This is a genomic window from uncultured Marinobacter sp. (assembly GCF_913055835.1).
Lineage (GTDB): Bacteria > Pseudomonadota > Gammaproteobacteria > Pseudomonadales > Oleiphilaceae > Marinobacter.
In genome coordinates this window covers 1-57,671 of the sequence record NZ_CAJXKQ010000023.1, presented here as the reverse complement: position 1 = coordinate 57,671, position 57,671 = coordinate 1, and the positions used below count along the sequence as shown (strand labels likewise).

Genomic DNA, 57,671 nt, shown 5'->3' with positions numbered 1-57,671 from the left:
CTTTTCGGATTTTCCAGGTATGGTCCGGGTGGGAATGCGCTTCCTTCATGCGCTTAACCACCAGAGCTTCAACCGGTTCGCCGTTGATCACCTCTCCGATGGTCTTATCAACGAGGTCTTCTGTGGTGTGAAAATCCACGATGAAATAGTCGTCGTCCAGGCCCAGGTAATCATGCACCATCGGGTAGTTCAGTTCCTGAGAGATCCGGACACCCATTTCGAACTCCGGTGCAATGATTCGGGTCGCTCCCAGCCTTTCCAGAATGCGGTGGTGCTGGTTTGTCAGTGCCTTGGCCCAGACTTTCTTGACTCCAAGTTCCCGCAGTTGCAGCGTGGCGAGCATAGTCGCTTCGACGTTCCTGCCGATGGCCACGACAGCGGCATCGTAGCTGCCGGCGTTCAGTTCAATGAGCGAGTTTTCGTCCGTGACGTCCGCGATCACTGCATGAGTAATTTCATCGGCCAGTCGGTCAACTCGCTGTTCGTCCGAATCAATACCCAGGACTTCGTGGCCGAGGCGTGTTAGTTCGCGCGCGATTGTGGCCCCGAACACGCCAAGGCCAATGATAATGAACTGTTGTTTTTCGATCATGGGTGCGGTTCCGCTATCAATGAATACCTAGCTGACGAAATCTTCTCACACACCCTGGTGTCTGTGCTCTCAGCGCCGTAAAAATACCGTAAAAATTCACTTTGTACCGTCCTAATTCCACCCCGGATGTGATTTCCTTACGCCGTCTGAAGAAAACTTGGTCGAGAGCAGGGCTTGTCGGCGATGGGAGTCTATCGATTAAAACCGGGCTTTTGGGGCCATTTGGTGATTGCGCTGGCTTGGCTTGGGTTTTTGGCTGTGGCGAACAGGCAGGCCTCTCAGCCTGTGACGTCGATATTTCCCTACCTAGCACCCGTCGTCTTTTTTGCATGGGTATACAATGCAAAGTGGGGATTCGTCTTTGCTGGCATTGCCACTCTCGCTGCACTTCCAGGTGATTATGTTGAGACTCACACGAGAGCCGAACTGTTCTACGCAGGGTTTTCAACCTATGCGCAACTGACGGGAGCCGTGATTGGCTGTGTGTTGGCGAAAATCGTACTTGAACGGTATGGGCGATCCTGATGGTAGCTCTATTTAATATCCTGCCTGTCATCCAAATACTTGGCTTTCTGCTGATTCTTCTCAGTTTTTTGATGACCTTGCCCGTGAATATGCTGATGTTAGGCGATACACCGGATTGGCTCGCGTTTGTAAAGTCCGCAAGTATCTGTTTTGGCGTTGGACTGGTCTGCTTTTTCAGTGCTGGTCGAAAGCGCCATGCGTTGAAACAGAGGCAAATGTTCATCCTCACAGTCTCGGCCTGGGTGTTCATTCCGTTATTTTCCAGCCTGCCGTTACTGCTGAGCGATCTAAAACTGAGCGTCACCGACGCTTTTTTCGAGAGTATCTCCGGCGTTACAACCACCGGCTCCACGGTTATGAGTGGTCTCGATAACCTCCCGGGGGACATATTGCTGTGGCGGTCGATCATGCAATGGATGGGTGGCATTGGAATCATTGGTATGGCAGTGGCGATCCTGCCGTTCCTCAGGATCGGTGGTATGCGTCTGTTTGCCACCGAATCGTCCGAGTGGACGGAGAAGGCTGTACCGCGCACCAACCGTTTAGCCCGTGGACTGGTGTTCAGCTACCTCGCGCTGACGTTTGGTTGCATCCTGACCTACTGGGCATTGGGAATGGACCTTTTCAACGCGGTAAATCATGCCCTGACTACTGTCTCTACGGGAGGCTACTCGACGTCAGACAGCTCCATGGGGCAGTTTGACCAGCTCTCCATACTTTTTGCATCAAGCCTGTTTATGATGCTGGGCGGTATCCCTTTCTTTCTCTTTGTCAGGCTACTGAATGGCCAGGTGCAGCCCCTCCTGAGAGATCAACAGATCCACTTTTTTCTTAAGTTCCTTCTGTTGATTGCATGCCTGATTACCATTTATCGAGTAGTGAATGAGGGGACTTTCCCGGTCGATGCTTTCGTTCATGCCTTATTTAACGTGACATCGGTGGTTACCACGACCGGTTATGCCTCCCAGGATTATGCGCTCTGGGGCCCCTTCGTGGTGGTGCTGTTCTTTTTCCTTACATTTGTGGGAGGGTGTTCTGGCTCAACCAGTGGCGGCATGAAGATCTTCCGTTTCCAGTTATCCATGCTGCTACTTCGGGAGCAGGTATTGAGACTGCTCCACCCGAATGCGGTGATCGCAAGACATTACAACGGAAGAATCATCAGCGACGAAATTGTAGCGTCCAGCGTTGCCTTTTCATTCATCTTTCTTGCGACACTGGCTATCGTCGCGGCCATCCTCGCTGCATTGGGGCTAGACCTTGTGACGAGTCTGACTGGAGCCGCTACAGCTCTGGCGAACGTTGGGCCAGGTCTTGGGGACACAATCGGGCCAGCCGGTAATTTCCAGACCTTGCCGGACGCAGCGAAGTGGGTTTTGATGGTAGCCATGTTGCTGGGAAGGCTGGAACTGTTGAGTGTCTTTGTGATGTTCTCTCCGCATTTTTGGCGAAGCTAGAACTCGATTAGCCCCTCTGCTTCAGCCTCGTCTACAAGACACGACATGTTCTGTCTTTCTCCTGTAAGGTTCTTTACATATATGCCGGTGCTAGTCATGAACCAAGAGCTAAATGATAGATATCAAAACCTAGCGGTGGATGCGCTTCATCGCGGCCTTGTTGGATTTAAAATGGTGGATCAGCAAGGTGATATGCATATCTCATCAGCAGAGTTGCTGGAAGCATTTCAAGTCTCGGGAGATATCTTGAGGAGTAACCGAGAACGCGATTGTATTCTAGTTTCGGCTGAATCCGTTTTCACAAACTGCATTTATCTCGCGAGGTGCCTGTACTTTCCGGCTGAGGCCAGAGTTTTGGTGCTGAACGGTGATGAGCACCTGCTGGATGCAGAGGGTCAAGTGGAAAATTTACGGCGAAACATGGGCCATCTGCATGAGTTATTGGACAATCGCTAATAATTTTGACACGGAGAGGCATTTTGCCCGTTATCGAGCTTCCATCTTAAAGACGCGAAGGCAGCAAATTTTCAATCAAAGGGAGCTCCGTGGATAACGAATTGCAGGAAATCCTCGCGGCGGCAAAGAATGTCGCTGTCCGTTTCAAAAAGCTGACTGGGAAGCCTCTAGGGATCACTGGCGAAATTGCAGAGTTCAGCGCAGCTAAGCTACTCGATTTAAAGTTAGCCGAGGCGAGACAAGCTGGTTACGACGCCACTGATCGTGAGGGACGAAAGGTGCAGATAAAGGGCCGGTGTTTACCAGAGAAACCTGACCCTGGTCAAAGGCTGGGATCGATTCGCCTTGACCATGAATGGGACAGCGTCTTGTTGGTTTTGCTGGATGACATGTTTGAAGTAATCGAAATTTGGGAGGCTGAGCGTCCGGCAGTTGAGAGGGCCATCCTGGCGCCTGGCTCAAAAGCACGAAATGAACGTGGTGCTTTGGCAGTGACGAAATTTAAAAAGATAGGGGCCAAGGTGTGGCCAGTGGATAGATAAGTCAAATTTCACGAGGAGTAGTGTGTGAATCCAATACTTCGAGAGTCAATAGCAAAGCTGTCCGTCGTGGCCAATGTCTCGGCAGGATTGGCTCACCCCGTCGATGAGGCAAGAGCAAAGGAGTTGTTCAAAGCTCTCCATCAGCAGGGGATTCCGCTGTCTATGGACGATGTTTATACCTTGGCAATCGAGAACCAGTGGAGTGACCGTCACGCTACCGATTTAGCTAAGCTAGCAGATAAGATTGGCTCGGGTGGACGGGTTCAAATCAAACATCCGAAAGGGTGGGGAGAGCCCACTGTAAAAAGAATCATCGCTGAGTTGAAAGAAAGCTAACCAATGCAGCGTTGCACTGAGGTCATTCGGAGATCACATCAAGGTTGCTATGGGTAATTATTACGTCTACGTCTACATCGACCCTCGGAATTTCGAGGAGTTTTATTATGGAAAAGGAAAGGGCTCCCGGAAGTACGCCCATGTGAATGATGACTCGGATAGCGAGAAGACCAGACGGATTAAGGCGATCAGGAAAGAAGGGCTAGAGCCGATCATTCGGGTGATTGCTCGTAATCTGTCCGAGCACGATGCGCTGCTAGTTGAGAAGACGCTTCTTTGGAAACTGGGTAAGCAGCTGACAAATGTTTCCTCCGGCCACTACGCTGACAAATTCCGGCCTCACGATTCGTTGCACAAGTATCTTTCCGGGTTCGATTTTCAGAATGGGCTTTACTATTACAACGTTGGGGAAGGCTTTCATCGCAACTGGGATGATTATGTCGAGTACGGATTTATCTCGGCAGGTCAGGCGCCGCGCTTTCGTGATGCTATTCAGGGGCTTCAAGTTGGGGACTTCGTGGCGGCTTATTTAAAAGGTCATGGATTCGTTGGGGTCGGGCAAGTTACCCAGAGTGCAAAGCCTGTTCGCGATGTCCTGGTTGGAAATATTCCGCTTCTTCAGAAAGAACTGGTCTGCCCAAATATCGCTGAGAATTCGAATGATCTGGACAATTCGGAGTATGTCGCGCTCGTTGATTGGGTGAGGGCTGTCCCTCGAAGTAATGCGAAGTGGAAGCCAAAGAGTGGATTGTTTACCTCTCAGTTGGTCAGGGCTTCGCTGGATGGCCAGCCACAAACGGTAAAATATTTAGAGCAGGAGTTTGATGTCGATTTCTCCGAACTCCTGCAATAAACCTTAGTGAGGGACGCGGCTCGCACCATATCGCTCGGTGGTGCGAGCCCCACAACAGCTGTTCAGCGGATGCCCTCATCAACCAGCGTCTCTTTCCAGTCTTCGGCATGGGTGGGGAGCAGGGCCTTGAGTGCTTCCAGGTTGTCGCCGTGGATGATCAGGTTGTTGTCCAACGAGGGCTTTTGGCCCTTAGCGGGCAGGGATTTGTCCGAAATCACCTTCAGCTCGCGAAATGGCACCCCAAGGTGGTGGGAGTAGACAAATTGCTTGCCCTTGAATTCAAGCGTTGGCATTAAATGCTCCTGATCCAGTCAAAGCACGCCTTGAAGGCGGGCATCTGTTGTTCAATCTCGGCTGCGCTTAGCGCTCGAAGTGTGTCTTCTTGCACTGCAATGGCGTCTTCACCCTTCTGGTCAGCTTTTGTGACTTGTTCGATACAGCCCTCCAGCCAGACCCACACGCCGCTGTACTTTAATGTTTCATGGCTACTCAGGGCAATTGGCTTGCCATCCTCGTTGGCTGCATAAGAGGCCCAGGCATCGGCTGCCGACCAGCCGGACTTTTTGTCATTCTGCGGGAGTCCGTTGCCGTTGAGTGAAAAACCTTGCTCTTGTCTCAAACCTTCCAGAACGTGCTTTGCGGCCTGAATGTCTTCTCCATTTCGCTCCAGAAGGCCGCTACTGCGGGCGTGAGTGTAGGCAAAGTCCAAGTCGGCAACGGCACAGGCCTTTATGCCCATGGCAGAGAGCACAGTCATCGCCTTGGGGATGTCTGCACAGGAGCCCAAAGACACAAAAGTAATGTGGTCAAGCTCTGCTGCTTGCCCATAAAGCCGCTCGTAAGCTAGAGGAAGCAATCGACGGTCCGTTTTGCCCTCACAAATGACCACCCGATCTGCAAAGTAGATTTCAGTCAGGTTACCGAGCTCGAACAGCGTGCGTGATTGACTTGGCCCTCCTTCGATCGCTTCCTCGACAGCTTGGCGTAACGGCTTGCGAACACTTGCGCCGTTCTCAGCGGTTTTTCCAACAATGACCGTATCTGCGGCATTTTCTCGACTTAGCATCATCGGAGAGTGAGTGGAAAAAACGACTTGAAAACCGGCGCCAGATAAGTGCGACAACGCCTGCCGCAATCGCCGGACTCCCTGAGGGTGCAAGTATAGTTCTGGCTCGTCGATTAGGAGCAGTCGCCGCGATGGGCTATCTTCATTGCCCTTCCGGGTATCCGCCAAATAGCGAATCAGGGCCATTTGGATGGCCCGTTGAGTGCCAGTGCCCATTTGATCGAAGCGCCTTCTATCGCCTGTGATCTTGTCTGTGACGTGGAGATCGCCAGCTTTGAAAAATTCTTTTACGTCTACAACTTGAAGATCCAGATCAAGGGCTAGACCTGGGAAAAAGTGCGTCAGCGCGTCGGTTGCATCGGAATCGAACTGCTGAAGGTGGTCCGATCGGTTATCGCCGTCGGAGGCCAAAACATGGCGTATTGTTTCCAGTGCCGAACTGACCTCTGCATGGGCTTCTAATAGTGGGCCCATGATTTCATCGAGTAGGCTTTTGATCGTCGTGCCAGCCTTAGCCTTGCCAAGATCTTCCCCGATGTCGTGCATTGCCTGGACCACCAGTGGCTCTGGGAGTAGGGCCGATACGGCCTGCGGTAGTCCAGTTGGATAGTTGCGCCAGTGATCCGGATTGTCAGTATCCGTACATTGCTCTGTATCCCAAACCTGTTTGTCGATGCCTTTTGCTGTGGTTCCGTCTGCAACAACGCGAATCCATAAGCGGCCGCCCTTGCAATACGGGGCGATGGCCTTGCGGTGTTTATCCTCCGGTATTCGGTTTAAAACGGCTTCGCTGATCCCATCGATACATGCAGAGATTTCTACCGGCTTGTCGGGGTCGTGGAAGTCCTGTTTCGATAGTGCTGTTGGCTTCAAAACCCATTCAATGGCCTTGAGGATAGTAGACTTCCCCGTATTGTTTTGACCCACCAATGGGGTATAGCCCTCAAGAGGCAGAGCAATACTCTGGCACGCTCGAAAGTTACTAATTGTCAGATGGCTAAGGCGGTGCATACAGGTCCCTTGTCTCTTTGCATTGAAAAAGTGCGGTTTTGCTCAATGCCTGGTGGGCTGTGGCGAATAAATTCAGCAAGAAGGTGCTGGGCGTTGGATGCCGCTAGCAGATTAAATTCCGGCGTGTCGCCTGCCAGGTGTTATCTTATTTAACTCTGCGCGATGATACTCGATAGGTAAGTTGTCGAATACTAAGCAGAAACATAGCCTTTGAGATCGGGCAAGGCAAAGTCTAATGAGTGAAGGTGGTTTTTTTGAAGAATCTCGGCATTGATCAGGATACCGGCGACATCTACATCGGCAGTAGTGATCGTCGTCCGGACCTACCCCAGCAAGTTCCCGTTTTTCCAGTGAAAGTTTGGGGAGAGCTCGCTGACGCTATTTCTGGGCCGGAAATCGATGCGGCTTTTATTTCGGATCATGTGTTCCAAGAGCTGTCTTTTGATCCGGTGTCTCAGATACGACGGGGCTACGTTTGGCGAAAAATGGGTTCACAACCACAGAACTGGGGGCATCCTCCTCGGCAAGATGCCAGGCTGATTACGTTCCAGTATCAGGGGTTCCTCGGTATTTTGGGGGGCAAGTTACCAAGTCAAGTCATGTTTACCTTTGGCAGCCAGTCGAACTTCACGATCGGAGAACTGGTTCATTTTGAGCCGGACGCGATTGGCCAGGAACTGCTTACGATAAAGATGAGGCCGCAGTTTGGGTTTCTTCCGCACATAAAAGATGGCGTTCTCAGCAAAGAAGACCAACGCCGCGTCGAATCGGCCCTGGACGATGTCGTCCAGGGCTTCCGTTCATCTCCGCCAGCTTCAGTTATAGACCGATGCCGTGACGCTTTGACGGTGTTCTTGTCGATAGAGCTCCAGATAAGCGGTAAGGACTTGGGCTACCTGATAAAAAAGTATGATGCCGTGAAAGAGACAAGAACTGTGGTCGCTAGTCTTGCTCACACGGTGGGCAGATTGCACGCAAGGGGCAAGCCCGCTGAGACGAAATTTCCGCCCGTTTCGGATCGGCAAGCAGAGCTGGCGGTGGCTTCAGTGTCTGAGGTGTTGGTATCGCTTCGCTGGGCAACATGGTCTCAGGCGGCAATATAAGTCCTTAATGGAGCCCTTGTGATAGCGCTGCCACCTGAAATTCTTAAGCCCAGTGATTCAATTGGTTACTTCACGATCGATTGGATCAATGCTCCTGCGCCATTTCGTTTTGAATCAGGATTCCTATTTCCTCAAATGGGTCAAGGCGCAGTCTGCTGCAGGTTTCAATGTACCGATCGATATAGTTTCTGAGGCCGTCTGTGTTGGTTAAAATGAAATTCATAAAGCCTTGTTTGCCCTCGTTTGCCGGACGAATCTCCGTGAGGTTTAAATAAAGAGGGCCTATGGAACTGGTTTCCTCGATCCAGGAAGGATTTCTTCCAGCTTGACTGATTACGTAAATTGCCTTCACCTCAGGTAGGGTGAGTTGGTCTAGGAAATGGTTCAGGTTCACGGTGGGGTCTCTGTCACGTCCTGTTTCACTGACAATGGCTTCCACGCTCTCGACTATTATTTTAAGGGAAGCTGTTGCAGATTCCGCTTGGCTCTTGTGGTTCACGAGTTCGACCCTTTCTCTTCGTTGAGTTGAGCCATCATGATGCCACAGAATTGCGTTGTGTTTCGCAGGGTAGGCCCTGTCCGGTATCCACTGGCTGCCACTGCCGTCCATTGGGCCCACCGAAATAATTAGAGGCCCCAGCCTCTGGTTGCTCCATGGGTCATATCACGTTCGACTTGCTTTTCCAGCAGCCAAGCGTGCACCTCGGCATCAATCCAGCCGACGGCTCTGCCGCCAAGGTAGATAGGCCGTGGAAACGTGCCCGCATCAACATATTTGTACAGTGTGGACCTGGCCAGTCCGGTTTTATCTTGCACTTCCGCTAGCCTAAGTACCCTCATGTATGCACTCCTTCAGATATTCATAGGATGTCTCCGTTAGTCGGTGAATCCGGTGTCGTTGGCAAACAGGGGAGTGAGGCGACCGCGTAGTGGTTGACCCGGTCGCCGTATTTACATCTCTTGGCGCCCATACAAGTCCGAGACGTTCATGAGCGATACGTTGAATTCCTGACGCGCTACTCTGACCTGTAACTTCCGCTTGAGTCATCCCAGAAGTGGACCAGTGGATTGTGGTCCTGCCGGATCTCATCATGTCCTTCAATTGAGCCAGGTGACGCTTCGGTGTCCAGGCCTGTGAAGATCGCCCGCATGTCGCCGAAGGATTCAACCAGCCTCAACCCTCGCATTTGTCTTGCGGCTGCCAGGAACCAGGACCTTGCAGACGTATTCACTTTTGGTTTCATTGAATAGCGTGTAGCGCTGATAATTTTATTTCTAAGATCCTGATCCTCGCCAGCCAGTCGTCGAGAGTTGACGATTGGTAGGTAGTGAGCCTGCAGGGCTTGTTGCCATTCTTCCGCCCATTGAAGTTCAGAGACGTAGTTGACTCCGGCATGCATCGATGGGCTGACGCGAAGAAGGCAGTGGAAATGGGGGTGTGTTGACATGTAGTTGAGGCCCCCATCAACTAGGAAGCTTTCGGTTACCTCCACAAACCGAATGCCGCCCTGAACATGCCGTTTCCAGAAGTCCCGGTTCATCAAACGCCGGAAAGCCTGATTCATGTGTTCGACAGTTGCCCTCAGGTTGCTGACGTCGCAGTTGCGGACGGTCAATGTCAGATAAATCCACTTGTCCTGCAAGAGAGAAGGGTTCTGATCCAAGGTTCGATGGAGCTTACTGCAGTACCTCAAGGATTTCCGCCATTGGCAGATTGGGCAGCTACGATGCTTGCAGTACCAAGTGTCGAAGAAAGTGCCGTAGGCCTCGTCTGAATACGTTCTCAAGCGATTGGCGCACTCGAGGATACGCATGCCATCGCGGAGTGTGTTGCTGTCGGCTAAGAAGTGTCCAGCAACCTCCTGAGCTGATAGTTTCAGTTGGCTCAGGTATTCCAGAGTTGTGCCTTCGTGGTGATCGTTATTCATGTCGTTAGTCTCCATTTTCAGGGTTTTGGCGTTTTCAGATTTATCTGCTGAGCACGCAGAATTCGGCCCGGTATCGGACCAATTTGCCGAGGGTTGCCCCGGATTCTTGAAGATCAGGAGGTATTGAGGGAGTGGTTTGTGATCTAGAGAAGTTGTCTATTACTTAAATAATAAGAGGGGGTTATGCAGCTTCTGGCAGGGTGTTAGGTCTTTCAGGCGCTTGCTCAGTAGCAGCGGAAGCACAGCACTTCGTTAACCACTGTTTCACCTCTGCTTCTATCCAGCCTACGGCCGATCCAGTCAGGGGAACGGGACGCGGAAAATCTCTCTCATTGATGTACTTGTACACGGTGGCCCTGGCTAACCCTGTTAGTGCCATGACCTGCCTGATTCGTAGAATCCTGAGGTCTATTTCGCAAGTCCCATCCTCAATGATGGTGACTGCCCAGGGAGTAACGTGGTTCGAGCCTTCGGGAACTTGATCGCGGTCGCGGATGCGTTCGGCGATCCACCGATTTATCGCGGTAGCGTTCCAGCCTACGGACATGCCACCAAGGGTGGTGGCGGACGGAAACTTGCCGAGGCGTGAATACTTATACAGGGATGAGCGACCGAGGCCTGTTGTGTGGATGGCGTCTCTTAGCCGTAAAATTCGCATGGGTGGTTCTCCGGATGGTTACGTTCAAACCATTCGGAGAACCCTGTAGAACTTAATAGACGGTGCGTGGCGGGTGTCGATTCCCGGGTCTTTTAGCGACAGGATCTCAACTCAGATACCGCTATTTTCCTCCAACTTCTCGATTTTCGTCTCCTTATCCGGTTCGCTATGGTCTTGCGCGACTATTAGGTATCGATCCGTTGAAGGCTCCCGAGAGATCTGCGCCAATTCAAGCGAAGTTAATCGTGTAGCGTCGATTCCGAGTTGCCGAATAAGAAGAATCAGTTCGTCTGCCACAGTGCTTGCCATACTCAGGACCAGCCTGATCAGCATTGGCTTGTTCTTCCAAGTGGGAAAGGTGGTTGTCTTCTTATGTTGTAGGTTTAGGGGTAGCAACTCTTTGTAGAGGCTTCGAAGCTCTGTGGTAGTCATCGAGACTTTGCCCTTGGTCACTTTGACATGTATCCGCGAAAGAGCGTTGTCACAAGCAATTTGATCCACCACTGATTGGAGTGCGAACCGCAGGCCTGGGTTGCTTACCTCTCCGAAAAAACCCTCCACTAGTGAAAAATCCAGTTTCGCAGATTGTTTGATCGGAGGAGCGCATAGATTTTTCAGCGCCAACCGCGTCGCTTGCCGCCGGCTCAATCGCCCGCTAGCTCTTTCCACATATTTTTTTCTTTCGACTTTGAGTTTGCTGAAGAGCTCAAACATTCCGCAAACAATTTCGCCAGACGCAAGGGTTACCACCATCGGTTTTAAAACTGTTCGGTGTTCTGACGGTTTGAGAAATTGGTGGTCCAGGTTGAGCCAATAAACGGTAGTGGTCTTTCCTAAAATCCGCCCACTGGTTGTGCCTGGTATTGCCGAGAGCAAAACCTTTAGTCTTCGTAGCTTACTGATTTGGAGGTTTATCCTCTGGGCCGTCATCCCAGTGTAAGTGCTGAGCTTTTTCACGCCGAGGCCGCGGACTGCACCGCATTCATTGGCGAAACTAAAAAGGGCTATCAGAAAAACAATGTTGGCAGGCGAGAGCGATTGGGAATCTGCGTCGGCATCGGATGTTCGACAGGCTAGGAGCCTGTGAACGGATTCCAGATGAAGAACGCGCCCGGGATGCGTAGGTGTCAGGTTGCGCAACATCTCCGTGGTCGCCGCCGAGATGTCGATAAATCGTTTCGGGCGCCCCCTCTGACCGAAACGGTAATCGGGTTCAATATGGCCCGTATCGATCAGCTCGTTAATCACTTTACCGGCTCTCGCCGGAGGCATAGCCAGGTCAAGAGCGCAATCTTGAACGCTAAGTTGCAAAGGAAACGAGTCCCCATTTTCCAACCACAGCTTCATCAACGCATATCGCGCCTGGGGTGATAGTCCAGAGAGGTGAGACAACAGCGTAGTAAGTGACATTCAGACAAGGTAGTACACCTCACTGTCACTGTCGATGAATAAAAACGCAAAATTACCACTGTATATTTCGTTATATATTTGACACCATTTCTTAGTTGCGCGACTTAGTGATACAACTAAGTCGCGCAACTAAGTCATACCCATAAAAATATACAAAAGCAAGTAATAAGCAACGTAATATAATGTAAAAACAACTAAATCTTTATTGGGACGGTTATGCAAGAAGACTGGAGAAAAAGGGCCATCAGTTGGCTGGGAAGGAACAACGCGGATCAGCAAAATTGGGCAATTACATATCTTGGCAAAAAAGGTTGGTTTGCTCGTGGTAGGCGCTTTGATGAGTCGGCCTATGATTATTTGGTGACTCATATTCGTGATGCGCCAGGTACGCACAAGGAGCAAGAAGATTTGCGCCAAATAAAGCGTGCCTGGAGTCAGAAAAAGAAGCGCGACCAGAAGGGGCAAGCGATGTCCTATTCGTTCATGATGAGCAAAGCATTTGGCCCCCGGTTGCGCTATCTAGCGAAGAAGCGTGGTGAGCCGATGTATCGAGCCTTGGAGTCGATCATTTTTGACCATCACGAAGAGGTGAAGTCCCTTGCATGGCTCGATATGAGCAAAAAGCGGCTTAAAAACCGAATGGAGGAGGTGGATAAGAAGCTGAAGGATTTGGAAAGCAGTCGCGAGGAATTGGATTTGAAAGAGGCGGATGTCCAGAGCCGGTTGTCGGAGCTGGAAGATAAGGTTACAGGCGTTCAGTTGCTTGAGGATGAATGTTTGGAGCAAGCAGTGGCGTTGGACGACATGAAAGATCTGATATTAAGGCTATTAGCTGACTACACGGACGCGATTCACGCGCACGCGCTCAATCAATGGGTAATTGGGCAAACAGCCTCGCTGCCTCCGGTTCCTATGAGCTATCAGGGGCAATCAAAGGCCGCCCACTTTTTAAGGCCCTATCACGACTTGTCGGCTAACTTGTAGAGGTAATCTGACCAGGCCTGCATCATTTCGCGCCTCTCCTCGAGCCTCGCTGAGCGATTGTAGGCAGCCGCTACCAGGTTGCGCTGTTTGTGAGCCAGTTGAAGCTCAATTACCTCTGGCTGCCAGTTCTGTTCGTGTAGTAGGGTGGATGCTGTCGCCCGGAATCCGTGACCAACCATGACGGAGCCATCGTAGCCCATCGATTTGAGGGCGACATTAATCGTATTCTCTGACAGTGGCCGTTTCCGTTTGACGGATTCGAATACGAGGCTCTGATGTCCGGTGATGGTCTTCAGCTCTTTCAGTATTTCGACGGCCTGGGTCGAGAGTGGCACGATGTGATCAGGCACCTGACCCGCTCTCTTGGCTTTCTGAGTACCTTTCATGCGCTTTCCTGGAACGATCCAGGTAGCTTTGTCCAGATCAATCTCGTTCCATTCTGCGTTTCGCAGTTCGCCCGGCCGAAGGAACAGCATCGGTGCCAGTTTCAAGGCGGCTATTGTGGACGCATGGCCTCCGTAGGCATCAATTGCCTTCAGTAGCTTGCCTAACTCATCCGGGTTGGTAATCGCAGACCTATGTCGAGTTGGGGTGGTTTTGAGTTGGCCTCTCAGTGTGGCTGTAGGGTCTATCTCTGCACGATCTGCCGTTACTGCAAAACGAAAGATCTCGCCGATGCGTTGCCGGATTCGATGAGCTGTCTCGTGTTTGCCCTGTTCCTCTATGGGCCTTAGGGTTTCCATAACAGTCGACGGCTTGATTTCTTTGATCGGCAAGTGGCCCAGCTTAGGGAAAGCCCAGGTTTCGAGTCTTCTCTTCGCGACTTCCAGCGTACTGTCTGCAAGTTCCCCTTTCTTGAGTTTGAGCCAGTCCTCTGCGACCGCCTTGAAAGTGTCCGCCTGCTCTTTCGAGGCCGCTTTTTGCTCTTTTTTGACCTGGTTTGGATCAATGCCGTCGGCAATCTGCTCCCTGGCCTTGGCGCGACGCTCTCGGGCCAGTTTCAGCGAGACTTCAGGGTAGACGCCAAGTGCAAGCGTCTTCTCCTTGCCATCAAATCGGTACTTCATCCTCCAATACCTTCCGGATTGTTGGACGTCCAGATAAAGTCCGCCTCCGTCGGAGAGCTTGGTGCGTTTACCGAATTTTTCGAACTTTGCCGATTGGATCTTTTTGTCGTTTAGGGGGGTGATAGGCTTTGCCATGCGAGGGTTGAGCTCTTTTTGGGGGTACAAAATCTACTATAGCGGGGTGTATATTGGTTTGCACCCCAGATGTGCCCCCAAAATCTGTAGACTCAGGCGGAATATTGTAGATCGATAAGGACGCTGAGTTTCAGTAAAAATCTTTTAAAACAGCTGGTTGGGTCTGGATATAGATCAATGCGGAAGGGCGACTGGTACCCCCGGCAGGACTCGAACCTGCTACCTTCCCCTTAGGAGGGGGACGCTCTATCCAGATGAGCTACGGGGGCATTATCGCGAGAAGGGCGGTATGATAGCGGGCTAAGCCCCGAGGCTCAAGGTGCGGCCCGGTTTCGGTGATTGTCACGGAGTTTGTTTTGCCAGACCCTTTCTCGTTAAGCGTGATTGTTCCCGTGTGGATGGAGGCTGAGGGCGTTACCGACACCCTGCGTGCCGTGCAGCCAATTCGGGCAAAGGGGCATGAGGTGGTTGTGGTTGATGCGGGTAGCAGCGATCAGACAGTTGAGCTGGCTCGACCACTTTGCGACAGGGTGGTGGTCTCGGAGAAGGGACGGGCACTCCAGATGAACGCCGGTGCAGCGGCGGCAAAAGGGGATCTTCTGCTGTTCCTGCATGCGGATACACGCTTGCCGGCAAATGCTCTCGAGCACCTCGCAGGTTTTTTCCAGTCGCGTCGCGCCTGGGGGCGGTTTGATGTGCGGCTGAGCGGTGATCGACCGCTGTTCCGGATTATTGCCTGGTTTATGAATCAGCGCTCCCGCCTGACCGGTATCTGCACCGGCGATCAGGCCATGTTCGTACGGCGGGATGCCTTTGAGGCCATGGGTGGCTTTCAGCCTGTACCGCTTATGGAAGATGTGGAATTCTCACGTCGTCTTTGCCTGGTGTCCCGTCCTTTCTGTATAAAAGAGCCTGTTGTGACTGATAGCCGGCGCTGGCAGCAACACGGTGCCTGGCGAACAATTTTTCTGATGTGGAAGCTGCGCTGGCGGTATTGGCGTGGTGAATCGCCGGAGTCTCTGGCCCAAATCTACCGATCGGATGTTCGCAATGTCTCAAAGTAGTCCGTACTCGGCGGTTTTTCTGCAGTTTGCCAAATGGCCGGAAGCTGGCCGGGTTAAAACTCGCCTGATGCCCGAACTAGGCGCAGTGGGCGCACTTGATGCCCATGTTCGACTCACTCTGGCGGTGCTGGATAACCTGTGTGCAACCGGCTATCCGGTGGAATTCTGGTGGGACCGGCCGGTGGAGGACCGTCACGGTGACGCTGCCGAAATCATTGAAGAACTGGACGGTGCCGGCCTGGCCCAGCGAATTCAGGAGGGCGGTACGCTCGGAGAGCGGATGCATCGTGCTCTCAGTCAGTCTCTGCGGAGTTATGACCGGGCATTGGTTGTCGGCAGTGATTGCCCATCCGTGGATCCCGATTATGCGCGCCATGCCGTGGCTTGTCTGGCGGATTACGATGTTGTGCTTGGCCCCTCTGACGATGGCGGCTATGTGCTGATCGGTGCCTCAAGAGTGGCCGAAGGGATGCTGGATGACATCGCCTGGGGGACGCCTGAAGTGCTCGTGCAAACCCGCGAGCGTCTTGAGGCCTCGGGGCTCAGCTACTGTTTGCTCGAGCCCCGCTGGGATGTTGACGAGCCCGAAGACTGGGCTCGCTTTCTGCGTACCTGCTAGCGTTTTCAACTGGCGGGCACCGGTGGCAGTTCGGTCAGCCTGCCCAGGACGCGATTTGCCTCCAGGCCATCACCGCCGGTAACAACCTGCAGGCTCTGGGTTCGCGCCTGAACCGATTTGCGGAACGTCTCAAGCAATGCTTGTTGGCCCACACCCTGTACCGCGTTGGCGAGCTGTTCACGGGAATCAAAACTGTCAACGCCCCGATCAATCTCGCGCCAGTAGCGGCTGGAAATCTCGCCAAGCTGTCGATCCCGCTCCAGAAGCTTGCTGATGACGGCCTGCTTTTCACGCTCCAGGCGCTCCGGTGTCAATGCCGACAGGGTTTCCTCGAAGCTGTTGGAAAACTCCTGAACGGCCTGGTCGATCTCTGCGCGCGTTGCCGACGGTGACTGCACAACAAACCCGAGGGCAGGCGTTTCCAGCATTTCAAAAGCTGTCGCGTACACGATGTAGCCCAACTGGCGGTTGGTGCGGATCTCTTCATAGAAAGGGCTGCTGATTATTTGGGCCAGCAGGCGGAAACGGGCCCGTTCCTCGAAGCTGGTGTTGTCGCCCTGCATGTAGAGTGTATAACCAGTGTCGGGATGGTCTACCTCAATGGAAACCTTGGTTTCATTGTCAGGCAGTTGCCTTACCTGGCTGCGCTCGACCCGGGTCAGCTCACTGTTGCCAAGAACAATCGCGTCAACCTGCCGTGCCAGGTTGAGCGCCGAGGCTTCGGTGAGGTTGCCGTGGGCCAGCATAACCGGGTCAACCTGTGAGAGTAGGGCTTCCGAGAAGGACTGCAGTTCCTCGAAGGTTACTTCCCGGGCGGCCTTCAGCTTATCGTCGTTGGGCCAGGCGCCCTCAATCAAAGACGTTTGCACAAACTCGGAGGTCTGTTCCACGGGGCGGTCCTTGGCTTTATTCTGCAGGCCGTCTATCAGCTGTTGCCGGGCAATCTCGAAACGTTGCTCTGTCAATTCCGGTGCCGCCACCTGGAGCAGAATCCGATTCATCAGGGTGTAAAGTTTGTCGTTGTATCCGCCGACACGAACTGTGATACCCCGAAGATGGGGATAAACGCTGTAGTCCAGACCCGCAAGGCTGGCGGAGTAAGCCCAGGCATTCAGGTTGGTATTGATGGTGTCCACCAAAAGTTGGGTGAGCACGTAGCTTCGCGCCGAAGCGCGGGAGGCTGGCGTTCGGAGGCCTATAAACACGTTCGCTTTCGGAGTATCAAACCGCGTGTCCCGGGCGAACCAGACATCCATGCCTTCCAGTGCACCAAGCCTTATCGGCTGCTCCATGGTTCCACCCGGTACCATCGCCAGGTCCTCCGGCACAAACGGGTTCTCTGGCGGCAGGCGCAACTGGGCAGCCAGCTCTGGCAGGCGTTGAGCCCTGAGGTCTTCCGGATCCAAGGCTTCCCGGGTCCAGGCGGCGTCATACCAGTCAGTGCGATTTGGATTCTCCAGTTCAGGTTCCGGTGCCAGGACGAAGGCAAGGAGATTGTCCGGTGTCAGTCTGCCCAGAATGTCGCGGTACTGTTCCGGCGCAAAGCGCTCAACCAGCCAGGGTGCCCGCAGCACGTCTTCCGGGGGATAGTCCTGCAAGTAGCGGGAGAGACGCATGGCTTCGTGCAGGGGATTACCCTGCTCGCGGAACCGGAAATCAATGCGCGCCAGGTTCTGCATTTCGAGGAAACGCTGCTCGCTGATCCCTTTCTGGCGGACCTTTTCAATGTATTCGAACACCAGCGGTAGAATGTCCTCGTGGCGCGATAGTCCTTCGGGTGTCAGGGAAATGCTGATTTCGAGGGTGGCGTTTTCGCCGGTGTCCATGCCCAGACCCGCGGAGAGGCTCTCGGCCAGACCGGCCTTTTTAAGTACATCAAACAGACTGCCGGGGCCCTCATGGCCAAGCAGGTTAGCCACGTAGCTGGCCGGCTTGGTGCGGTAGTTGTCTTCCTGGGATGGAATAGGGAAGGTGAGCGAGAGGCTTCGAACATCCTTGAGTGCTTCCGCTGTTACCTTGGCTGGGAGGTCTTCTGCCCGATACAGATTGGCCACATGGCGTTTGGTGTCAAGGTTGCGGTTTTCAATGGCATTGAAGCGGCCACGCACCATGGATTCCAGTTCGTCCAGGGTTTGCGGTCCATAGACCGCCAGGCTCATGATGTTTGAGGAGTAATGCTGCTTCCAGAATTCGATCAGGTCAGGTCGCAAAGGATTTTCTTCTGTATTTTCCAGCGTACTGAGGTTGCCTACCGCAAACTGACTGAAGGCATGGTCCGGGTTGCTGGCAGCCTTTTTTACGGAATAGAAGCGGCGTCCATCTTCTTTCTGCTTGGCGCTGAATTCCGAGTGCACGGCGTTGCGCTCACGGTCCACCAGTTCGGGGGTAAACAGGGGGGCCGAGAACTGTTGAGCGAACCGGTCCAGTGCGGGTTCCAGAAATTCGGCCTGAATATCGAAGAAGTAGTTGGTGTCCTGGAACGCGGTGAAGGCATTGTGTTGGCCGCCATGGCTCTTGATGAACTGCTGGTATTCGCCCGGATCCGGGTATTTCTCGGTTCCCAGGAACAACATGTGCTCCAGGAAATGCGAGAGTCCCTCCCGATCCGCCGGATCATCGCCGCTTCCGACAGCAACATTCATTGAGGCAGCGGCCTTGTCGGCATCCCGATCCGAAACCAGGATAACCTTCAGGCCGTTGTCCAGTTCGATGAACCGGTACTGGTTGTCGTCATTGGGGCTCTTCTCGGGAATCTGGGCTGCAAGAGCAAGGGTGCTGAACAGCAAAAGCGCAAGCAGGGAAAACAGGCGTGAGATCGGGTTCTGCATGGAGTTCTTCCTGACGGTACGTGTGTTCATAGGCTCTCTGTGGTTCCGAGAAGAGTTTCGCGCATCAGTGCATCATTGCGTTGCGCGTGCTCTCAGGTTGCTGGTCGAGTGTTTTACGAGCCAGATCGGCGGCTTTCTCACCATCCAGCTGGCCAGAGGCGATACGCTCCAGAACCGTGGCCATGATGGCAACGGACTGGCGATAATCGGCAAACTCGGCCTGGAAGGCCTGGTCGATGGCCTCGTAGACCGCCTGAATCTTTTGCTCCCGGGAGCCCGTATTGTCGGCTGTGTCGTTGATGGCCTTCAGGCAGGCCCGGGCGATGGAAATGTAACGTTCCGCGTTTGGGTTGTCTTTCTGCATAGTGGGGATTCCGACGTTCGGTTTTCCAATGAAAAGGAGAGATGCCAAAAGGCGTGATAAGTTCCCGATTATGTCATTGCTGGCAGGCGCTTTCATTGCTTTGTGGTAATCCGGAGATTGGGCATGCATGGGGCAATTCCTGTGCTAGTCTCAGAATCATTGTGTCGGCAAACCGGTCAGGCCCGTTCAGCGTGCGGGAACGGAATTTTAGAGTAATGGCTCTATACAAAACAAAGGCTTACAGAGTAAAAACTCTAAAAAAGTTCGATACATGAAGGTTGCAATTAAGTACAATGCCGGCGTTTCCGGAAAACTCTAAGACTTTAGTCGTATGGGTGCCGGCATGGATAGACAACAACAGAGCAACAGGCAGGGTGGAAGATCGATGAATTATTTCCTGACGGGTGGCACCGGATTTATTGGCCGTTTCCTCGTGGAGAAGCTTCTGGCACGTGGTGGCACTGTCCACGTACTGGTGCGTGAACAATCCCAGGATAAACTGGACAAATTGCGTGAGCGCTGGGGCGCGGATGAATCCCAGGTGAAGGCCGTTATAGGCGACCTGACCAGCAAGAACCTGGGTATCGACGCCAAGACGATGAAGGCCCTGAAGGGCAATATCGACCATTTCTTCCACCTCGCCGCTGTTTACGATATGGGCGCCGATGAAGAAGCCCAGCAGGCTACCAACATTGAGGGCACGCGGGCTGCGGTAAATGCCGCAGAGGCCATGGACGCCAAGCACTTTCATCACGTTTCCTCCATCGCGGCGGCCGGTCTGTTCAAGGGCATTTTCCGGGAGGACATGTTCGAGGAAGCCGAAAAGCTGGACCATCCGTACCTGCGCACCAAGCACGAATCCGAAAAGGTGGTCCGCGAGGAATGCAAGGTTCCCTTCCGGATTTACCGCCCGGGCATGGTGATCGGCCATTCCGCCACCGGTGAAATGGACAAGGTTGATGGCCCGTATTACTTCTTCAAGATGATCCAGAAAATCCGCCACGCATTGCCTCAATGGGTGCCAACCATTGGTGTCGAAGGCGGCCGGCTGAATATCGTGCCGGTGGATTTCGTGGTTAACGCGATGGATCACATTGCCCATCTGGACGGTGAAGACGGCAAGTGTTTCCACCTGGTGGATACCGATCCGTACAAGGTTGGCGAAATTCTCAACATCTTCAGCGAGGCGGGCCATGCACCCAGGATGGGTATGCGGATCGACTCCCGAATGTTCGGCTTTGTCCCGCCGTTCATTCGTCAGAGCCTGAAGAATCTGCCGCCGGTGAAGCGGCTGACATCGGCTATTCTCGACGATATGGGCATTCCGCCCTCCGTGATGTCTTTCATCAATTATCCCACCCGGTTCGATGCCCGTGAAACCGAGCGTGTTCTGAAAGATACCGGTATTGAAGTGCCCAGGCTGCCGGACTACTCGCCGGTGATCTGGGATTACTGGGAGCGTAACCTGGATCCCGACCTGTTCAAGGACCGCACGCTCAAAGGCACGGTTGAAGGCCGGGTTTGCGTGGTGACCGGTGCAACGTCCGGTATTGGTCTAGCCACTGCGCAAAAATTGGCAGACGCCGGCGCCATCCTGGTCATTGGCGCCCGTAAGCTCGAGCGGCTGAAAGAAGTAGCTGCGGAGTTGGAGTCCCGGGGAGCAAGCGTGCACGCCTATCCCTGCGATTTCTCCGATATGGACGCCTGCGACGAGTTCGTGAAGACCGTTCTGGACAATCACGGCCACGTGGATGTGCTGGTCAACAATGCCGGGCGTTCCATTCGCCGTTCACTGGATCTGTCTTTCGATCGCTTCCACGATTTCGAGCGCACCATGCAGCTGAACTACTTCGGTTCCGTGCGGCTGATCATGGGTTTTGCGCCCAAGATGCTGGAGAATCGCCGCGGGCATGTGGTGAACATTTCCTCTATCGGTGTGTTGACCAATGCGCCCCGGTTCTCGGCGTACGTGGCGTCCAAATCCGCCCTGGATGCTTTTAGTCGCTGCGCGGCTGCTGAATGGTCAGATCGCAACGTGACCTTCACCACCATTAACATGCCGTTGGTGAAGACGCCGATGATTGCACCGACCAAGATCTACGATTCGGTGCCCACCCTGACACCCGAAGAGGCAGCCGGCATGGTTGCCGACGCCATTGTGTATCGCCCGAAGCGCATTGCCACGCGTCTTGGCATATTCGCTCAGGTTCTGCACGCCCTGGCGCCGAAGATGGGCGAGATTGTCATGAATACCGGTTATCGGATGTTCCCGGATTCGCCTGCCGCTGCCGGCAGCCGGTCCGGCGAGAAGCCGAAGGTGTCCACAGAGCAGGTGGCTTTCGCCGCTATCATGCGGGGCATCTACTGGTAATGCGGTAGCCCCTGAAGCCGCTGGGAGGGGGAGTTAATCCCCCTCTCAGATTAATAGACTGAATGAGATTTGCCTCTTTTATGAGTTTTTCTGGGCTAAAGTAAACGTGCCGATGGCCGATGCTTAGCGTAAGAACAATATAAAAGAAGGCCTATTGATGACTCTGAAAAAACGTCTTTTGCTGACTTTGCTGCTGGTTGGCCTGCTTCCCGTCATTGCCATCTCGTTTTTTAACGCCGAAATTGCCCGACAGAGCCTGAAGGAACAGGCGTTGCAGCAACTTTCTATTGCGGCGACCAATAAGCAGCGTAGTGTTGAGGACTATCTCAACACCATTTCCCGGCAACTGAAAGCCATGGCCAATAATCGCGGGACCCGAACGGCGGCCCAGGGGTTTGGTTTGGCATTTCAGAATTATGAAAAACTGGTACAAGAGGAGCAGTCGACCTTACGAGAAAACGTCGAGGCTTATTATCAGCAGAATTTTTTGCCACCCTTGCAGCAAAATGGTGGTGCTAAAGGACGTTCAGCGTCGGACTTCGTTGCATCCCTCAGCAAAAACAGCCTGGCTCTGCAGATGGGTTACATCGTGGACAACCCGAATCCTGTGGGTCAGAAAGACGAATTGGTATCGGCTGACGTCCATATCGCGCAGTTTTATAACACGCTTCACAAACAGTGGCACACCTCGTTCAAGGCGTTTCAGGAGGCGTTCGGCTACTACGATATTTATCTGATTGATGCCGATTCAGGCTATGTTATCTATTCCGTAGCCAAAGAGGTTGATTTTGCTACCTCCCTGAAAGACGGTCCCTACGCGGATTCTGGCCTGGCGGAAGCTTATCGTCAGGCGCTGTCTGACGGACAGGATACTGCTCCGACTTTTGTTGATTTTACTCGGTATGTACCGTCCTACGGTGCGCCCGCCGGATTTGTGGCAACCCCCATATATTCCGAAAAAGATGAGCGGCTGGCCGTGCTGGCCTTCCAGTTTCCCATCGACAGCCTGAACAACATCATGATGGAACGAGATGGCATGGGGGAAACCGGGGATGCCTATCTGGTGGGGCCGGATAACCTGATGCGGTCAGACTCCTACCTGGATCCGGAAAACCGCAGTGTTGTCGCGTCCTTTGCTGACCCGGAGAATGGACGCATTAGTTCGACATCGGTGGATGAAGCTCTGGCCGGGAATTCCGGTGAAGGCGTGGTTACGTCCTACCGGGGCGAGCCAGTGTTTTCCGCCCACAGGCCAGTTGCTGTAGGCGGGTTGAACTGGGCGCTGGTGGCGGAGATCAGCGAAGACGAGGCCCTGGCGCCGGTACGTGAAATGTGGACGCTGGCGGCGATAGCCATTGCTATTGTGATCCTGGCTGTGGTGGCCGTGGCGGTCTGGACCGCAGTGCGGATCATGAAACCCCTCGGCAAAGACCCGGCCGAATTGCAGGCACTGGCGGAGCAGGTGGCTGCAGGTAACCTGATCATTGATGCGTCCGAAAGTGACAGGGCGACGGGCGTATATGGATCCATGCTTAAGATGGTGTCGGACCTGAAAGAAGTGATCTTCAAGGTTGAGGAAGCTTCCCAGCGCCAGGCCAGTGCATCTGAACAATTGTCCGGTACTTCCTCGCATACTCTGGAGAGTGTGAATCAACAGGCAGAGCAGACTGAGCAGGTGGCGTCGGCCATTGAAGAAATGTCCTCCGCCATCAACGAGGTGTCCCGGAATACCTCGGAATCGGCAGCCAGTGCCAAGCGCACTCATGAGGCGGTCAGCCGCAGCGCCGCCGAGGTGGAATCCTCCGCTGATGACACCCGTGCTATGGCCAGGGAACTGGAGGAGGCAGAGGCCGGCATAGAGGACTTGCGAAAGAATATGGAATCCATCACCAGGGTTCTGGATTCGATCAAGTCCATCGCGGACCAGACCAACTTGTTGGCTCTGAATGCCGCCATTGAGGCGGCCCGGGCCGGAGAGCAGGGCCGGGGCTTCGCGGTGGTTGCGGATGAGGTGCGCAGCCTTGCCCAGAATAGCCAGAAGGCGACCGAGGAGATAAGTAGTTCCATCGAATCTCTGGTCAATTCGTCGGAGCATGCTTCACAGGTCGTTACCCGCTGCAGCGCCCAGGCCAGTGGTATTTCCGAGCGGGCAGGAGCCGTTGTATTGCAGCTTCGTGAGGCAGTGGATGAGGTCACCCGGATGTCCGGTATGGCCGAGCAGATTGCTACCGCATCTGAAGAGCAATCAGCCACGGCCGAAGAAGTAACGCGCAACGTATCTACAATTACTGAAAAGTCCTTTGAGACCAAACAGGCCATGGCCCAGATCTCTGAAGCCAGTGGTGACTTGGCGGCGTTGTCTCATCAGCTGAAAGATTCGCTGTCCCGGTTTAAAGTCAACTGAGTATCAAGCGTCGTTGAAATCATCGGCCATGATTGGCTCACAACTAAAAAACCCGCGACGGCGGGTTTTTTATGGCGGTTACTCGGTCTCTTCGGGGATCACCGGAGGCGGAAAGCCGCCCAGTTCTTTCCATCGATTCACAATGCCGCAGAACAGGTCTGCGGTTTTCTCCGCGTCATAGGCGGCGGAATGGGCTTCCTTGTTGCTGAAAGGAATGCCCGCGAGCTTGCAGGCCTGGGCCAGAACGGTGTGGCCGTAAGCCAGGCCGGCCAGGGTGGCAGTATCGAAAGTTGAGAAAGGGTGAAAGGGATTGCGACGGATGTCGGCCCTCAATGCGGCGGCAAAGATGAAGTTGTGGTCAAAGGTGGCATTGTGGCCTACCAGAACCGCCCGCTTGCAGTCGTGGTTTTTCACTGCCTTGCGAATGGGGCTGAAAATTTCACTGAGTCCTTCCCGCTCGGGTACCGCTTCCCGCTCCGGATTCCACGGATCAATGCCTGTGAAATCCAGGGCAGACTGCTCCAGATTGGCGCCTTCAAACGGATCAATCTGTTGCACGTGGGTCTCCGCTCGTCGCACCCAGCCGTCGTCGTCCATGGTCAGTATCACTGCCGCCACTTCCAGGAGGGCGTCCCGCTCGGGATTGAAGCCAGCGGTTTCCACGTCGACTACAACAGGCAGAAACCCGCGGAAGCGTCGGGACATGGGGTGCGGTGGTTTGTTTTCGTCAGTCACTCAAGCTCCGGTCTTGGCCGTGTGTGAGAAGGAATAAGCGAGGTTTACGCCAGTCGCCAGTGAACGGTTTCACCTGCCTTGAGGGGCACGATGGTTCCGTCAGACAGAGGTAGTTCCGCCGGCATGGTCCAGGGCTCCCGGACCAGAGTGATGGTATCGGTATTTCGCGGCAGGCCGTAGAAATCGGGGCCGTTGAAACTGGCGAATGCTTCGAGTTTGTCCAGAATGCCAAGTTCTTCGAAAATGTCCGCATACAGGCCGATGGCGCCATAGGCCGAGTAACAGCCGGCACAACCACAGGCGGCTTCCTTGCGATCCCTGGCATGGGGGGCAGAATCCGTGCCCAGGAAAAAGCGTTTGTTGCCACTGGCTACCGCGTCCCTTAACGCCTGCTGATGTCGGTTACGCTTGAGAATTGGCAGGCAGTAGAGGTGGGGGCGAATGCCGCCGACCAGCATATGGTTGCGGTTATACATGAGGTGCTGGGGCGTCAGAGTCGCGCCCAGGTTGTCGCCCTGGTGCTGCTGGACAAACTCTGCAGAATCGGCGGTGGTGATATGTTCCAGCACAACTTTGAGGTTCGGGAAAGCCTCAATGGTGGGAGCCAAAACCCGTTCGAGAAAGACCTTTTCCCGATCAAAGATGTCGATATCGGCATCGGTCACCTCACCGTGGACCAGAAGCAGCATGCCGCATTCCGCCATGGCCTCCAGAACCGGGTAGATATTGCGAATATCTTTTACCCCGGAGTCCGAGTTTGTCGTTGCACCTGCCGGGTAAAGCTTGGCGGCAACAACACCAGCGGCTTTGGCCTCCCGGATGGTTTCCGGTGTCATGCTTTCGGTCAGGTACAGGGTCATCAGTGGCTCGAATGCAGTGCCATCGGCAGCTGCGAGAATCCGCGCCCGGTAGGCGGTAGCATCAGCGGCGGTTGTCACCGGTGGTACCAGGTTGGGCATGATGATGGCGCGACCGAAGCAGGCAGCGGTAGCCGGCACCACATCGGTAAGAATGTCGCCGTCCCGAACGTGAAGGTGCCAGTCGTCGGGCCGGGTAAGAGTAAGCTTTTCTGTCATGGCAGTCGTCCGCAATACCTTTGGCGAGGCGTGCTGTGGGGCCTTGGTGGATAGCGCCCCGAAAAATTTGGCGAATTATACCAGAAGGCGCCGGTGATTGTTTTCGGTTTGGCGGCTAAAGAAAGCCAGGTGCAGGCCGTTAAGCAACCAGGTTCTGCTAATTCCCGGACTTTGATGGCAAGCACTATGGGATTCCGCCCTGTAAAACGTATGAAAACTCTGCTGGCAGCCAGCCTTCCTGTTCTGTTTTTGCCGGCAGTCGGGCAGGCTGCCAGCTATGGCGCTGGCATCGAGAATAGCCAGTGGTACCTTGCCGAGTCGGTATTCGAGTGTCGCCTGGTGCACGAGGTCCCCGGCTACGGCCGGGCGGTGTTCAATCATCGTGCGGGGGAAAATCTCAGCTTTTTCCTGGAGTCTGACGCCGCACTGATGCGACCGGGGCGGGGCAGTCTGGTAGTCGAAGCACCGGCCTGGCGTCCGGGAGTGGAGCCGAGGCCCCTGGGAACGGTCAATGTGTCCGATGATCGCCGTCAGGTTTCGCTGGATACGCGCCAGGCCTTTGTTGTTGCCCACGGCCTGCTGGATGGTATGCGCCCGACGGTTACCAGGGAGTCCTGGTTTGATGGCCGTCCGGTGCGGGTGCAGGTGTCCAATGTTAATTTTGCCGGTGAATACCAGCGTTACCAGCGTTGTACATCCAATCTCTTGCCGGTCAATTTTGACCAGATTCAGCGCTCAAGAGTGCCGTTTGCGAGCGGCAGTACCCAATTGTCTGATGCCGACCGACGGTTGCTGGATAACATCGTGACCTACGTAAACGCCGACACCACGGTTGAGCGGATTTTCGTGGATGGCCACAGTGACAGTATTGGCAGCCGAATCGACAATCGCGCCCTTTCCGAGGACCGTGCCAATGTGGTGGCCGACTACCTCAAGGCGAGCGGTATTGATGAAAACATGATCACCGTTCGGGCTCATGGTGACCAATACCCGGTATCCAACCGACCGGCAGATAACCGCCGCACCAATATCCGCCTGCAACGGGCTGGCGACCGCCCGGCGCTACAGCAGGCCAACGGTTACGGCGGCGAACCCCGGGGATAACCGGTTTCAGTAAACCGAGTCCAGCACTTCCAGGTGGGCGTTTACGCTCTCCGCAAGTGCTCTGAGATGGTAGCCACCTTCCAGGGTCGAAATGATCCTGTCATTGCTGTGCTCGTGGGCGACCGCGACAATCATTTCCGTCAGCCAGCGGTAGTCTTCGGTCTCCAGGTTCAGTTCCGCCATCGGGTCCATCTTGTGGGCATCAAAGCCCGCGGAAATCAGGATCAGTTGGGGTTTGAACTCATTTAGCCGTTTTAGCCAGCCTGTCTCAACTTGTTTCCGGTAGGCTTCAGAAGAGCAGTTGGCCTCAATCGGAATATTCACGATGTTGTCGGCCTGCCGGTGCACATGTGAGTGAGGGTAGAATGGGTGCTGGAAGCTGGAGCACATCAGGATCCGTTCGTCACCACCAACAATGTCCACGGTACCGTTACCCTGGTGCACGTCGAAATCGATAATCGCGACTCGCTCAAGGTGATGGAAGGTGAGCGCGCGCATGGCAGCCAGGGCGACGTTATTGTAGAAGCAGAACCCCATGGATTTCGCTCGCTCGGCATGATGGCCGGGCGGGCGGGCGCAAACAAAGGCGTTGGTTACCTGGCTACTCATAACCATATCCACGGCCTGGACGTTGGCGCCAGCGGCGAGGCGGGCTGCCCGCAAGGTGTCCGGCATCATCGCCGTATCCGGATCGGTAAACACCCGGCCCCTTGTTGGTTGCATCAGGTCCAGCTGATGGAGGTATTTCTCAGGATGCACCATCAGGAGCTGATCACGGGTGATCTCTTCCGGACGGACCCAATCCAGCTTCTGGTCGAGACCGGTATCAGCCAGGTAGCTGATGATAGCTGCCAGCCGCTCCGGGCTTTCCGGATGTTCCGGCCCCATGTTGTGTTTCATGAAGTCATCGTGGGAAAAGAATGCCGTGGTCATACGTCTCGGACTGCCTTCGATATGCTTATATTTTCTTCAAGCTTATCAGGGAAAACCGCACGATGCCGTGTTTCTTTGGTCTTATAGGAGCGATAGTCATTTCACATCGGGGGATCAGGGCCTAAGATAAGGGTTACACGCATAAGTAACCTGTTTTATTACATTTATTTCCCCCACGGCCTTCCGGCCAACCATAAAGGAGAGTCAGCTTGAGCACCCGGTATCTGGAGAGCCTGTTCAATCCCGCGTCTATAGCGGTGATCGGTGCGTCGGAGCGGGCAGACAACCTTGGCGGTATGGTATTGCGGAACCTGATGGGGGGCGGTTATCCGGGCCGTTTGCTGGTTGTTAACCAGAACGATTACGACAACGTGCACGGTGTGCCGTGCGTCAAGAAAGTCTCGAAAATGGATTTTTCTCCCGATCTGGCAATCATCTGCACGCCGCCGGACACCGTGGCCAAGACCATCAAGCGGCTGGGGGAGGCTGGAGTACGCACGGCCATCGTTATGACCGGTGGGATGTCCCGCACCCACAGTAAAACCGGGCAGCCCCTGATGTATTCCGTGCGCGAAGCTGCCCGGGAAACCGGTATCCGGGTGCTCGGCCCCAACACCATTGGCCTGATGGTTCCGGCCCGAAGCCTGAACGCCACCTACGCCCACATGGGAGCCATCCCTGGACGGGTTGCCTTCGTCGGCCAGTCCGGCACTATTGCCAGCTCCGTCATAGATTGGGCGTTCGCCCGGGGTGTGGGGTTTTCCTACTTTCTGACCCTGGGCGATGGCATGGATATCGATCACGACGATCTGATCGACTATCTGGCTCAGGATACCCAGACCCGCGCGATTCTCCTGCATATAGAGAACATCCCCAATGCCCGGCGCTTCATGTCGGCGGTTCGGGTAGCCTCCCGCACCAAGCCGGTGATTGCAGTTAAGTCCGGGCGGGTACCGGAATCCGAGTGGTTCCCCCACGATCTGCCCGATGGCCTGAAACGAAGCGATCCGATTTACGATGCCATGCTCCAGCGGGCCGGTGTGTTGCGGGTGGACGGTCTTGGCCAGATGTTCGATGCCCTGGAAACGTTAACCCGAATGCGTCCTCTGCGCCGCGAAAGCCTGGCGATCATGGCCAACGGCGTCGGCCCCGGAGTGTTGGCGGTGGACCGGTTGGCAGATCTTGGCGGGGAGCTAGCGGAACTGTCGGATTCCAGTATCGAGGCGTTGGCCGAGTTACTGCCACCTTACTGGACCCGCAAGAACCCGATCGACCTTAACTACGACGCCTCACCGGAGCTATACGGCCAGGCCATCAAGATCCTGGCCAAAGATCCGGAAGTGGCGAACGTTCTGGTGATGTATGCGCCGAGTCTGACCGAGGACAGCCTCCAGATTGCCGACGCTGTGGTGCAGGCCTCCAAGGGCACCCGCCTGAATGTGTTTACCTGTTGGCTCGGGCAAAGTACGGTCATGGACGCCCGGGAAGAGTTCTACCGGGCCGGGCTGCCGTCGTTCTTCAATCCCGAAAAAGCCGTCATGGCATTCATGCAGCACGTGCGTCATCAGCGGGTACAGCGGCTGCTGACCGAAACGCCCGAGTCGTTCACCGATCACTTCGCAGACCGAACCCATACCCGTCACGCTGTTAGCAGGGCACTGCGGTCAGGCCGTTACCACCTGTCGAACCGGGAGGCCAGGGACCTGGTGCGGGATTATGGCATCAGCACCATCGACACCATGTACTGCGACGACATGGAAGAGGTTCTGGAAGTGTTTGCGGTGGAGCGGCGCCCCATCGATATCACCATCATTCATGAGCAGGCCTGTCATCCTTTCCTGGATCTGAGTCCGACCCAGCGGCGTTACAAGGGGACGGTCCAGAAGCTCAACAGCGAAGCGGCCATTATGGATTCCTGTCGCTACCTGATGGAGGAATATCAGAGCCACTTCCCGGACAGTGGCTTTCTCGGTTTTGCGGTTCAGCGCTCCTACCAGCACGTGGGTGGAATCGAGTTCAGCGTGGGTATTACCAGGGACGCGTTGTTTGGCCCTCTGGTGGTGTGCGGGGCGGCCGGCGCCCAGATAAATGTTATGACCGATCGGCAAATCGCACTACCGCCGCTGAACATGGTTCTGGCCCGGGAACTGCTGCGCCGTACTTACATGTACAAGCTGTTGAAAGAGCACAGCCTGAAGCCGGAAGAGGACATCCGGGCGGTGTCGGAGACCCTGGTTACTCTCTCCCAGATTGTGATCGACATTCCGGAGATCCAGGGGCTGGAAATCTCGCCGCTGCTGTTCAACGAGCAGGGGGCCGTGGCGGTGAATATCGCTATCAACCTGGCCGACAAACCGGGGCGGCCGATCATTCAGCCTTACCCGCGAGAGCTGGAGGAGTGGATCGTGTTGCCGAGATCCGGTCGCCGGGTAATCATCCGGCCGGTTCTTGCCGAGGACGAGCCTGCCCATCGGGCTTTCCATGAATTGCAGTCGCCGGAATCCATTCGCTACCGCTTCTTCCAGTATCGCAAGCATTTCTCCCGGGAAGACGTTGCCCAGATGGTGCAAATCGATTATGACCGGGAGATGGTCTTTATCGCCAACGCGCCGAGGGAAGACGGCGAAGGGGAGGAAACTCTCGGAACCGTGCGCACCTGGACGGACGCCGACAACCTGCAATGCGAGTTCGCGGTTATGGTGCACGATAAAATGAAGGGCGAGGGCCTCGGCGTTGCCCTGATGCAGAAGATGATCGATTACTGCCGGTCAAGAGGCACCATGGAGATGGTGGGCAATGTGCTTCCTGACAACCGCCCCATGCTGCAGCTGGCGGAACACCTGGGTTTTGAGATCAAGTTCAACACGGAAGAGGAAGTCATGGATCTGAGGCTGGTTCTGAATGAACCGGAGAAAGACTGGCAGCGAGAGCGGTTGGGCAAGATCAACCACTGAAATTTGTGAACCCGGGGTCAGAAGAACTTCTCTTCTGACCCCGGGTTCATGGCTCTATTCTTCAACAATCGCCGAGCGGTCCTCGCCACCCAGTGCTTCGAGGAGTCCCGGAATCAGTCGGGACAGCTCAAGAGTCATCAGCGTGAAGGCCGCGTCAAACTTGGCTACGGCGTCGTCAACATCGACATCGTCCAATTGATCCTGAAGCGTTTCGCCGAATTTCAGGCGACGGATGCCCAATTCTTCGTCCAACACGAAGGAGACGTTGTCGTCCCAGGTCAGGGACAGTTTGGTCACCTGCATGCCGGCATCCAGATGATTCCGGATCTCATCGGCTTTCAGATCCAGGCCCTTGCACCGCACCACGCCACCATCTTCTGACGGGTCCTTCAGCTCGCACTCACTGCCCAGAACCACATTGGCAGGCAGATCGATGGATTCGTTCAGCCAGCCGGTGAAAGTGAACGCGGGCGCCTGTTCCACGGCAGGCGGGCGAACCGGCAGCGAGCCCAGGCTTTTGCGGAGGGTGGAGGCCAGATCTTCCGCCTGCTTGGCAGAGCCGGCGTCGACGACCAGGACGCCGTCCTGGGGCGCGAGGTAGGCGAAGCAACGGCGGTTCTTGGAGAAGGCCTGGGGCAACATCTCCAGCATCACCTGTTCCTTGATTTCGTCTTTCTCCTTGCGCCGGACCTTGCGGCCCTGCTCGAATTCGATAGCTTCGGCCTTTTCTTCAACCGCTTCTTTTACCACCGGGCCCGGAAGAATCTTTTCTTCCTTGCGCAGGGCAATCAGGTGATAGCCGTTGGCGCTGTGAACCAGCTGTTCGCCATGCTTGCCCAGCGGCGGTACCCAGCCCTGGCGGCTGGTTTCCTGGGGGCCGCAGGGTTTGAAGGCGTCGGCCTGCAGTTTTTCTTCCAGCTCTTCGGCGGAGATATCAAACGGTTTGGTAAAACGGAATACGCGGGCGTTGCGAAACCACATCAGGGCTGGTCCTTGTCTTTCATATTTGCATGATCTCTACGAGCACGGTTTTGATAATAAAGCCCACAACGCCGGCGCCCAGCACCGTAAACAGGGCGATGGTGCCGAATCTTCCGGCCTGGGATTTCTTGGCCAGATCCCAGACGATGATACCCATCCAGACAATCAGGCCGGTCAGAAACACCAGCATGGCGATCTGGGAAAACACTGCTTCGTTCATTGCTTACTCCGATATCAACGTGGATTACTGTTCATCCCGCAGGAAAACCCAGTTGTTCTTATCGGATTGGTCTTCGCTGAAGTAATAGCCTTCGAGGTTAAACCCTTTGAGGTCGTCGGCCTGGGTAATGCGGTTCTGGATGGCAAATCGGCACATCAGGCCGCGGGCTTTCTTGGCGTAGAAGCTGATCATCTTGTACTGACCATTCTTCCAGTCCTTGAATTGGGGGGTAATCAGCCGGCCTTCAAGGTCTTTCTTCTTTACACTTTTGAAATACTCATTGGAGGCCAGGTTTACCAGCACGCCGTCGTCGTCTGCCAGCAGCCGGTTGATCTCGTCAGTAATCTTGCGGCCCCAGAAGGCATACAGGTCTTTGCCACGGTTATTCTCGAACCGGGTACCCATTTCCAGGCGATAGGGTTGCATCAGGTCCAGCGGTTTCAGGACCCCATACAGGCCGGAGAGCATGCGCAGATGCTGTTGGGCAAACTCGAAGTCCTGCTCGCTGAAGCTCTCTGCGTCCAGGCCGGTGTAAACATCGCCCTTGAAAGCCAGTACAGCCTGGCGGGCATTTTCGGGAGTGAATGGTGTGTGCCAGTTCTGGAAGCGCTCAGCGTTAAGTTGCCCCAGCTTGTCGCTGATGCTCATCAGATTGCTGATCTGGTGCGGCTCCAGTTCCTTTAGCTGGTCAACCAGCTCACAGGCATCGTCGAGAAACTCCGGCTGGGTATAGCTGTCAGTTGCCAGCGGGCTTTCGTAGTCCAGCGTTTTTGCAGGGGAAATAACCATCAACATGTCAGGCAATCCTCATTGCAGGAATGTGAGTAATTCATCCCTGGTAAACGGCCAGTCCAGTTCCGCACCGGTGTCGTTGCGTCGCAGCACTGGAATTCGGGTGCCGTACCGCTCCACCAGCTCTTCGGACTGGGCAATATCCACCACGTCTACCGGTATGGGTTCCGGCATGGGCGTATTAACAAGCAGGGCTTCAGCCAGCTCGCACAAATGGCACTGGGATGTTGTGTAGAAAAACAGTTCCATTATTTCGGCTGTGCGTCCAGTTTCTGGCCGTTTACGCCCTGGCTGTCCTTGCCCATGAGATACAGGTAAATCGGCATCAGGTCTTCCGGTGCCGGATTCTGCTGCGGGTTCTCCGCCGGGTAGGCGTGGGCTCTCATATTGGTACGGGTCGCGCCCGGGTTCAGACTGTTCACCCGGACATTGTGGCGTTCGTCATCCAGTTCTTCGGACAGCAGCTGGCTCAGGCCTTCTACGGCAAACTTGGACACCGCATAGGCGCCCCAGTAGGCCTTCGCCTTCCGGCCAACGCCGGAGGACGTGAAGATCACTGAAGCATCGTCGGACTTACGAAGCAGAGGGATCATGGCCCGGCTGAGCAGGAACGGGGCTGTCGCGTTAACGTGCATGACCTTGTTCCAGGTTTCCGGGTCATACAGCTCAACCGGGCTGCGATCGCCCAGAATGGCGGCATTGTGCAGTAAGCCGTCCAGCTGACCAAAGTTGTCTTCCAGGGTCATGGCCAGCTCTTCGTAATCTTTCACCGCTGCACCCTCAAAGTTCATGGGTACGATGGCTGGCTTCGGGTGGCCGGCCGCCTCGATTTCGTCGTAAACCGTTTCCAGCTTACTGACTGTTCGGCCAACTAGTACGACCGTCGCACCGTGGGCGGCATAGGCCTTCGCGGCAGCCCGGCCAATGCCGCTGCCGGCACCCGTCACCATAACGATACGGTCTTTAAGAAGATCGGCGGGTGCTTGGTAATCGTGCATAACCTGTCTCCGTGTCAGGCTGTTACCGGCTGAACACCGGATCCTTAAATTGGCGCTCTATTGTAACAGCTTTGCCAGGTCCGTGACGGTGTCCGCGATAAGATCCGCTTGCCACAGGTCAATGGCTTCCGGCTCCTCAATGTAACCGTAGCGGACAGCGATGGTTTTCATGCCCGCATTTCGACCGGCCTCGATATCCCGTTCATGATCGCCTACATAAATCCCTGAACCGGGCTCGGTCCCCATCTGCTGACAGGCAAGTAGCAGGGCCTCGGGATGAGGTTTGCGCTGGGCGACATGATCAGGGCACACCAGGGCTGCGCAGCGGTCCGCCAGATTCAGCGCCTCAATGAGCGGAACCGCGAAACGGGCGGGCTTATTGGTAACAATGCCCCAGGGGGTGCCCTTTTTCTCAAGAGCGACGAGGAGCTCGTCCATGCCTTCAAAAAGGGTGGTTTCTACCGCTACTCCGGCCTCGTAAAGGTCCAGAAACGCGGTGTGCTTTTCCAGGTACTCCGGATGTTCGGGTTCCAGGCCAAAGCCCACCCGGATCATGGCGCGGGCACCGTTCGAGACCGAGCGTCGAATGTACTCTGGGGGCAGGGGTGGCAGTCCGTGCTGGTCCCTCAAGTGATTCAGGCACCGGATAAAGTCCGGTGCCGTGTCGATCAGTGTTCCGTCCAGGTCAAACAGGACCGCAGACGTGTGGTGAATGTTTTCAGGCTTCACGAATATCCCTGGCATGCATCAGGTAATTGACGTCCACGTCCCGGCCCAATTTGTAGATTTTGGTAATCGGGTTGTAGGTCATGCCGGTCAGTTCCCGAACATCCAGACCGGCGTGGCGCAGGTGATCGGACATTTCCGAGGGACGGATAAACTTGTTCCATTCGTGGGTACCCTTCGGTAGCAGCCGCAGCACGTACTCGGCGCCGACAATCGCAAACAGAAACGACTTGGGGTTGCGATTGATGGTTGAGACAAACAGGTGGCCGCCGGGTTTCAGCATGGCGGCACACGCCTTGATTACCGACGCGGGATCCGGCACGTGTTCCAGCATTTCCAGGCAGGTAACGACATCGTATTGGCCTGCATGCTCGCTGTCCTGCGACAGCTCCTCGACGGTAATCTGCCTGTAATCCACGTTCACGCCGCTCTCCATGCCGTGCAGCCGCGCCACGGAGAGGGGCGCTTCGCCCATATCGATACCGGTAACATGGGCCCCACGCTGAGCCATGCCCTCAGACAGCAGGCCGCCACCGCAGCCGACGTCAAGGGCGCGTTTTCCGGCCAGGGACACCCGCTCGTCAATGTAGTTCAGGCGCAGCGGGTTGATGTCGTGCAGCGGTTTGAATTCGCTCGTGGGATCCCACCAGCGGCTGGCCAGGGCTTCGAACTTGGCGATCTCGTTCCGGTCTACATTCTGGTTTGTCATGGTTGGTTCTGCCTGGTGAATCAATAGGAAATCGGTTAGTCAGCCTTCGTGCGGATTCGCCCGGCCCAATCCTCAACCCGGAGCATGAGATCGGCGACGTCAATGCGGGTAAGCCGGCCATCCTGTACTTGTGGTACGCCGTTAATCCAGCTGTGGCTTACTGATCTGCCATGGTTGCTGTATACAAGATGGGAGGCCGGATCGTAAACCGGCTGTAAAAACGGGTCACTCAGATCAATGGCAATGATGTCTGCCAGCTTGCCCTTCACCAGGGATCCCAGCTCGTGATCCCGCCTCAGGGCCCGGGCCCCGTTGATCGTCGCCATTTCCAGGGCTTTGTGTGCCGATAACGCCGAGGCGTCTCCGGCCACCACTTTGGCCACCATGGCGGCGGTACGGAGCTCTCCGAAAAGATCCAGATCGTTGTTGCTGGCGGCGCCGTCTGTGCCAATGGCCACATTGACCCCGTTGTCCATAAGCTTCTGCACCGGGCAAAGGCCGCTGGCCAGCTTCAGGTTCGATTCCGGACAGTGGATGATGTGGGCGCCCGATTGTTTAAGCAGGCTTGTATCGCTGTCGTCGATCTGGGTCATGTGCACGCACTGCGTTTCAGGGCGCAGCACGCCGAGGTCCGCCAGCCTGGCCGTCGGTCGCTGGCCGAGTTTTTCAGTAGCCTCGGCTACTTCAAAGGCAGTTTCGTGCAGGTGTATCTGGATGGCGGCACCGGTTTTTTCCGACAGTCGTGCGGCTTCGGTCATCGGGCCGTCAGATACGGTGTAGGGCGCGTGGGGGCCAATGGCCGGAATGATGTAGCCATCGGTTTTCCAGGTGTCTATAAAGTCGGCGCCCTTGCTCAGATACTCGTCCGGGCCGGCGCCCCAGGGGGTTGGAAAATCCAGCAGCGGAAAACAGATCTGGGCGCGCATGCCCGCATCATGGGCAACCTGTGCCGCGATCTCGGGAAAGAAATACATGTCCGAAAACGTAGTGGTTCCGGTGCGCAGCATTTCTGCCATCGCCAGTTGGGTGCCATCGGCAATGAACTGTTCGCTGATAAAGCGACCTTCGGCCGGCCAGATGTGATCATTCAGCCAGGTCATCAGCGGAAGATCGTCCGCCATGCCGCGGAACAGGGTCATGGCGGCATGGCCGTGCATGTTGATCAGCCCGGGCATGACGACATGGTGGGGAAGATCGACGGTTTCGCGGGTTCGGAACGTCTGGTCCGCCTGCGCCTGGGGGATTACGGCAGCCAGGCGGTTACCCTGGATTATGACGGCGTGATTCTCAAGTACCGTGCCTGCCGGCTCAATTGGAATCAGCCAGCGCGCGTTTATGCGGATATCGGCCGCGGTGATAGTGTCTGCCGTCATTCAATTCTGCCTTACAGCGCCAGGTGCGAAGCTGCCGCACCTTGAAAATGTAGCCCGGAAGTATAACCGTTATACTGGCAGTTTTCAGCGCTGAATAACCGGAGCAGTTTTCTATGGCAACAACCCCGAAACCCTCTTCCGAACGTGGCATTGGCACCGTTGCAATACGGTGGCACGGCAGCAGTCTTGAACTGCTGGACCAGCGCCTGTTGCCTGGAGAGGAGCACTGGATAACGCTGGAAGGAGCGGCCGGTGTATCGCAGAGTATCCGGGATATGGTGGTCCGGGGCGCGCCGGCAATCGGTATCAGTGCAGCCTACGGGGTAGCCCTGGCAGCCAGGCATGCCGGTGGTGGCGACTGGAAGGCGGAAATCAAGCAGGCCATCCGTGAGCTGGCGGCTTCACGGCCGACGGCTGTGAACCTCTTCTGGGCGTTGCAGCGCATGGAACGGGTGTTTCACGCCTGTCACTCCCTGGATGAGGCGGTAAAGCGTCTGGCCCGAGAGGCCGAGGCCATACACGAGGAAGACCTGGCGGCCAATTTTGCCATGGCGGAGCAGGCTCTGGAGTACATCGGGACCAAAGAAGCCATATCGGTGCTGACGCATTGCAACACGGGTGCATTGGCCACCGGGGGGTATGGCACAGCCCTCGGTGTGGTTCGCCGGTTAAATGAAAAAAAACTGCTGAAAGAAGTGTATGCGGATGAAACCCGCCCGTGGCTTCAGGGGGGCCGGCTGACGGCTTGGGAGCTGTCCCGGGACGGCATTCCCGTGACACTGAATGCCGATGGTGCCGCTGCTGCAATCATGGCCCGAAAAGACGTACGCTGGGTAATTGTCGGTGCAGACCGCATCACGGCTAATGGCGATGTGGTCAACAAGATCGGCACGTACAGCTTGGCGGTCCTGGCCCGTCACCATAGGGTGGGCTTTATGGTGGTGGCGCCGTCAAGCACCGTGGATATGGCCATGGCGTCAGGAGCGGATGTTCCCATTGAGGAACGTGACGGCATTGAGGTGCGGGAGATTCGCGGCATCGGGCTGGCGCCGGAGGGAGTCAGCGTATTCAATCCGGTCTTCGACGTGACACCGGCCAGTCTGATTGATGCCATCGTTACCGAAAAGGGAGTAGTGCATAACCCGAATATGACCGGTATGCGGGCGTTATTTGGTTGATCGCGTGGGTTGCTGCGGCCGTTTCTTTCCGGCCGCCGGCTTCTTCGATGAGGTTTCTACTTCCGGGTGCTTTTCTTCGTAGGCGGCCCGAAGCTCCGCTACCTGTTGTTCCTGCTCCTCAATAAAGTGCAGCGACATTTCAAAACTCTGGCGGGTGAACTCCAGCACTTTCTGGAAGCCTTCGTCCGAGAGTGAGCGAGCGTCGTCATGCCGGCGGAAGATGTTTATGAACTCCCGCTCTCGCTCGAATTGCAGAGGTAGCCTCGCCACGCCCCAGTCGTTCAGAATCTGCCAGACTTCCGGGTTGTAGTTGCGCGTGGTGCGCATAATGAACGGAATGGGGTCGTTCCTGGCAATGAGGGCGGCGAGCCGCAGAATCAGTTCGAAGGAAAGCGTGGACGTGCCGTTCTCAATGGCTTCCAGAACCGACTTGTCCCGCAGATTCAGGGCCTCGCTCATTTCGGACAGTGTGAGCCCGGCCACCTCCCGTATATCCCTGAGAGATTGGCCTGCGGTGAGCATCGCTCGCAACTGGTCCTGGGAATTGATCAGTGCCCGACCAACCCGGAGCGACGTATCGGTGGCTTTGACTCCGAACCGGAGCGCCGAACCTGTGAGGCTTGCCAGGCGGTCGATCAGGCCCTCGGGCGTGCGTTCTTGCGTCGCCGGCTGTTCCAGCTCTTCCACTTGTTCCAGCGAGCGCATGGCATGCAGGGCATCCAAAAGCATGTCCTGAAGCATTCGCGCTTTCTGGCGGCTATCCTGCCCGCTGGTGTCCTTTTCAGTCATGGGCCTGGAGGTGTCCGGTTATCGGCTTACGGCCGAAGCCGGAGCCTGAGCCGCGAACTGTTGCGGGTCCAGAATGGACGCCATGCGGTTATCCAGGTCCAGCATGTCCGCCATGATATGGCCACCTTCACGGATCACGAAATCCAGTTCTTCGTCGGTGGAATCCAGATCGGCCGCTTGCTGGTCCTGCCAGTCTTCCAGGTCTTCCAGGGAATCAAAAGGTGGCTGTCCTTTCAGTTCACGCCTGGCGTTGGCGATCGTCAGCCGCGTGCGTTCAATCTGTTCGTGCTCGGCGCGACGTTCTTCCAGATTAAGGCTGACACTGTCGGTGGCACGCTGTTTGGTCAGGAAGTCGATTTCCTGCTGCAACAAACTGAATTCGGGATTGGTTGAGAATCGCTCTTCGTGCCGCTTGCGAAGCTCATCAATGATTCCGCTGAAATCAAAATACCGGGTGTGCGGTACGGCCTCGATCTGGTCCCAGGGCAGGGCGTGATCCAGAGCGTCTTCACCTATGCGCGTCTTGTCGATACGGGAGGGAATCTCGATGTCCGGAATCACCCCTTTGTGCTGGGTGGAGCCGCCTGATACCCGGTAGAACTTTGACTGGGTGATCTTGAGTTGGCCATGGTTCAGCGGACGCACCGCCTGAACGGTCCCTTTACCGAAGGTCTGGGAACCGACAACCAGTCCCCGGCCATAGTCCTGGATGGCGCCAGCGAAAATTTCGGATGCTGACGCGCTCATGCGGTTGGTGAGTACTACCAGCGGTCCGTCATAGGCGACCGAAGGATCCTCGTCGTTCAGTACCTGCACATCGTTGTTGGCGTTGCGAATCTGAACGGTGGGGCCTTTGTCGATGAACAGGCCGACCAGATCGTTGGCCTCGTGCAGGGCACCACCACCATTGTTGCGCAAATCCATCACCAGTCCATCGACGCCCTCGGCTTCAAGTTCCGCGATCAGATTACGAACATCCCGGGTGGTGCTCTTGTAATTCGGGTCACCCGCCTGCATGGCCTGAAAATCGGCATAGAAAGTGGGGATGGTAATCACGCCAATCGTATATTCTTTGCCGCCGCGCTCGAGGCGGATGGTGTCCTTGCTGGCACTCTGCTCTTCCAGCTTTACCTCATCCCGTTTGATCGCGATAGTTTCGGTAATGGTCTCATCAGACGCATTGGCCGGAATCACCTCCAGGGTGACCGTGGAGTTACGCGGTCCACGGATAAGGTCGACAACTTCGTCCAGGCGCCAACCTATGACATTCACAGGTTTTTCGCCCTCCTGTGCGACCGAGACAATCCGATCTGCCGGTTCAAGCTGACCCTGTTTGGACGCCGGGCCGCCGGGTACCAGTCTTACCACCTTGGTATATTCGTTGTCGGACTGCAGGACAGCACCAATGCCTTCCAGAGAAAGGCTCATGTTGATGTTGAAGTTTTCGGAGGTGCGAGGCGAAAAGTAAGATGTGTGCGGGTCCCACATACCGGTAAACGCGTTCATGTAGGCCTGGAAGGCATCTTCACTGCGGGCCTGGTAGGCGCGTTTAAGCTGGCCTTCGTAACGCCGGCGGAGAGTTTCAATGATCGCCTCATCATCTGCGCCGTTCAGGCGCTGTGCCAGCACCGCGTTCTTGATGCGCTTTACCCAAAGATCATCCAGAGCCCTGGCGTCCGGTTCCCAGTCAGCTTCCGAGCGGTCGACCAGAATGCTTTCTTTGGCCGAGAAATCCAGCGAATCCAGGCCGTTATCAATGGTTTTGAGAGCAAACTGGAGGCGCTCGATAATCCGTTGCTGGACGAGATTGTAGATATCAAAGCCCGGCTGCAACTGGCCGGTTTTCAGGGCCGAGCCCAACTGGGTACGAATCTTGTCGAATTTTGCAATGTCGTCCTTTGACAGGTAGATCCGCTGGCCGTCCAGATAGTCAAGGTAGGCATCAAACACGTCTCCGGAGAGTTCATCGCTGATTCCGAGGTCCCGAAAATGGGTGAACTGCAGCTGACGGGCGATCAGGATATTGGCCCGCGCCTGATCAATCGTCGGTGCAACTGGCTCATAGACGGCTGGAGTTTCCACTTTGGCGTGAAGCCCCAGTGGCGCAGACAACAGCAATGCCACGGCCATTGCCTTGCACACTCCGGACCGAACAGATCCGGCCGGAGAGCGACGAGCCATAATTCTTTCCGCGATGGTCATAAATGCTTACCTGACGGTATTGGTAGCCACTCGGTTTTTGAGGGAGTGTCTACCCGTGACTGATTAAATTTATTGTAGGCAAGCACTACACCCGATGCCATAGGCAGGGCGTATCGGTTCGTGACAATCTGTCCATGAAGGCGCCAGGTTGGTAACCGGATGGTCATCCGCTGCGCTGGTTGGACAGGCAAGAGGTGGGTGCCGGGAGGGAGCGCATCCCTCCCGGCAATGAGTCGGCAGAGCCCGGTCAGGCAAACGGTGTGTTCGTTTCCGCCTTTTCCTGCAACAATTTCGGGGGCGCAAAGCGTTCGCCGTAGGCTTTGGCGAGTTCGGATGCGCGTTCCGTGAAGGCTCTTACGCCGTACTGATTGATAAACTGGATGGCGCCACCCGTCCAGGGCGCATAGCCAATGCCGAAGATACTGCCAATATTTGCATCCTCCACGGTGCGCAGCACTCCCTCTTCCAGGCAGCGGACGGTTTCAATGGCCTGGATGAACAGAATCCGGTCTTTGAGTTCCTGCAGTTTGACGGTCCTGGCCTTGTCTGCATCCACGAACAGGTTTTCCAGTTCCGGCCAGAGGTGCTTCTTGCCATTGGCGGGATAGTCATAGAAGCCGGCCCCGGCAGCCTTGCCCTTGCGGCCGTGCTCGTTGACCATCGCATCGATGACTGCTTCCGCCGGGTGGGCGTTCCAGCTGCCACCGGAGGCTTCAGTGTCTTTTTTGCTCTGGTCCCGGATGTGCTGCATCAGGGTCATGCTGACCTCGTCGGAGATGGCCAGCGGGCCGACGGGCATGCCGGCAAGCAACCCTGCATTTTCAATGCTAGAGGGGTGGATGCCTTCACCCAGCATACAGATGCCTTCGTTGACAAAGGTGCCGAAAACCCGGGACGTAAAGAAGCCCCGGCTGTCATTCACCACCACCGGGATCTTGCCGATCTGCTGCACGTAGTCGAACGAGCGTGCCAGGGTTTCATCGGAGGTCTTTTCCCCGACGATGATTTCCACCAGTTGCATTTTGTCCACGGGCGAGAAGAAATGCAGACCGATGAAATTCTCGGCCTTGGCCGACGCACCCGCGAGCTGGGTGATGGGGATGGTGGACGTGTTGGAGGCGAAGATGCCGTTTTCGACCAGCTTCGGTTCTGCCTCCCCGGTTACCCTGGCTTTCAGTTCGCTGTCTTCAAAGACGGCTTCGATCACCAGATCACAGCCCTCCAGATCATCCGCGGAATCCGTGGCTTTGATCCGGCCAAGGATCTCTGCCTTCTGCGCTTCGCTCATCCGGCCACGGCTGACCTTCTTGGCCAACAGCTTCTCGGAGTAGCTTTTGCCTTTTTCGGCATTCTCCACGGAGACATCTTTCAGAACCACATCGATACCGCGTGTGGCCGTGGAATAGGCGATACCAGCACCCATCATGCCGGCGCCCAGAACACCTACCTTGCGGAAGGTTTCTTTTTCAACGCCATCTGGCCGGCTGCCGCCCGCCTTGATGGCGTTCAACTGGAACCAGAAGGTACCGGTCATGTTCTTGGCAACCTGGCCAATGACCAGTTCGGCAAAGTAACGGGTTTCGATCAGGCTGCCGTTGTCGAAATCCACCTGGGCGCCTTCAACGGCGGCAGAGAGTATGCGCTCCGGAGCCGGATAACAGCCTTTGGTTTTCTGCTTCAGCATGGCCGGGGCAATGGCCAGTTTCTGGGCCATGGCGGGGTGGTGGGGTGCGCCGCCAGGAAACTTGAAGCCTTTCTGGTCCCACGGCTGCTGACACTTCGGGTTGGCATCAATAAATGCCCGGGCCTTGGTGATCATCTCGTCGGTAGAATCGGCCAGTTCGTCAACAATGCCAGCCTTGAGGGCGGCTTTGGGGTTCACCTTCTTGCCTTCCATCAGGAACGGGAAGGCCGCTTCCAGGCCAATCATTCGAGGCAGTCGCTGAGTGCCGCCACCGCCGGGCAGCAGGCCCAGTGTGACTTCGGGCAGCCCCAGTTGAATGCTGTCGTCGTCAATGGCCACCCGATGATGGCAGGCCAGCGCGATCTCCAGGCCGCCACCAAGCGCAGAGCCGTTAATAGCGGCGACAACGGGTTTGCCGCTGGTCTCCAGGAAGCGCATGTGAGATTTCAGGCCGTTGACCATGTCTTCAAAGGTTCGGGCGTCTTCCCGCGTAACTTTGTACAGCTCTTTCAGGTCGCCGCCGGCAAAAAAGGTCTTCTTGGCGGAAGCAATGATCACGCCGCGGATGTTGTCCAGGTCATCTTTCACTTTTGCGGCGGTTTCCGAGAGGGCGTCCCGGAACGCGGCATTCATGGTGTTGGCGGACTGGCCTGGCATGTCGATGGTGAGGGTCAGGATCTGGTCTGAACCCAGTTCATAGCGGATGGCACTCATAATCGGTTCTCCTTGAAAAGTGGACGGGTTCAGACGCGCTCGATGATGGTGGCAATGCCCATGCCGCCGCCAACGCAGAGGGTGGCCAGGCCGTAGCGCAGTTCGCGCCGCTCCAGCTCATCCAGCAGGGTGCCAAGAATCATGGCGCCGGTGGCACCCAGCGGGTGGCCCATGGCGATGGCGCCGCCGTTCACGTTCACTTTTTCGTCGGGAACCGAGAGTTCCCGCTGGAAGCGCATTACCACGGAGGCGAAGGCTTCGTTCACTTCAAACAGGTCGATCTGGTCAGCGGTCATGCCCGCTTTATCCAGCGCCTTGCGCGCGGCCGGCGCAGGACCGGTGAGCATGATAGTGGGGTCGGTACTGGTCACGGCTGTGGCAATGATTCGGGCACGGGGTGTCAGGCCCATGGCCTTGCCCTTGGCCTCGCTGCCGATCAGCATGGCGGTGGCGCCGTCGACAATGCCGGAGGAGTTGCCGGCGTGATGCACGTGGTTGATCTTTTCCACGTAATGGTATTTTTCCCGGGCAACACCGTCGAAGCCCATTTCGCCCATCATCTGGAAGGAGGGCTTCAGGCCGGCAAGGCTCTCCAGGGAGGTGTTGCCACGTACGTGCTCATCACGATCCAGAATGACCACGCCGTTCTGGTCGGTTACCGGAATGATGGATTTGGCAAAGTAGCCGTTCTGCCAGGCATTGGCCGCCTTCTGCTGAGATTTTACCGCGAAACCATCGACATCTTCGCGGCTGAAACCCTCGAGCGTGGCAATCAGGTCTGCACCGATACCCTGGGGCATGAAACCGGTATGAAGGTTGGTTTCCGGGTCCGTAGCCCAGGCACCGCCATCGGAGCCCATGGGCACCCGGGACATGGCTTCAACGCCACCGGCCACCACCATGTCTTCCCACCCGGAGCGCACTTTCATGGCGGCCAGGTTAACTGCTTCGAGGCCGGAGGCGCAGAAGCGATTGAGAGTTACGCCGGCGACTTTTTCATCCCAGTCGGCCGCCAGGGCCGCTGTTTTAGCGATATCCGCGCCCTGATCGCCCACCGCGGTGACGCAGCCCATCACAATGTCGTCCACCTGGGCGGTGTCCAGACTGTTCCTCTCCTGCAGCGCATGGAGCACCGTGGTCAACAGCGTGATGGGCTTGACGCTGTGAAGTGATCCGTCTTTTTTACCGCGCCCTCTGGGGGTGCGGACCGCATCGAAGATATACGCCTCGGTGGTCATTGCTTGTCCTCTGGTCAAATTGTTCTCGGATTTGATTAACCGATGACACAACCATAGCCGGTTGCAGCTGCGGGGGGTAATGACGCGGGCTGCCAATCGCATTGGCGAAATTGCTCATCAACCATGACAACGAGAGAGGTGGCTTCTATGGTGTTAGAAACCGCAGACGAATTCAGGAGGCGCAAGCCATGTCTCTGCGAGATGCGATCGACAATTTCTACGAACGGCTGGTGGTGGATGCCATTGAGGCAACGCGGGAGGAGTCTGACACAGCGGACTATCTTACCGATGTGATGTGCGTGGCCCTGAACCGGCTGCCCACGCGGTATTATCGTCATTCAATCGATATGATGTTCTATCTGGCCGACGAGGAGCTCAAGGAGATGAAACAGAGGTCCCTGGCCGCTGTGAAAGAGGCCAGGGAGTTCGTCAAAGAGCATCAGCGGGAGTAAACCGCAGGCCGCATCAGGCCGGGTTCAGGTTGGTGAGGGCCTTGTTCAGACGCTCGGCCAGCCCGGTGTCGGCATTTTTGCCAATGCCGCCCAGGCACCAGCTCGCAAGCAGCTTTTCCACATTCTGTATCTGATCGTTGCCGTTGTCCGCAGCCCCCATGCCATCGGCCAGGCGCTGGACCTGGATTTCCATGCGACGCTGCTGATCTGACTCCGGTGATGGGACGCCGCACAGAATCTCTGCCCGGATCACCAGCTCGACCGGATCGCTTGCTTCCGGGGACTCTGCCAGTCCGAACCAGTGTTTCGGCGCTGAATCATCGGTGGTTTCGCCTTTTGTGGCAGCCACCACCAGAGACTGCCACGAGGCCATTTTCGCCTGAAGCTTCAGCGTGGAGAGGATCTGGCTCAACCGCTGCTTTTCCTGTTGAAGCTGTTCTCTGACACCCTTGGACAAGCTTGACGCGTCGATCTCTCCCAGCGTCGTCAGCGCTGACGCAACCGCCTGCTCATCACTGTCGGAGGATACCCCTGAAACCTGCGCGAGACTCGCCTGTGCAGACTCATCGGCGGCCCGGGATGCCTGCTGCTGTTGCGTGCGCTCGGCATCGCGGCGGGCAAAGATCTGGTCGCAGGCCCTGCGGAAGGCCTGCCACATTTTCCGGTCCTCCCGATGACGGGTAATGCCGATGGCTTGCCACTCTCCCTGCAGCGCCTTGGCCTGATTCATGGCCTCCTGGAGCGGTTCGTGGTCAACCAGTGCCTCGGCTTTCTCCACGATCGCCTGTTTCAGTGTTTCGTTTTTCCGGCGTTCCTCATCCAGTGGCGCCTCCAGTCTTTTGAGCAGTTCATCGAAGCGCTTCTGAACGGCACGATTGTCCCGGAACTCCACTGGCCAGGCTTCCTTCCACTCCTGGCGGGCGGTCTGATGAATGCGCTCGGCGGCCTTCCAATCGATCGAGGACCAGTCAGCATTGTTCAGAAAGCTTTCAAGCTGCTCGCAAATGGCGGACCGCTTTTCCAGATTGGCCTGCTTCAGGCCGGACTTTGCAGAAAAGTAGGCTTTGCAGGGTTCATAGGCCTTGTCGGACGCGGCCTTGAAGCGCGACCAGAGAGTCCGGTCTGAAGAGCCGCCCAGGTCGCGCCATTCATTCTGCAGTTCCTTGATCCGCTCTGCCTTTGCTTCAGGATCCATAGGTTGGTCTGCCAGGTATTCCATCTGCTCGCACAGGGCAATCTGCTTCGGTTCGGTCGCAAAGCCCTGCCAGTCCGAGAGCTCTCTCAACTGACCGTTAAGCAGTTGGATCCGGGCCTGAAAGGGTTTGGCGTGTCGCTGGTCCAGATCGCGGAAGTACTGCTGGGCAGTTTTGAACAGCTGTTTTGATTCTTTAAGCTGCTTGGCCTCCAGGGCTTCTTCCAGCTTTTTGAGATCGGCTTCAAGGCGATTTGCCAGGCCCTTCTGCTGTTCCTGATCAACACCGGGCTTGCTCGATGCCCTGGGTTTTCCTGCCAGTTTTCGCAAAGGCTCAACCAGTGCAGGGACAGGGTAACCTTCCGGCCAGTTGATCTCGGCAATAAGGGTTTTTGCCCGGGCGCGCTGCTCGTCCGTGGCATCGCCTTCACCGTCGAGCGCAGCGCCGAGTTCGAGAATGGTTTCTTTGTCCTGGGTAATCCTGCGAACAGCGTTGAGGTAGTTGCGCAGTGCCAGCATCGCGGTCTCGTAGGATTTCTGTTCCTGCTTGTCTACGGCTGTATCCCGTGTTGCTTCCAGCCATCGGTTTTCCTGGGTTTTCTGCAGTGCATCCAGAGACGCTAGTGAGGGCAGTGTCTCTGGCGGTTGCGACTTGAGGTCATCCAGTGTGCGGGTCAGCAGATCGAGGGTTTCCTGGCGTTGGCGCTGCTGCTCGCGCCGGCGCTTTTCATCTTCTGCCGCTGACTGAAGGTCCGTAATGCGCTCCCTGCACTGGTGAACCGCTTCCAGGAACGTTTGCGCCTGTTCCGGTGTGGCGTACTCTTCCACCTCTGTCCATTGCTTCAGCAGGGCATCAAGCCTCGCCTCGTAAAGCTTGGTGTCGTCGCTTCTTGCCTGGTCCTCGGCGTGGCGAATTAGGGTGGCGATGGTCTGACTTATACTGGCCAATCGTGCCTGTTCTTCGCGCCGCTCCTGAAGTGCGAGTTTAACGATCTGGTAGACGCCCTTATCCCGGCCTTTGGCCCGTTTCTGAACTTCCTGAAGGCAGCTTTCATCGGTCAGCTTGCTGGCGGCAGCCTGTCGGATATCGGCTGTGACCCCCTCAATCGCCAGTTTCGCCAGAACATTCTGCGATGGCGAACCCTCAAGGGTTCCCAGCTGTTCTTCTCTTTGACTGGCTCGGGTATCCTCCTGTTCGGCAGGCTCTGGCTGGGTGGCTTTCCGCTGTTTGGGTGTTGCCTCGGTTGTCTTGCGGGATCTGAACAGTTTCTGGATGAACGCGGCCATAAGAGTATCCTTGGGTGTTGAAACCAGTTCACGGTGTCGGGCAAAGTTGGACCGCCACCGGCCATCGGCCTCCGGTTGGGGATGCCGGGTAGTTTGACGGGTCAGTCTGAGGTGCTGACCAGTCGAAAAATTCGCGGCTAGTCTAGCGTTTTGTGTGCGTGTGCGGAAAGGGTCTGTATGGCAAAACAGGAAAATCAGGACGATCAGGATTACCGGGCCCGGGCAACGGCGCTGAGACTGCTGGCCAGGAGGGAGCACAGCCGCCTTGAGTTGAGCCTGAAGCTTCGTCAGCGAAAGGTGTCTGGAGACATTATCGACGCCGTTCTGGATGACTACGAGAAAGAGGGTTGGCTTGACGATGACCGGTTTGCTGACGTCTACGCCCGCCAGAGAATGGACCTTGGCTATGGCCCGCTACGGATTCTTGGTGAACTTCAACAGCGTGGGGTGCACAAGACTCCGGAGTGTGTTGACGAGATGACCGAGGAAGACTGGTGCCAGCGAGCTATCGGCATCCGGGATAAACGGTTTGGGCTGGCGGATCTAAGTGAAGACTGGGACGAAAAAGTGCGTCAGGCGCGCTTTCTGAATCGTCGGGGATATTCCGCCAGTCAGGTGGAAAGGGCACTGGAAGCTCGTGCTGACTAGACCACTTCGGGAAGCCGCTTCAAAGGGTCGGGGGGATCATGCCCAGCTCTGCCGGCAAGCCAGCCCGGAGTTTTTCGTCTGGCTTCAGTCTGTCTGAAAGAACGCCGGCTTTCTGGCTTTCCTCCATCTGCACGATCTGCTCTTCCTGTTCTGGCGCCGGCGTGGCCGGTTCGTTGAGCCGGGCCAGAACATCGTAATAGCGCCGGATATTCTGAACGTAGATCACCGGTTCATGGCCACGGGCATAGCCAAAACGGGTTTTGGTATACCATTCTTTTTGCGCCAGCAGTGGCAGGAACTCCTTCACATCCATCCAGCGGTCAGGGTCTTTTCCAGCGCCCTCTGTCAGGCGGCGGGCATCTTCAAGGTGCCCAAAACCAACATTATAAGAGGCAAGGGCGAACCAGGTGCGATCTGGTTCGGGGATACGTTCCGGGATTTTCTCATGCACGATCCGGAAATACTTGGCGCCACCCTGGATGCTTTCCTCCGCATCCAGCCTGTTGTTGATTCCAATGTGGCTGGCTGTGTTCCGGGTCAGCATCATCAGGCCGCGAACTCCAGTGGGAGACACCGCGTTGGGTCGCCAGTGGGACTCCTGGTAACCGATGGCCGCGAGCAGCCTCCAGTCCATATTGAAGTCCCTGGCGTAGTCGCGAAACAGTGACTCGTATTTGGGGAGACGGTTTTCCACATGATGCATGAAGGTGCGGGCGCCGACATAATTGAGCCGGTCCAGGTGACCGTAGAAGCGCTCGGCGATCTGGGCCAGAGTGCCGTCGGCCTCCAGGGTGTCCAGGAACTGCCGGGCAGCTTTTGCCAGGGATTCATCCTGCGCCGCCGGGAAAAACCAGGCCAGTTCGCCGGGTTCCCCAACCGCAAACGCCTCCTTCACCATCGGGTAGAACACGTGGTTCAGGTCGAGTTCATTGGAGGAAACCATCGCGTAGGGGAATTCGCCGCTTTCAACACGGGACAAAACGCCAGCGGCGTCGAGCCCGGGATGCACTTGCCACTGAAGCTCCGCAGTTTCCCCGCGGGCTTTGGTGAGCCGATGCTCATGGTTGCTGTCGGCCACCACATGAAGGGGTTTTCCGGCCAGGTCTTTCAGTGATTCTGGTCGCTCCACGTCCCGGTTATAAACCAGTATCGATTGCGCAGTAATGCCGGTAGCCACGGTATGATACTGACCGATCGTGTCCGGCTGACTGGAAAGCCCCAGCATGCCCAGGTGGGCATAATTCTTGTCGAGCACCGACAGGATTTCAGTGTTGTCATCGGCGACGCGGATCCGGAGCTTCACGCCCAGCTCGTTGGCAAACAGCTTTGCCAGCTCGTAATCGTAGCCGGTGGGGCCATCCTCCGTTTCCACGTAGATAGAGGGGGCCGTCCTGGTGATCACGTGCAGCACCCCCTCATCCCGGATTTCCTGGAGAGTGCTGGGTTGTGAGCATCCAGTCAGTAGTAGGGCGGTGCCAAGTAAGCGAAGCGTCCTGGCGGATGCGCCTGTAAAAGCAGCAAGAATTCTGGGCAAGTCCCTGATCTCCGTCACGTCTGGATCATCTGGCTGCAGAGCCGCTTCCGGACCTGCACCCCTTTCTATCCTGAGCGTGGAATTCCTTTCCACCTTTTCAATGATCCTTGGTGTCGGATGGCTGGTCAATAAATCTGGTTAATTAATATGCAAAACAATGTCAATTGTACGGTCAGGGATTAACGCTTCAAGCGCTGTATCCTGACCCCGCTTTCGAGTATCATGGCGGCCTTTCAAATTGCACCCAGGCTTCCCCGTTTCGCGCGATACAGGTTGATATCATGCTTGAACTTCGCGGCGCACCCGCGCTTTCGCCATTCCGCTCCCGCAAATTGCATTCACGGATTCAGGATATCGTGCCTGAAGTCGAGCATGTCTACGCAGAGTTCATGCATTTTGTCGACCTGGAGTCGGACCTCTCCGACGCAGAGCAGGCCATACTCGACCGATTGCTGACATACGGCCCCAGCGTGCCGGTTGAAGAGCCAGACGGCGTTCTGTTTCTGGTCGTGCCGCGCCCGGGAACGCTTTCACCCTGGTCCAGCAAGGCCACGGACATCGCCCGTAATTGTGGACTTCGTCAGATTCACCGCATCGAGCGGGGCACCGCCTACTACATTCGTTCGGGGCGCAAGCTTGGTCTGGAACAGCGCGAGAAGATCGCAGCCCTGTTGCATGATCGCATGACCCAGAAAGTCTTCCATGAAATGGGCGGGGCAGAGCTGCTGTTCAGCCACGAGGAACCGCGACTCCTCGGGCGGGTACCCGTTCTGGCAGGTGGCCGGGATGCGCTGGTTGAGGCGAACTCACGCCTGGGTCTGGCGCTGGCTGAGGATGAAATCGACTACCTGGTGAAGTCTTTCACCGATCTTGAGCGGGATCCGACCGACGTCGAGCTCATGATGTTCGCCCAAGCTAACTCAGAGCACTGTCGACACAAGATATTCAACGCCTCCTGGGATATTGACGGTGAGGGCCAGGAAAAATCTCTCTTTGCGATGATCCGCAATACCTTTGAAATGAACAGCGAAGGTGTCCTATCCGCATACAAGGATAACGCCTCGGTGATTCGGGGTAGCCGGGGTGGCCGCTTCTTCCCGGATCCGGAGACTGGGATCTACGGGTATAACGAAGAAGATATTCACATCCTGATGAAGGTGGAGACACACAACCACCCGACGGCAATTGCGCCTGCGGCCGGAGCGGCAACAGGCTCTGGCGGCGAAATTCGCGACGAGGGCGCGACCGGTCGGGGCTCCAAGCCCAAGGCCGGTCTGACCGGTTTCACAGTTTCCAACCTGAACCTGCCGGACGATCCTCAGCCATGGGAAATCAACTATGGCAAACCGGAGCGGATTGCTTCAGCTCTGGACATCATGATCGAGGGCCCGATTGGCGGTGCGGCGTTCAACAACGAATTCGGCCGTCCCAATCTGGCCGGCTATTTCCGCACCTTTGAAGAGAAAGTGCCGGGTGCCGCTGGCGAGGAAGTCCGTGGTTACCACAAGCCGATCATGATTGCAGGTGGGCTCGGCAATATTCGGGAAGAGCACGTGGAGAAAGGCAATATCCCGGTGGGTGCCAAGCTCATCGTCCTGGGCGGGCCTTCCATGCTGATCGGTCTTGGTGGCGGCGCTGCTTCTTCCATGGATTCGGGTTCCAGTAACGAAAACCTGGATTTTGCGTCGGTTCAGCGGGATAACCCGGAGATGGAGCGTCGGTGCCAGGAAGTGATCGACCGTTGCTGGCAGATGGGGGACGAGAACCCCATCGCGTTTATTCACGATGTTGGTGCCGGCGGTCTTTCCAATGCCATGCCGGAACTGGTGAAAGATGGCGGCCGCGGCGGCAAATTCGAGCTTCGCGATATTCCCAGTGACGAGCCGGGCATGTCACCGCTGGAGATCTGGTGTAACGAATCCCAGGAACGGTATGTGATGGCCGTGGCTCCGGAAAATCTGGAGCGGTTCGATGCCCTTTGCCGCCGTGAGCGTTGCCCTTATGCGGTGATTGGTGAAGCGACAGAGGCTCATCATCTTGAGCTGGCTGATTCCTACTTTGATGACAAGCCGGTCGACCTGCCGATGGAAGTACTGTTCGGCAAGCCGCCTCGCATGCACCGGAGCGTCAGTCGCGCGTCCTTCACCAAGCCCATATTCGACTCCACCAAAATCGATCTGGACGACGCGATTCGCCGCGTTCTGCGTCTGCCGTCCGTCGGCTCCAAGAGTTTTCTGATTACTATCGGGGATCGGACCATTACCGGCCTGGTGGCACGGGATCAAATGGTGGGCCCCTGGCAGGTGCCGGTCGCCGATGTGGCTGTCACAGCCACTTCCTTCGATGTCCGTACCGGTGAAGCTATGGCCATGGGCGAGCGCACACCGGTTGCGACGATTGATGCCCCTGCGTCCGGCCGCATGGCCGTGGGTGAAGTTATTACCAATATGGCGGCCGCGCCCATCGGAAAATTGTCCGATATCCGTCTGTCGGCAAACTGGATGGCGGCTGCCGGACATCCGGGCGAGGATGAAAATCTCTACGAAACTGTTCGCGCGGTAGGCATGGAATTGTGCCCAGAGCTCGGTATTACGATCCCGGTCGGCAAGGACTCCATGTCCATGAAAACCATGTGGGAAGAAGACAACGGCGAACAGAAAAGTGTGACTGCACCGCTGTCATTGATTGTCAGTGGCTTTGCGCCGGTAACCGATGTTGCCAGAACCCTGACGCCCCAACTGGTTAACGATGCCGGCGAGACTGATTTGATCCTGGTGGATCTGGCTGCAGGCCAGAACCGCCTGGGTGGGTCTGCTCTGGCCCAGGTTTACCGTCAGGTCGGTGCCGTAGCGCCAGACCTGGACGATCCCGAGGACATCAAGGCTTTCTTCGCGGTCATTCAGGGGCTGAACACAGACGGTAAGCTGTTGGCCTACCATGACCGATCCGACGGTGGTCTGTTCGTCACTTTGGCCGAAATGTGCTTTGCCGGCCGTTGTGGTGTCGATATCAAGCTCGATGGTCTTGCCGAAGATCGAAGCCAGTTTGCCAGGGAGTTGTTCAACGAAGAGTTGGGTGCTGTTATCCAGGTGCGCAGGGAAGACACCGGTTTTGTCCTTCAGCAATTCTCTGCCGCGGGTCTTGGCGACTACATAAGCGTGATTGGTAGCCCGAATGATACCGATAGCCTGCGCCTCACCTTTGAAGGTGGCACAGTGGTTGACGAGTCCCGCGTGGAGCTTCAGCGTCTGTGGGCTGAAACCAGCTACCGCGTTCAGTCGCTCCGTGATAACGCCGATTGCGCCCGTGAAGAATTCGATAACCTCCTTGATGCGGAAGATCCCGGTCTTCACGCCGAGCTTTCATACGACATCAACGAAGATGTAGCCGCCCCCTATATCAACAAGGGAGCCCGTCCTAAGGTTGCAGTTCTGCGAGAGCAGGGTGTAAATGGCCAGGTTGAAATGGCGGCAGCGTTCGATCGCGCCGGGTTTGATTCTGTAGACGTGCACATGAGCGATCTGCTCTCTGGTCGGGTTACGCTGGATGGATTTAATAGTCTGGTTGCCTGTGGCGGTTTCTCCTACGGTGATGTTTTGGGCGCCGGTGAAGGGTGGGCCAAGTCAATCCTGTTCAGTGATCGGGTCAGGGACCAGTTTGCGGCATTCTTCAATCGCCAGGATACATTGGCGCTGGGAGTGTGCAATGGCTGTCAGATGCTCTCCAACCTGCACGAGCTGATTCCAGGCAGCGAAGGCTGGCCTCGTTTCGTACGCAACCAGTCCGAGCAGTTTGAAGCACGGCTGGTTATGGTTGAAGTGATGCCATCGCCATCTGCGTTCATGGACGGCATGGCCGGATCTCGCATGCCCATTGCGGTTGCCCATGGCGAGGGAAGGGTTGAATTTGCCAGCGGCACATCGGCAGACGCGCTCTCCGAGAACGAGCTTGTGGCGTTGCGCTACGTGGATAATCGGGGGCAGGCAACGGTTCGTTATCCCTATAACCCGAATGGTTCGGAAGCCGGAATTACCGGGGTAACCACCCGTGACGGCCGGGTTACCATCATGATGCCGCATCCGGAGAGGGTGTTCCGGGCTGTTCAGCATTCCTGGCGTCCGTCAGAATGGCAAGAAGACGGTTCCTGGATTCGTATGTTCCGGAATGCGAGACGCTGGTTCGGTTAATTTCCCGCGCCAGGAAAGAGCCGGTTTTGGATACGCTCAACAGGAGCGTTTTCTCCAAAGCCGGCTTTTTTATTGGCTGCCCCGTTTCTGGGCGTTTTTCAAGGGAAAAGTTCGGAGAAAATGGCAAAAATTCCCTTGACTCAGTATTTTTATGCACATTGCTGGTGCCTTCTTGTTTGTTCTGTGAACAAAGACCGGGAAATCGGTTCAACTTTTGCGCAAAAGTTATAAGCTATTGAAAAATTTAGAATAAATGAATCAGGTGATTTTGTCGCCAATTTAACGGAAGTGCAGTGATTACGGGGTTTGGGGGCGTGTTCCCAAAAACTTTCCCCAGAGTTATCCACAGATTCTGTGGGTAAGTGTCTAAGCTATTAATCTGTACAAAAAATATCCGATCCCAGGGAGGATTTTCGATGTACAAGATGTGTTATTTCGTTCCGGAAACCCATGTTGAGCAAACCAAGCAGGCATTGTTCGATGCCGGGGCTGGCCGTATTGGTGATTACGATTGTTGTGCCTGGCAGAGTCTGGGAAAGGGGCAGTTTCGTCCACTTGAGGGAAGCGACCCGTTTCTCGGAAAAGCCGGTGAAATCGAAGCAGTGGATGAGTATAAGGTTGAGCTGGTTTGTGCAGACGAGCTGATACAGGATGCCCTCGCAGCCCTCAAACGGGCCCATCCCTATGAAGAGCCCGCTTACGAAGTCTATCGAATGGAGGAGCTGTAGTCGGCGGCCTTATTTGCGGTCTTTCGACATGGGGTGGCGGATGTCGCTCACATGGACACCGAAGGATTCGCGCCGGTAGTCGGCGAGGAATAGCTCCAGGGTACGCTTAACGGTTGGAAAGGAGATTTCTTCCCAGGGGATTTCGTCCAGCCCGAACAGCCTGGACTCCAGAGACTCCTCACCAGCCCCGAATTGACCGTCTTTCAGGGTGGCCCGATAGAACATGTGAACCTGGTTGATGTGCGGAACGTCGATGATTGAGTAGAGACCCTCAATATTCACCTCAGCGAGGGCTTCTTCCATAGTTTCCCGCTCAGCGGCCTCAATGGTGGTTTCTGCGTTCTCCATGAATCCGGCGGGCAGCGTCCAATAGCCGTAGCGCGGTTCGATCGCTCTCCGGCACAGCAGTATCTGGCCCTCCCATACGGGAACGGTGCCGGCGACAATGCGAGGGTTCTGGTAATGTATGGTATCGCAGCTGACACAGACATAGCGGTGACGGTTATCGCCTTCGGGGATGCGTTGTTCAACCGGCTGGCCGCATGTGCTGCAGTACTTCATGATTTTCCCCGTATACTGAAATTGGTTTGGTAGTCAGTTTAACGATCCCGGCTGCCTCTGTCTCATCCAACCTCCGGATGTAACGTGGAGACGAACATTGCGTGATTTACTTGCCGAGCGCCTCGCCGGCTATGCGCCGCGGCAGCTGGCGCTGGATTATCCCGAGGCCGGGATTCTGGTTCCGATAACCGATGATCACCGCAACCCTGAAATGATTTTTACGCTCAGATCTGAGAATCTGAGCACTCATCGCGGGCAGGTAGCTTATCCTGGCGGGAAACGTGATCCTGAGGATCCGTCCCTGGCAGCAACTGCGCTGCGTGAAACCCACGAGGAGATTGGACTACCTCCAGACCAGGTGCAGATTGTTGCACCTCTCAGCCAGGTGATGTCCCGTTATGGGATCCTGGTTACTCCGTACGTGGGCGTGATCCCCGGAGATCATCCTCTGGAGCCGAACCCTCACGAAATCGAAAGTGTATTTCGTGTGCCTCTCTCTTTTTTCCTTGAGGATCGGCGCGAGCGCACAGACGCTCTGAATTTCCTGAATCATACGTTCTATGTGCCCTGCTATCGGTGGGAGCGCTACGAAATCTGGGGGCTGTCGGCAGTGGTTCTGGTTGATTTTCTGAACGCTGTGTACGATGCCGGAATTGACTTGCTTGAACCGCCTGAAGGAGGTTGAGATGTTTTACCAGTTGAACGACCGAACGCCGGAGTTGGAAGGTGAGGGGCACTTTGTAGCCGGGAATGCGTCGGTGATTGGCCGGGTCCGGCTGATGGATAAGGCCAGCGTCTGGTTCAACGCGGTGATCCGTGGCGACAACGAGTTGATCACGATAGGGCCGGAAACGAATATCCAGGACGGTTCCGTTCTGCACACCGACCCGGGTATGCCGCTTACGCTTGGAAGGGGCGTAACGGTTGGCCACAAGGTTATGCTTCACGGCTGCGAGATCGGAGACTATTCATTGATTGGCATCAACGCGGTTGTGCTTAATGGAGCGAAGATCGGCAAGCATTGCCTGATTGGCGCCAATGCCCTGATTCCAGAGGGAATGGAAGTACCGGACGGTTCCATGGTTGTCGGGTCTCCTGGCAAGATCAAACGGGAACTCAACGATAACCAGAAGAAGATGCTGGAAATGAGTGCGCAGCATTACGTACAGAATGCTGGTCGCTATGCCGAAGAGCTCAAGCCCTGCGAGCCGAAAAAATGAGTGTCGCTGACAAAGTTCGCTCGCCCTGCGTGAGCATCTGTGCGCTTGATGAAAATGACATCTGTGTGGGCTGCCATCGGAGTGGTGATGAGATCACTTTCTGGAGCAGGATGGATGACGACGAGCGGCGCGAGGTGCTCCGGAAAGTGGCGGAGCGCGAAAAAGGTTCCTTGGTTCACGGCTAACATAGGTGTTGGTAAATCATGACTGACTCAGTTCGAATTGGTACTCCTCTCAAAGGTAACGCTTTCAGGGTTTTGTTCTGTGGATCCGGTGAGCTTGGTAAGGAAGTTGTCATTGAGCTTCAACGCTATGGCGTTGAGGTGATCGCCGTGGACCGTTATGCCGATGCACCGGCCATGCAGGTGGCTCATCGGAGCCATGTCATCGATATGCTGGATGGCGTCAGTCTGCGCCGCGTCATCGAGCAGGAAAAACCGAACCTGATTGTTCCTGAGATTGAAGCCATAGCAACGCCGGAGTTGGTCAAGTTGGAAGAAGAGGGGTATCACGTTATTCCAACGGCGAGGGCGGTAAACCTGACAATGAACCGTGAGGGGATTCGTCGACTTGTGGCAGAAGAGCTTGGATTGCCTACCTCACCCTATCGCTTTGCAGGTTCCCGGGAGGAATACCTTGCTGCCGTTCAGGAAATCGGCCTACCGCTGGTCGTTAAGCCGGTTATGAGTTCCTCGGGCAAAGGGCAAAGTACGGTTAAGACCGAGGATGACATTGAAGCCGCGTGGGAATATGCGCAGTCTGGCGGGCGCGCTGGCAAGGGAAGGGTGATCGTCGAGGGTTTCGTGGACTTCGATTACGAGATAACGCTGCTGACCGTAAAGCACCGGGATGGAGTTTCGTTTTGTGAGCCCATAGGACATCGGCAGGAAGACGGAGACTACCGTGAGTCCTGGCAGCCCCAGCCGATGGCGCCGCTGGCCTATGAGCGTTCGGCCGAGGTTGCCCGTGCTGTGGTGGAAAATCTTGGTGGGTATGGCATTTATGGTGTCGAGCTCTTCGTCAAAGAAGACAACGTTTGGTTCTCTGAGGTATCGCCACGCCCTCATGATACCGGGCTGGTAACTCTCGTTTCTCAGGACCTCTCCGAGTTTGCGCTCCATGCGCGGGCGATTCTGGGTCTGCCTATTCCCTCGATACGTCAGACCGGCCCGTCAGCTTCGGCGGTGATTCTTCCTGAAGGAGATTCAGCAGAGGTTTCTTATGCTGGGCTTGAAGCGGCGCTTTCGGAGTCGGACACCCAGTTACGTCTTTTCGGAAAGCCAGAATTAAAGGGGCGACGTCGAATGGGTGTGGCACTGGCAAAAGGTGCTTCCCTGGAGGACGCGCGAAAGAAGGCGCGCAGCGCTGCACAATCGGTCATCGTCGAAACGTGAATTATTTTCCGATTCCGGTGTCATAAAGAGAAGTTTTGAGCTTTCTTGAAAAAATTCAAAACCAACCGTTGACACCTTCTGAGAGGTCTGTAGAATGCGCATCTCTTTCGAGGGACAAGCCACTTACGGCGGTCTCCCGAAGCGATGCAACTGTTTGAAAGTACTGAAGAAAACGAGTTTCAAGATTCTTCAAATAAACGGTTGACAAGGCAGCGGAACGATGTAGAATACGCGGCCTTGATTGAGCAACAGCTCAAACGCTCTTTAAAAAGTTAACCAAGTAATTCGT

The 57,671-nt window shown here is 55.8% G+C and carries 51 protein-coding genes and 1 tRNA gene (1 of these 52 running past the window's edge); 22 read left to right on the top strand and 30 right to left on the bottom strand.

The genetic code is table 11. The features are described from left to right. Positions 1–592 carry the 5' portion of a TrkA family potassium uptake protein gene (locus QZ534_RS13055; RefSeq protein WP_296934952.1) on the bottom strand. 62 nt of this gene lie to the left of the window's left edge, so only the first 592 of its 654 coding nucleotides appear in the window; it begins with the start codon at positions 590–592; its stop codon lies off the left edge, out of view. A gap of 524 nt (positions 593–1,116) precedes the next feature. Between QZ534_RS13055 and QZ534_RS13050 the strand changes: the two genes are divergently transcribed. From QZ534_RS13050 to QZ534_RS13030, 5 genes are all read left to right on the top strand, one after another. After that, positions 1,117–2,574 carry a TrkH family potassium uptake protein gene (locus tag QZ534_RS13050; RefSeq protein ID WP_296934951.1) on the top strand — a complete coding sequence of 486 codons (1,458 nt, stop codon included), beginning with the start codon at positions 1,117–1,119 and terminating at the stop codon, positions 2,572–2,574. Between the two features lie 96 nt (positions 2,575–2,670). Then, positions 2,671–3,030 (top strand): hypothetical protein, encoded by a 360-nt coding sequence (locus tag QZ534_RS13045; protein ID WP_296934950.1) that lies wholly within the window; start codon positions 2,671–2,673, stop codon positions 3,028–3,030. 89 nt (positions 3,031–3,119) lie between these two features. Beyond that, positions 3,120–3,572: a hypothetical protein gene (locus tag QZ534_RS13040; protein WP_296934949.1), complete on the top strand. Its 453-nt coding sequence runs from the start codon at positions 3,120–3,122 to the stop codon at positions 3,570–3,572. Between the two features lie 24 nt (positions 3,573–3,596). Beyond that, positions 3,597–3,908 (top strand): DUF1889 family protein, encoded by a 312-nt coding sequence (locus QZ534_RS13035; RefSeq protein WP_296934948.1) that lies wholly within the window; start codon positions 3,597–3,599, stop codon positions 3,906–3,908. 49 nt (positions 3,909–3,957) lie between these two features. Next, positions 3,958–4,761 (top strand): GIY-YIG nuclease family protein, encoded by an 804-nt coding sequence (locus QZ534_RS13030; RefSeq protein ID WP_296934946.1) that lies wholly within the window; start codon positions 3,958–3,960, stop codon positions 4,759–4,761. Positions 4,762–4,823: 62 nt separating this feature from the next. On the opposite strand, the gene QZ534_RS13025 is transcribed toward QZ534_RS13030, so the two are convergent. Further along, on the bottom strand, positions 4,824–5,054 hold the full coding sequence (locus QZ534_RS13025; protein ID WP_296934943.1) for a hypothetical protein: 231 nt from the start codon (positions 5,052–5,054) through the stop codon (positions 4,824–4,826). Then, positions 5,054–6,838, bottom strand: coding sequence for an AAA family ATPase (locus QZ534_RS13020; protein WP_296934941.1), 1,785 nt, complete (start codon positions 6,836–6,838; stop codon positions 5,054–5,056). The genes QZ534_RS13025 and QZ534_RS13020 overlap by 1 nt, the downstream gene beginning before the upstream one ends. Positions 6,839–7,083: 245 nt before the next feature. Between QZ534_RS13020 and QZ534_RS13015 the strand changes: the two genes are divergently transcribed. Continuing rightward, positions 7,084–7,941, top strand: a complete 858-nt coding sequence (locus QZ534_RS13015; RefSeq protein WP_296934962.1) for a hypothetical protein — start codon at positions 7,084–7,086, stop codon at positions 7,939–7,941. An 85-nt stretch (positions 7,942–8,026) separates the two neighbouring features. Here QZ534_RS13015 and QZ534_RS13010 read toward each other — a convergent pair whose 3' ends face one another. From QZ534_RS13010 to QZ534_RS12990, 5 genes are all read right to left on the bottom strand, one after another. After that, positions 8,027–8,551, bottom strand: a complete 525-nt coding sequence (locus tag QZ534_RS13010) for a hypothetical protein (RefSeq protein ID WP_296934939.1) — start codon at positions 8,549–8,551, stop codon at positions 8,027–8,029. Between the two features lie 17 nt (positions 8,552–8,568). Next, positions 8,569–8,781: an AlpA family transcriptional regulator gene (locus tag QZ534_RS13005; RefSeq protein ID WP_296934936.1), complete on the bottom strand. Its 213-nt coding sequence runs from the start codon at positions 8,779–8,781 to the stop codon at positions 8,569–8,571. Positions 8,782–8,957: 176 nt separating this feature from the next. Next, a complete protein-coding gene (locus tag QZ534_RS13000) occupies positions 8,958–9,869 on the bottom strand; it encodes a protein rep (protein WP_296934934.1) in 912 nt (303 codons plus the stop codon). Between the two features lie 181 nt (positions 9,870–10,050). Further along, the gene (locus QZ534_RS12995; RefSeq protein WP_296934933.1) at positions 10,051–10,527 is read right to left on the bottom strand and encodes an AlpA family phage regulatory protein; all 477 of its coding nucleotides are present in this window, start codon (positions 10,525–10,527) and stop codon (positions 10,051–10,053) included. Between the two features lie 111 nt (positions 10,528–10,638). Next, the gene (locus QZ534_RS12990; RefSeq protein WP_296934932.1) at positions 10,639–11,874 is read right to left on the bottom strand and encodes a hypothetical protein; all 1,236 of its coding nucleotides are present in this window, start codon (positions 11,872–11,874) and stop codon (positions 10,639–10,641) included. Positions 11,875–12,153: 279 nt separating this feature from the next. On the opposite strand from QZ534_RS12990, the gene QZ534_RS12985 reads away from it, so the two are divergent. Further along, positions 12,154–12,921 (top strand): hypothetical protein, encoded by a 768-nt coding sequence (locus QZ534_RS12985; RefSeq protein WP_296934931.1) that lies wholly within the window; start codon positions 12,154–12,156, stop codon positions 12,919–12,921. Here QZ534_RS12985 and QZ534_RS12980 read toward each other — a convergent pair. Further along, entirely contained in the window at positions 12,897–14,123 is a 1,227-nt protein-coding gene (locus QZ534_RS12980; protein ID WP_296934930.1) for an integrase arm-type DNA-binding domain-containing protein, read from the bottom strand. The genes QZ534_RS12985 and QZ534_RS12980 overlap by 25 nt on opposite strands. Positions 14,124–14,315: 192 nt before the next feature. After that, positions 14,316–14,392: transfer RNA gene (locus QZ534_RS12975), tRNA-Arg, on the bottom strand. A gap of 87 nt (positions 14,393–14,479) precedes the next feature. Between QZ534_RS12975 and QZ534_RS12970 the strand changes: the two genes are divergently transcribed. Together QZ534_RS12970 and QZ534_RS12965 are read left to right on the top strand one after the other, a co-directional pair. Next, a complete protein-coding gene (locus QZ534_RS12970) occupies positions 14,480–15,187 on the top strand; it encodes a TIGR04283 family arsenosugar biosynthesis glycosyltransferase (RefSeq protein ID WP_296934929.1) in 708 nt (235 codons plus the stop codon). Then, a complete protein-coding gene (locus QZ534_RS12965; protein WP_296934928.1) occupies positions 15,174–15,806 on the top strand; it encodes a TIGR04282 family arsenosugar biosynthesis glycosyltransferase in 633 nt (210 codons plus the stop codon). Before QZ534_RS12970 ends, QZ534_RS12965 begins: the two co-directional genes overlap by 14 nt. Positions 15,807–15,811: 5 nt before the next feature. Here the strand turns inward: QZ534_RS12965 and QZ534_RS12960 are convergent, their stop codons facing one another. After that, positions 15,812–18,634 (bottom strand): insulinase family protein, encoded by a 2,823-nt coding sequence (locus QZ534_RS12960; protein ID WP_296934961.1) that lies wholly within the window; start codon positions 18,632–18,634, stop codon positions 15,812–15,814. 64 nt (positions 18,635–18,698) lie between these two features. Further along, positions 18,699–18,998 carry a hypothetical protein gene (locus QZ534_RS12955; protein ID WP_296934927.1) on the bottom strand — a complete coding sequence of 100 codons (300 nt, stop codon included), beginning with the start codon at positions 18,996–18,998 and terminating at the stop codon, positions 18,699–18,701. Between the two features lie 385 nt (positions 18,999–19,383). Here QZ534_RS12955 and QZ534_RS12950 point away from each other — a divergent pair, with 385 nt between their 5' ends. Then, positions 19,384–21,369: an SDR family oxidoreductase gene (locus QZ534_RS12950; RefSeq protein WP_296934926.1), complete on the top strand. Its 1,986-nt coding sequence runs from the start codon at positions 19,384–19,386 to the stop codon at positions 21,367–21,369. A gap of 157 nt (positions 21,370–21,526) precedes the next feature. Next, positions 21,527–23,773, top strand: a complete 2,247-nt coding sequence (locus tag QZ534_RS12945) for a methyl-accepting chemotaxis protein (protein ID WP_296934925.1) — start codon at positions 21,527–21,529, stop codon at positions 23,771–23,773. Positions 23,774–23,851: 78 nt separating this feature from the next. On the opposite strand, the gene rnt is transcribed toward QZ534_RS12945, so the two are convergent. Continuing rightward, positions 23,852–24,508 carry a ribonuclease T gene (gene rnt, locus QZ534_RS12940; RefSeq protein ID WP_075267700.1) on the bottom strand — a complete coding sequence of 219 codons (657 nt, stop codon included), beginning with the start codon at positions 24,506–24,508 and terminating at the stop codon, positions 23,852–23,854. Positions 24,509–24,552: 44 nt separating this feature from the next. Further along, positions 24,553–25,584: a dihydroorotase gene (pyrC, locus tag QZ534_RS12935; RefSeq protein WP_296934924.1), complete on the bottom strand. Its 1,032-nt coding sequence runs from the start codon at positions 25,582–25,584 to the stop codon at positions 24,553–24,555. Positions 25,585–25,770: 186 nt separating this feature from the next. Between pyrC and QZ534_RS12930 the strand changes: the two genes are divergently transcribed. After that, positions 25,771–26,688 carry an OmpA family protein gene (locus tag QZ534_RS12930; protein WP_296934959.1) on the top strand — a complete coding sequence of 306 codons (918 nt, stop codon included), beginning with the start codon at positions 25,771–25,773 and terminating at the stop codon, positions 26,686–26,688. A gap of 6 nt (positions 26,689–26,694) precedes the next feature. Here QZ534_RS12930 and QZ534_RS12925 read toward each other — a convergent pair whose 3' ends face one another. Continuing rightward, positions 26,695–27,621 (bottom strand): histone deacetylase family protein, encoded by a 927-nt coding sequence (locus tag QZ534_RS12925; RefSeq protein ID WP_296934923.1) that lies wholly within the window; start codon positions 27,619–27,621, stop codon positions 26,695–26,697. A 209-nt stretch (positions 27,622–27,830) separates the two neighbouring features. Between QZ534_RS12925 and QZ534_RS12920 the strand changes: the two genes are divergently transcribed. Continuing rightward, complete coding sequence (locus QZ534_RS12920; protein ID WP_296934922.1) at positions 27,831–30,575, top strand: GNAT family N-acetyltransferase; 2,745 nt, start codon at positions 27,831–27,833, stop codon at positions 30,573–30,575. A gap of 54 nt (positions 30,576–30,629) precedes the next feature. Here QZ534_RS12920 and rdgC read toward each other — a convergent pair whose 3' ends face one another. From rdgC to QZ534_RS12880, 8 genes are read right to left on the bottom strand one after another with little or no spacing between them, the layout of a single operon-like run. Next, on the bottom strand, positions 30,630–31,556 hold the full coding sequence (rdgC, locus tag QZ534_RS12915; protein ID WP_296934921.1) for a recombination-associated protein RdgC: 927 nt from the start codon (positions 31,554–31,556) through the stop codon (positions 30,630–30,632). Between the two features lie 19 nt (positions 31,557–31,575). Further along, entirely contained in the window at positions 31,576–31,776 is a 201-nt protein-coding gene (locus tag QZ534_RS12910; protein WP_069184858.1) for a DUF2788 domain-containing protein, read from the bottom strand. A 24-nt stretch (positions 31,777–31,800) separates the two neighbouring features. Beyond that, positions 31,801–32,571 (bottom strand): peroxide stress protein YaaA, encoded by a 771-nt coding sequence (gene yaaA / locus QZ534_RS12905; protein ID WP_296934920.1) that lies wholly within the window; start codon positions 32,569–32,571, stop codon positions 31,801–31,803. 12 nt (positions 32,572–32,583) lie between these two features. Next, positions 32,584–32,817 carry a glutaredoxin family protein gene (locus QZ534_RS12900; RefSeq protein ID WP_296934911.1) on the bottom strand — a complete coding sequence of 78 codons (234 nt, stop codon included), beginning with the start codon at positions 32,815–32,817 and terminating at the stop codon, positions 32,584–32,586. Beyond that, on the bottom strand, positions 32,817–33,566 hold the full coding sequence (locus QZ534_RS12895) for a YciK family oxidoreductase (RefSeq protein WP_008171450.1): 750 nt from the start codon (positions 33,564–33,566) through the stop codon (positions 32,817–32,819). The genes QZ534_RS12900 and QZ534_RS12895 overlap by 1 nt, the downstream gene beginning before the upstream one ends. A gap of 57 nt (positions 33,567–33,623) precedes the next feature. Beyond that, positions 33,624–34,310, bottom strand: a complete 687-nt coding sequence (gph, locus tag QZ534_RS12890) for a phosphoglycolate phosphatase (RefSeq protein WP_296934907.1) — start codon at positions 34,308–34,310, stop codon at positions 33,624–33,626. Beyond that, positions 34,285–35,001: a bifunctional 2-polyprenyl-6-hydroxyphenol methylase/3-demethylubiquinol 3-O-methyltransferase UbiG gene (ubiG, locus tag QZ534_RS12885; protein ID WP_296934905.1), complete on the bottom strand. Its 717-nt coding sequence runs from the start codon at positions 34,999–35,001 to the stop codon at positions 34,285–34,287. Before ubiG ends, gph begins: the two co-directional genes overlap by 26 nt. A 35-nt stretch (positions 35,002–35,036) precedes the next feature. Further along, a complete protein-coding gene (locus QZ534_RS12880; RefSeq protein ID WP_296934903.1) occupies positions 35,037–36,374 on the bottom strand; it encodes a TRZ/ATZ family hydrolase in 1,338 nt (445 codons plus the stop codon). Positions 36,375–36,487: 113 nt separating this feature from the next. Between QZ534_RS12880 and mtnA the strand changes: the two genes are divergently transcribed. Beyond that, positions 36,488–37,552 carry an S-methyl-5-thioribose-1-phosphate isomerase gene (gene mtnA / locus QZ534_RS12875; RefSeq protein WP_296934899.1) on the top strand — a complete coding sequence of 355 codons (1,065 nt, stop codon included), beginning with the start codon at positions 36,488–36,490 and terminating at the stop codon, positions 37,550–37,552. Here the strand turns inward: mtnA and QZ534_RS12870 are convergent. The 4 genes from QZ534_RS12870 to QZ534_RS12855 form a co-directional block, all read right to left on the bottom strand. Beyond that, complete coding sequence (locus QZ534_RS12870; RefSeq protein ID WP_296934897.1) at positions 37,541–38,341, bottom strand: helix-turn-helix transcriptional regulator; 801 nt, start codon at positions 38,339–38,341, stop codon at positions 37,541–37,543. The two genes, mtnA and QZ534_RS12870, sit on opposite strands and share 12 nt — an antisense overlap. A gap of 18 nt (positions 38,342–38,359) precedes the next feature. Further along, entirely contained in the window at positions 38,360–40,543 is a 2,184-nt protein-coding gene (locus QZ534_RS12865; RefSeq protein ID WP_296934895.1) for a carboxy terminal-processing peptidase, read from the bottom strand. Between the two features lie 247 nt (positions 40,544–40,790). Further along, positions 40,791–42,941, bottom strand: a complete 2,151-nt coding sequence (locus QZ534_RS12860; protein ID WP_296934891.1) for a 3-hydroxyacyl-CoA dehydrogenase NAD-binding domain-containing protein — start codon at positions 42,939–42,941, stop codon at positions 40,791–40,793. A 29-nt stretch (positions 42,942–42,970) separates the two neighbouring features. Then, a complete protein-coding gene (locus QZ534_RS12855; RefSeq protein WP_296934875.1) occupies positions 42,971–44,179 on the bottom strand; it encodes an acetyl-CoA C-acetyltransferase in 1,209 nt (402 codons plus the stop codon). A 188-nt stretch (positions 44,180–44,367) separates the two neighbouring features. Between QZ534_RS12855 and QZ534_RS12850 the strand changes: the two genes are divergently transcribed. Further along, positions 44,368–44,631 (top strand): late competence development ComFB family protein, encoded by a 264-nt coding sequence (locus QZ534_RS12850; protein ID WP_296934872.1) that lies wholly within the window; start codon positions 44,368–44,370, stop codon positions 44,629–44,631. A 13-nt stretch (positions 44,632–44,644) separates the two neighbouring features. Here QZ534_RS12850 and QZ534_RS12845 read toward each other — a convergent pair whose 3' ends face one another. Continuing rightward, a complete protein-coding gene (locus tag QZ534_RS12845; protein WP_296934868.1) occupies positions 44,645–47,110 on the bottom strand; it encodes a DUF349 domain-containing protein in 2,466 nt (821 codons plus the stop codon). A gap of 177 nt (positions 47,111–47,287) precedes the next feature. On the opposite strand from QZ534_RS12845, the gene QZ534_RS12840 reads away from it, so the two are divergent. Beyond that, positions 47,288–47,758 carry a regulatory protein RecX gene (locus QZ534_RS12840; RefSeq protein ID WP_296934864.1) on the top strand — a complete coding sequence of 157 codons (471 nt, stop codon included), beginning with the start codon at positions 47,288–47,290 and terminating at the stop codon, positions 47,756–47,758. 19 nt (positions 47,759–47,777) lie between these two features. Here QZ534_RS12840 and mltF read toward each other — a convergent pair whose 3' ends face one another. Further along, positions 47,778–49,292, bottom strand: a complete 1,515-nt coding sequence (mltF, locus tag QZ534_RS12835) for a membrane-bound lytic murein transglycosylase MltF (protein WP_296934863.1) — start codon at positions 49,290–49,292, stop codon at positions 47,778–47,780. 281 nt (positions 49,293–49,573) lie between these two features. Here mltF and purL point away from each other — a divergent pair, with 281 nt between their 5' ends. Continuing rightward, the gene (purL, locus tag QZ534_RS12830; RefSeq protein WP_296934862.1) at positions 49,574–53,479 is read left to right on the top strand and encodes a phosphoribosylformylglycinamidine synthase; all 3,906 of its coding nucleotides are present in this window, start codon (positions 49,574–49,576) and stop codon (positions 53,477–53,479) included. Between the two features lie 416 nt (positions 53,480–53,895). After that, positions 53,896–54,207 (top strand): YqfO family protein, encoded by a 312-nt coding sequence (locus QZ534_RS12825; protein ID WP_296934861.1) that lies wholly within the window; start codon positions 53,896–53,898, stop codon positions 54,205–54,207. Positions 54,208–54,216: 9 nt separating this feature from the next. Here the strand turns inward: QZ534_RS12825 and QZ534_RS12820 are convergent, their stop codons facing one another. Further along, complete coding sequence (locus QZ534_RS12820; protein WP_296934860.1) at positions 54,217–54,768, bottom strand: NUDIX hydrolase; 552 nt, start codon at positions 54,766–54,768, stop codon at positions 54,217–54,219. A gap of 97 nt (positions 54,769–54,865) precedes the next feature. Between QZ534_RS12820 and QZ534_RS12815 the strand changes: the two genes are divergently transcribed. Genes QZ534_RS12815 through purT form a run of 4 tightly spaced genes read left to right on the top strand, consistent with a single transcriptional unit; the run spans position 54,866 to position 57,382 of the window. After that, the gene (locus QZ534_RS12815) at positions 54,866–55,453 is read left to right on the top strand and encodes a CoA pyrophosphatase (protein ID WP_296934859.1); all 588 of its coding nucleotides are present in this window, start codon (positions 54,866–54,868) and stop codon (positions 55,451–55,453) included. Between the two features lies 1 nt (position 55,454). After that, positions 55,455–55,988, top strand: a complete 534-nt coding sequence (locus QZ534_RS12810) for a gamma carbonic anhydrase family protein (RefSeq protein WP_296934858.1) — start codon at positions 55,455–55,457, stop codon at positions 55,986–55,988. Then, positions 55,985–56,173: a DUF1289 domain-containing protein gene (locus QZ534_RS12805; RefSeq protein ID WP_296934857.1), complete on the top strand. Its 189-nt coding sequence runs from the start codon at positions 55,985–55,987 to the stop codon at positions 56,171–56,173. The genes QZ534_RS12810 and QZ534_RS12805 overlap by 4 nt, the downstream gene beginning before the upstream one ends. A gap of 18 nt (positions 56,174–56,191) precedes the next feature. Further along, complete coding sequence (gene purT / locus QZ534_RS12800) at positions 56,192–57,382, top strand: formate-dependent phosphoribosylglycinamide formyltransferase (RefSeq protein ID WP_296934856.1); 1,191 nt, start codon at positions 56,192–56,194, stop codon at positions 57,380–57,382. Positions 57,383–57,671 lie beyond the last annotated feature (289 nt).

Coding starts and splice junctions, on each gene's coding strand:
- QZ534_RS13050 (WP_296934951.1), top strand. CDS start 1,117: ATGGTAGCTCTATTTAATATCCTGCCTGTCATCCAAATACTTGGCTTT.
- QZ534_RS13045 (WP_296934950.1), top strand. CDS start 2,671: ATGAACCAAGAGCTAAATGATAGATATCAAAACCTAGCGGTGGATGCG.
- QZ534_RS13030 (WP_296934946.1), top strand. CDS start 3,958: ATGGGTAATTATTACGTCTACGTCTACATCGACCCTCGGAATTTCGAG.
- QZ534_RS13025 (WP_296934943.1), bottom strand. CDS start 5,054: ATGCCAACGCTTGAATTCAAGGGCAAGCAATTTGTCTACTCCCACCAC.
- QZ534_RS13020 (WP_296934941.1), bottom strand. CDS start 6,838: ATGCACCGCCTTAGCCATCTGACAATTAGTAACTTTCGAGCGTGCCAG.
- QZ534_RS13010 (WP_296934939.1), bottom strand. CDS start 8,551: ATGGACGGCAGTGGCAGCCAGTGGATACCGGACAGGGCCTACCCTGCG.
- QZ534_RS13005 (WP_296934936.1), bottom strand. CDS start 8,781: ATGAGGGTACTTAGGCTAGCGGAAGTGCAAGATAAAACCGGACTGGCC.
- QZ534_RS13000 (WP_296934934.1), bottom strand. CDS start 9,869: ATGAATAACGATCACCACGAAGGCACAACTCTGGAATACCTGAGCCAA.
- QZ534_RS12995 (WP_296934933.1), bottom strand. CDS start 10,527: ATGCGAATTTTACGGCTAAGAGACGCCATCCACACAACAGGCCTCGGT.
- QZ534_RS12990 (WP_296934932.1), bottom strand. CDS start 11,874: ATGAAGCTGTGGTTGGAAAATGGGGACTCGTTTCCTTTGCAACTTAGC.
- QZ534_RS12985 (WP_296934931.1), top strand. CDS start 12,154: ATGCAAGAAGACTGGAGAAAAAGGGCCATCAGTTGGCTGGGAAGGAAC.
- QZ534_RS12980 (WP_296934930.1), bottom strand. CDS start 14,123: ATGGCAAAGCCTATCACCCCCCTAAACGACAAAAAGATCCAATCGGCA.
- QZ534_RS12965 (WP_296934928.1), top strand. CDS start 15,174: ATGTCTCAAAGTAGTCCGTACTCGGCGGTTTTTCTGCAGTTTGCCAAA.
- QZ534_RS12960 (WP_296934961.1), bottom strand. CDS start 18,634: ATGCAGAACCCGATCTCACGCCTGTTTTCCCTGCTTGCGCTTTTGCTG.
- QZ534_RS12955 (WP_296934927.1), bottom strand. CDS start 18,998: ATGCAGAAAGACAACCCAAACGCGGAACGTTACATTTCCATCGCCCGG.
- QZ534_RS12950 (WP_296934926.1), top strand. CDS start 19,384: ATGAATTATTTCCTGACGGGTGGCACCGGATTTATTGGCCGTTTCCTC.
- QZ534_RS12945 (WP_296934925.1), top strand. CDS start 21,527: ATGACTCTGAAAAAACGTCTTTTGCTGACTTTGCTGCTGGTTGGCCTG.
- pyrC (WP_296934924.1), bottom strand. CDS start 25,584: ATGACAGAAAAGCTTACTCTTACCCGGCCCGACGACTGGCACCTTCAC.
- QZ534_RS12930 (WP_296934959.1), top strand. CDS start 25,771: ATGGGATTCCGCCCTGTAAAACGTATGAAAACTCTGCTGGCAGCCAGC.
- QZ534_RS12925 (WP_296934923.1), bottom strand. CDS start 27,621: ATGACCACGGCATTCTTTTCCCACGATGACTTCATGAAACACAACATG.
- rdgC (WP_296934921.1), bottom strand. CDS start 31,556: ATGTGGTTTCGCAACGCCCGCGTATTCCGTTTTACCAAACCGTTTGAT.
- QZ534_RS12910 (WP_069184858.1), bottom strand. CDS start 31,776: ATGAACGAAGCAGTGTTTTCCCAGATCGCCATGCTGGTGTTTCTGACC.
- yaaA (WP_296934920.1), bottom strand. CDS start 32,571: ATGTTGATGGTTATTTCCCCTGCAAAAACGCTGGACTACGAAAGCCCG.
- QZ534_RS12900 (WP_296934911.1), bottom strand. CDS start 32,817: ATGGAACTGTTTTTCTACACAACATCCCAGTGCCATTTGTGCGAGCTG.
- QZ534_RS12895 (WP_008171450.1), bottom strand. CDS start 33,566: ATGCACGATTACCAAGCACCCGCCGATCTTCTTAAAGACCGTATCGTT.
- gph (WP_296934907.1), bottom strand. CDS start 34,310: ATGCCAGGGATATTCGTGAAGCCTGAAAACATTCACCACACGTCTGCG.
- ubiG (WP_296934905.1), bottom strand. CDS start 35,001: ATGACAAACCAGAATGTAGACCGGAACGAGATCGCCAAGTTCGAAGCC.
- QZ534_RS12880 (WP_296934903.1), bottom strand. CDS start 36,374: ATGACGGCAGACACTATCACCGCGGCCGATATCCGCATAAACGCGCGC.
- mtnA (WP_296934899.1), top strand. CDS start 36,488: ATGGCAACAACCCCGAAACCCTCTTCCGAACGTGGCATTGGCACCGTT.
- QZ534_RS12870 (WP_296934897.1), bottom strand. CDS start 38,341: ATGACTGAAAAGGACACCAGCGGGCAGGATAGCCGCCAGAAAGCGCGA.
- QZ534_RS12865 (WP_296934895.1), bottom strand. CDS start 40,543: ATGACCATCGCGGAAAGAATTATGGCTCGTCGCTCTCCGGCCGGATCT.
- QZ534_RS12860 (WP_296934891.1), bottom strand. CDS start 42,941: ATGAGTGCCATCCGCTATGAACTGGGTTCAGACCAGATCCTGACCCTC.
- QZ534_RS12855 (WP_296934875.1), bottom strand. CDS start 44,179: ATGACCACCGAGGCGTATATCTTCGATGCGGTCCGCACCCCCAGAGGG.
- QZ534_RS12850 (WP_296934872.1), top strand. CDS start 44,368: ATGTCTCTGCGAGATGCGATCGACAATTTCTACGAACGGCTGGTGGTG.
- QZ534_RS12845 (WP_296934868.1), bottom strand. CDS start 47,110: ATGGCCGCGTTCATCCAGAAACTGTTCAGATCCCGCAAGACAACCGAG.
- QZ534_RS12840 (WP_296934864.1), top strand. CDS start 47,288: ATGGCAAAACAGGAAAATCAGGACGATCAGGATTACCGGGCCCGGGCA.
- purL (WP_296934862.1), top strand. CDS start 49,574: ATGCTTGAACTTCGCGGCGCACCCGCGCTTTCGCCATTCCGCTCCCGC.
- QZ534_RS12825 (WP_296934861.1), top strand. CDS start 53,896: ATGTACAAGATGTGTTATTTCGTTCCGGAAACCCATGTTGAGCAAACC.
- QZ534_RS12820 (WP_296934860.1), bottom strand. CDS start 54,768: ATGAAGTACTGCAGCACATGCGGCCAGCCGGTTGAACAACGCATCCCC.
- QZ534_RS12810 (WP_296934858.1), top strand. CDS start 55,455: ATGTTTTACCAGTTGAACGACCGAACGCCGGAGTTGGAAGGTGAGGGG.
- QZ534_RS12805 (WP_296934857.1), top strand. CDS start 55,985: ATGAGTGTCGCTGACAAAGTTCGCTCGCCCTGCGTGAGCATCTGTGCG.
- purT (WP_296934856.1), top strand. CDS start 56,192: ATGACTGACTCAGTTCGAATTGGTACTCCTCTCAAAGGTAACGCTTTC.